General features: G+C 39.9%; 46 protein-coding genes (2 of these 46 running past the window's edge). 22 read left to right on the forward strand and 24 right to left on the reverse strand.

All coding sequences use genetic code 11. The annotated features are described in order from the left end of the window. A protein-coding gene (locus tag BV902_RS24815) for a hypothetical protein (RefSeq protein WP_070561222.1) crosses the window boundary here: on the reverse strand, positions 1 to 367 show its 5' end (the start). It extends 755 nt beyond the left edge of the window; 367 of the gene's 1,122 nt are visible here — the first part of the coding sequence; its start codon is at positions 365 to 367; the stop codon falls past the left edge of the window. An 11-nt stretch (positions 368 to 378) separates the two neighbouring features. After that, a complete protein-coding gene (spt, locus tag BV902_RS24820; RefSeq protein WP_046672730.1) occupies positions 379 to 1,578 on the reverse strand; it encodes a serine palmitoyltransferase in 1,200 nt (399 codons plus the stop codon). A gap of 411 nt (positions 1,579 to 1,989) precedes the next feature. On the opposite strand from spt, the gene smpB reads away from it, so the two are divergent. After that, positions 1,990 to 2,445, forward strand: a complete 456-nt coding sequence (gene smpB, locus BV902_RS24825) for an SsrA-binding protein SmpB (RefSeq protein WP_075994200.1) — start codon at positions 1,990 to 1,992, stop codon at positions 2,443 to 2,445. A 1-nt stretch (position 2,446) separates the two neighbouring features. Here the strand turns inward: smpB and BV902_RS24830 are convergent, their stop codons facing one another. Continuing rightward, entirely contained in the window at positions 2,447 to 3,349 is a 903-nt protein-coding gene (locus tag BV902_RS24830) for an AraC family transcriptional regulator (protein WP_075994201.1), read from the reverse strand. A gap of 174 nt (positions 3,350 to 3,523) precedes the next feature. Here BV902_RS24830 and BV902_RS24835 point away from each other — a divergent pair, with 174 nt between their 5' ends. Both BV902_RS24835 and BV902_RS24840 read left to right on the forward strand, forming a co-directional pair. Further along, positions 3,524 to 5,026, forward strand: coding sequence for an aldehyde dehydrogenase family protein (locus tag BV902_RS24835; RefSeq protein WP_075994202.1), 1,503 nt, complete (start codon positions 3,524 to 3,526; stop codon positions 5,024 to 5,026). A gap of 119 nt (positions 5,027 to 5,145) precedes the next feature. Then, a complete protein-coding gene (locus BV902_RS24840) occupies positions 5,146 to 5,520 on the forward strand; it encodes a DUF779 domain-containing protein (RefSeq protein WP_046672734.1) in 375 nt (124 codons plus the stop codon). Positions 5,521 to 5,610: 90 nt separating this feature from the next. On the opposite strand, the gene BV902_RS24845 is transcribed toward BV902_RS24840, so the two are convergent. The 5 genes from BV902_RS24845 to BV902_RS24865 all read right to left on the reverse strand — a co-directional run bounded on the left by BV902_RS24845 (position 5,611) and on the right by BV902_RS24865 (position 12,014). Beyond that, the gene (locus tag BV902_RS24845; protein WP_075994203.1) at positions 5,611 to 6,012 is read right to left on the reverse strand and encodes an acyl-CoA thioesterase; all 402 of its coding nucleotides are present in this window, start codon (positions 6,010 to 6,012) and stop codon (positions 5,611 to 5,613) included. Positions 6,013 to 6,080: 68 nt separating this feature from the next. Further along, positions 6,081 to 7,904: a MutS-related protein gene (locus BV902_RS24850; RefSeq protein ID WP_075994204.1), complete on the reverse strand. Its 1,824-nt coding sequence runs from the start codon at positions 7,902 to 7,904 to the stop codon at positions 6,081 to 6,083. A gap of 105 nt (positions 7,905 to 8,009) precedes the next feature. Next, the gene (locus BV902_RS24855) at positions 8,010 to 8,666 is read right to left on the reverse strand and encodes a protein-L-isoaspartate(D-aspartate) O-methyltransferase (protein ID WP_075994205.1); all 657 of its coding nucleotides are present in this window, start codon (positions 8,664 to 8,666) and stop codon (positions 8,010 to 8,012) included. A gap of 233 nt (positions 8,667 to 8,899) precedes the next feature. Continuing rightward, positions 8,900 to 11,383 carry a replication restart helicase PriA gene (gene priA / locus BV902_RS24860; RefSeq protein ID WP_075994206.1) on the reverse strand — a complete coding sequence of 828 codons (2,484 nt, stop codon included), beginning with the start codon at positions 11,381 to 11,383 and terminating at the stop codon, positions 8,900 to 8,902. A gap of 241 nt (positions 11,384 to 11,624) precedes the next feature. After that, positions 11,625 to 12,014 carry a DUF423 domain-containing protein gene (locus BV902_RS24865; RefSeq protein WP_046672738.1) on the reverse strand — a complete coding sequence of 130 codons (390 nt, stop codon included), beginning with the start codon at positions 12,012 to 12,014 and terminating at the stop codon, positions 11,625 to 11,627. Positions 12,015 to 12,425: 411 nt separating this feature from the next. Between BV902_RS24865 and BV902_RS24875 the strand changes: the two genes are divergently transcribed. From BV902_RS24875 to BV902_RS24885, 3 genes are all read left to right on the forward strand, one after another. Beyond that, positions 12,426 to 15,065 carry a hypothetical protein gene (locus BV902_RS24875; RefSeq protein WP_075994979.1) on the forward strand — a complete coding sequence of 880 codons (2,640 nt, stop codon included), beginning with the start codon at positions 12,426 to 12,428 and terminating at the stop codon, positions 15,063 to 15,065. 118 nt (positions 15,066 to 15,183) lie between these two features. Then, complete coding sequence (locus BV902_RS24880; RefSeq protein WP_075994208.1) at positions 15,184 to 16,194, forward strand: DHH family phosphoesterase; 1,011 nt, start codon at positions 15,184 to 15,186, stop codon at positions 16,192 to 16,194. A gap of 23 nt (positions 16,195 to 16,217) precedes the next feature. Next, on the forward strand, positions 16,218 to 17,225 hold the full coding sequence (locus tag BV902_RS24885) for an FKBP-type peptidyl-prolyl cis-trans isomerase (RefSeq protein WP_075994209.1): 1,008 nt from the start codon (positions 16,218 to 16,220) through the stop codon (positions 17,223 to 17,225). A gap of 79 nt (positions 17,226 to 17,304) precedes the next feature. Here the strand turns inward: BV902_RS24885 and BV902_RS24890 are convergent, their stop codons facing one another. From BV902_RS24890 to BV902_RS24900, 3 genes are read right to left on the reverse strand one after another with little or no spacing between them, the layout of a single operon-like run. After that, a complete protein-coding gene (locus tag BV902_RS24890) occupies positions 17,305 to 18,477 on the reverse strand; it encodes an ABC transporter permease (RefSeq protein ID WP_075994210.1) in 1,173 nt (390 codons plus the stop codon). 11 nt (positions 18,478 to 18,488) lie between these two features. Next, positions 18,489 to 19,445 (reverse strand): HlyD family secretion protein, encoded by a 957-nt coding sequence (locus BV902_RS24895; protein ID WP_070561231.1) that lies wholly within the window; start codon positions 19,443 to 19,445, stop codon positions 18,489 to 18,491. 1 nt (position 19,446) lies between these two features. Then, positions 19,447 to 20,841, reverse strand: coding sequence for a TolC family protein (locus tag BV902_RS24900; RefSeq protein ID WP_237241831.1), 1,395 nt, complete (start codon positions 20,839 to 20,841; stop codon positions 19,447 to 19,449). Between the two features lie 362 nt (positions 20,842 to 21,203). Here BV902_RS24900 and BV902_RS24905 point away from each other — a divergent pair, with 362 nt between their 5' ends. Further along, positions 21,204 to 21,971, forward strand: a complete 768-nt coding sequence (locus BV902_RS24905) for a TatD family hydrolase (protein WP_075994211.1) — start codon at positions 21,204 to 21,206, stop codon at positions 21,969 to 21,971. Positions 21,972 to 21,983: 12 nt separating this feature from the next. Continuing rightward, positions 21,984 to 23,003: an asparaginase gene (locus tag BV902_RS24910; RefSeq protein WP_075994212.1), complete on the forward strand. Its 1,020-nt coding sequence runs from the start codon at positions 21,984 to 21,986 to the stop codon at positions 23,001 to 23,003. 113 nt (positions 23,004 to 23,116) lie between these two features. On the opposite strand, the gene BV902_RS24915 is transcribed toward BV902_RS24910, so the two are convergent. The 11 genes from BV902_RS24915 to BV902_RS24965 form a co-directional block, all read right to left on the reverse strand. Continuing rightward, complete coding sequence (locus BV902_RS24915; RefSeq protein WP_075994213.1) at positions 23,117 to 24,421, reverse strand: bifunctional folylpolyglutamate synthase/dihydrofolate synthase; 1,305 nt, start codon at positions 24,419 to 24,421, stop codon at positions 23,117 to 23,119. Positions 24,422 to 24,432: 11 nt separating this feature from the next. Continuing rightward, positions 24,433 to 25,260: an energy transducer TonB gene (locus BV902_RS24920; protein WP_075994214.1), complete on the reverse strand. Its 828-nt coding sequence runs from the start codon at positions 25,258 to 25,260 to the stop codon at positions 24,433 to 24,435. Positions 25,261 to 25,318: 58 nt separating this feature from the next. After that, positions 25,319 to 25,729 (reverse strand): ExbD/TolR family protein, encoded by a 411-nt coding sequence (locus BV902_RS24925; protein WP_046672748.1) that lies wholly within the window; start codon positions 25,727 to 25,729, stop codon positions 25,319 to 25,321. Next, positions 25,729 to 26,436 (reverse strand): MotA/TolQ/ExbB proton channel family protein, encoded by a 708-nt coding sequence (locus tag BV902_RS24930; protein ID WP_046672749.1) that lies wholly within the window; start codon positions 26,434 to 26,436, stop codon positions 25,729 to 25,731. Before BV902_RS24930 ends, BV902_RS24925 begins: the two co-directional genes overlap by 1 nt. A 25-nt stretch (positions 26,437 to 26,461) precedes the next feature. Beyond that, positions 26,462 to 27,898 (reverse strand): SPOR domain-containing protein, encoded by a 1,437-nt coding sequence (locus BV902_RS24935; RefSeq protein ID WP_075994215.1) that lies wholly within the window; start codon positions 27,896 to 27,898, stop codon positions 26,462 to 26,464. 40 nt (positions 27,899 to 27,938) lie between these two features. After that, on the reverse strand, positions 27,939 to 29,681 hold the full coding sequence (locus BV902_RS24940) for a TonB-dependent receptor (protein WP_075994216.1): 1,743 nt from the start codon (positions 29,679 to 29,681) through the stop codon (positions 27,939 to 27,941). Between the two features lie 6 nt (positions 29,682 to 29,687). After that, entirely contained in the window at positions 29,688 to 32,726 is a 3,039-nt protein-coding gene (locus BV902_RS24945) for a tetratricopeptide repeat protein (protein WP_075994217.1), read from the reverse strand. 381 nt (positions 32,727 to 33,107) lie between these two features. Then, a complete protein-coding gene (locus tag BV902_RS24950; protein ID WP_075994218.1) occupies positions 33,108 to 34,046 on the reverse strand; it encodes an aspartate carbamoyltransferase catalytic subunit in 939 nt (312 codons plus the stop codon). A 182-nt stretch (positions 34,047 to 34,228) separates the two neighbouring features. Further along, the gene (gene pyrR, locus BV902_RS24955; protein ID WP_075994219.1) at positions 34,229 to 34,792 is read right to left on the reverse strand and encodes a bifunctional pyr operon transcriptional regulator/uracil phosphoribosyltransferase PyrR; all 564 of its coding nucleotides are present in this window, start codon (positions 34,790 to 34,792) and stop codon (positions 34,229 to 34,231) included. 246 nt (positions 34,793 to 35,038) lie between these two features. Then, positions 35,039 to 36,439, reverse strand: a complete 1,401-nt coding sequence (locus BV902_RS24960) for an APC family permease (RefSeq protein WP_237241833.1) — start codon at positions 36,437 to 36,439, stop codon at positions 35,039 to 35,041. A gap of 149 nt (positions 36,440 to 36,588) precedes the next feature. Further along, the gene (locus tag BV902_RS24965; RefSeq protein WP_075994220.1) at positions 36,589 to 39,603 is read right to left on the reverse strand and encodes a glycosyltransferase family 117 protein; all 3,015 of its coding nucleotides are present in this window, start codon (positions 39,601 to 39,603) and stop codon (positions 36,589 to 36,591) included. 802 nt (positions 39,604 to 40,405) lie between these two features. On the opposite strand from BV902_RS24965, the gene BV902_RS24980 reads away from it, so the two are divergent. The 3 genes from BV902_RS24980 (at position 40,406) to pth (ending at position 43,097) form a co-directional block, all read left to right on the forward strand. Further along, positions 40,406 to 41,362, forward strand: coding sequence for a ribose-phosphate pyrophosphokinase (locus BV902_RS24980; protein WP_046672755.1), 957 nt, complete (start codon positions 40,406 to 40,408; stop codon positions 41,360 to 41,362). 493 nt (positions 41,363 to 41,855) lie between these two features. After that, the gene (locus BV902_RS24985; protein ID WP_075994221.1) at positions 41,856 to 42,452 is read left to right on the forward strand and encodes a 50S ribosomal protein L25/general stress protein Ctc; all 597 of its coding nucleotides are present in this window, start codon (positions 41,856 to 41,858) and stop codon (positions 42,450 to 42,452) included. 81 nt (positions 42,453 to 42,533) lie between these two features. After that, positions 42,534 to 43,097: an aminoacyl-tRNA hydrolase gene (gene pth / locus BV902_RS24990; RefSeq protein WP_075994222.1), complete on the forward strand. Its 564-nt coding sequence runs from the start codon at positions 42,534 to 42,536 to the stop codon at positions 43,095 to 43,097. 112 nt (positions 43,098 to 43,209) lie between these two features. Here the strand turns inward: pth and BV902_RS24995 are convergent, their stop codons facing one another. Both BV902_RS24995 and BV902_RS25000 read right to left on the reverse strand, forming a co-directional pair. Then, positions 43,210 to 45,483: a M56 family metallopeptidase gene (locus BV902_RS24995; protein ID WP_075994223.1), complete on the reverse strand. Its 2,274-nt coding sequence runs from the start codon at positions 45,481 to 45,483 to the stop codon at positions 43,210 to 43,212. A 4-nt stretch (positions 45,484 to 45,487) separates the two neighbouring features. After that, the gene (locus tag BV902_RS25000) at positions 45,488 to 45,850 is read right to left on the reverse strand and encodes a BlaI/MecI/CopY family transcriptional regulator (RefSeq protein ID WP_075994224.1); all 363 of its coding nucleotides are present in this window, start codon (positions 45,848 to 45,850) and stop codon (positions 45,488 to 45,490) included. A 338-nt stretch (positions 45,851 to 46,188) separates the two neighbouring features. Here BV902_RS25000 and BV902_RS25005 point away from each other — a divergent pair, with 338 nt between their 5' ends. The 11 genes from BV902_RS25005 to BV902_RS25055 form a co-directional block, all read left to right on the forward strand. Then, positions 46,189 to 47,559 (forward strand): hypothetical protein, encoded by a 1,371-nt coding sequence (locus BV902_RS25005; protein ID WP_075994225.1) that lies wholly within the window; start codon positions 46,189 to 46,191, stop codon positions 47,557 to 47,559. Positions 47,560 to 47,564: 5 nt separating this feature from the next. Next, positions 47,565 to 48,572 carry an SPFH domain-containing protein gene (locus tag BV902_RS25010; protein ID WP_075994226.1) on the forward strand — a complete coding sequence of 336 codons (1,008 nt, stop codon included), beginning with the start codon at positions 47,565 to 47,567 and terminating at the stop codon, positions 48,570 to 48,572. An 81-nt stretch (positions 48,573 to 48,653) separates the two neighbouring features. Next, a complete protein-coding gene (locus BV902_RS25015; protein WP_075994227.1) occupies positions 48,654 to 48,899 on the forward strand; it encodes a hypothetical protein in 246 nt (81 codons plus the stop codon). Positions 48,900 to 49,090: 191 nt separating this feature from the next. After that, positions 49,091 to 50,377, forward strand: coding sequence for a citrate synthase (locus BV902_RS25020; protein WP_075994228.1), 1,287 nt, complete (start codon positions 49,091 to 49,093; stop codon positions 50,375 to 50,377). Between the two features lie 250 nt (positions 50,378 to 50,627). Then, a complete protein-coding gene (gene nuoH / locus BV902_RS25025) occupies positions 50,628 to 51,701 on the forward strand; it encodes an NADH-quinone oxidoreductase subunit NuoH (RefSeq protein ID WP_075994229.1) in 1,074 nt (357 codons plus the stop codon). Positions 51,702 to 51,704: 3 nt separating this feature from the next. Beyond that, positions 51,705 to 52,268 carry a NuoI/complex I 23 kDa subunit family protein gene (locus tag BV902_RS25030; RefSeq protein ID WP_075994230.1) on the forward strand — a complete coding sequence of 188 codons (564 nt, stop codon included), beginning with the start codon at positions 51,705 to 51,707 and terminating at the stop codon, positions 52,266 to 52,268. A gap of 3 nt (positions 52,269 to 52,271) precedes the next feature. Next, positions 52,272 to 52,817 carry an NADH-quinone oxidoreductase subunit J family protein gene (locus BV902_RS25035; protein WP_075994231.1) on the forward strand — a complete coding sequence of 182 codons (546 nt, stop codon included), beginning with the start codon at positions 52,272 to 52,274 and terminating at the stop codon, positions 52,815 to 52,817. Then, a complete protein-coding gene (gene nuoK / locus BV902_RS25040) occupies positions 52,814 to 53,122 on the forward strand; it encodes an NADH-quinone oxidoreductase subunit NuoK (RefSeq protein WP_075994232.1) in 309 nt (102 codons plus the stop codon). Before BV902_RS25035 ends, nuoK begins: the two co-directional genes overlap by 4 nt. 3 nt (positions 53,123 to 53,125) lie before the next feature. Then, positions 53,126 to 55,180, forward strand: coding sequence for an NADH-quinone oxidoreductase subunit 5 family protein (locus tag BV902_RS25045; protein WP_075994233.1), 2,055 nt, complete (start codon positions 53,126 to 53,128; stop codon positions 55,178 to 55,180). A gap of 3 nt (positions 55,181 to 55,183) precedes the next feature. Next, complete coding sequence (locus BV902_RS25050; RefSeq protein ID WP_075994234.1) at positions 55,184 to 56,785, forward strand: complex I subunit 4 family protein; 1,602 nt, start codon at positions 55,184 to 55,186, stop codon at positions 56,783 to 56,785. Positions 56,786 to 56,790: 5 nt separating this feature from the next. After that, positions 56,791 to 57,671 carry the 5' portion of an NADH-quinone oxidoreductase subunit N gene (locus BV902_RS25055; RefSeq protein ID WP_075994235.1) on the forward strand. Its footprint extends 598 nt past the window's final position, so only the first 881 of its 1,479 coding nucleotides appear in the window; its start codon is at positions 56,791 to 56,793; the stop codon falls past the right edge of the window.

Raw genomic sequence — 57,671 nt, forward strand, 5'->3', positions numbered from 1 at the left:
GCCCAACGATCGTATCCCCTCCTTTAGCTTTAACCCATTTTTCTGCAGTTTCAAATAACGCGTTTGCGACTTCTTGATCATCTATACAATCGAAAAAACCCCACTGTCCTTCATTCACATGATTAAAGGCATTATGGTTGTTGTTCCAGATGGCACATATACGACCGACAATCTTATCGTTACGATAAGCTAGAAAAGGTTGTGCTTGGGAATGTTTATAAAAGGGATGCTTGTCAGGGGAAAGCAAATCGTTTTGTTCAAGAAATAAGGCAGGTACATAATTAGGATTTCCCTCATAGAGACTATGAGGGAAATCTATAAACAGCCGTCTTTGTTTCTTTGTTTCAACGGGTATAATCTGAATCATACGATTAGATTTTATATTAATGTTTCAACTTCAGCTTGTTTGAATACTTTAACCATCTTCTCAATAGCCTCGTCGATTTGGTCATAAGTATGTGTCGCCATCAATGAAAAACGGATCAAAGACTCTTCCGCAGGAACTGCCGGAGAAACAACTGGATTAACGAATACACCATCATCTTGGAGCATTTTAGTTACCCAGAACGTTTTTTCATTGCTACGAATAAAGATTGGTAGAATAGGACTTTCCGTAGCACCTAAATCAAACCCATGATCCAGTAATTGTGCTTTGGCATAATCTGTATTTTTCCATAATTTTTCAATATGCTCTGGCTCATTTTGAATAATTTCCAAAGCTTTCAATGTGGAAGCCACCGAAGCTGGAGTCATTGAAGCACTGAACATCACAGAGCGCGCATTATGTTTTAAGAAATCAATCACATCTGCATCACCGGCCACAAATCCACCTAAAGAAGCTAACGATTTACTAAATGTACCCATAATCAAGTCTACATCATCATTAAGCCCAAAATGAGAAGCTGTACCAGCTCCTTTGTGCCCAATAACACCTAGACTGTGTGCGTCGTCTACCATTACAGCAGCATCAAACTCATTGGCAATCGATGTAAGCTCAGGCAAATTAACAATATCACCCTCCATACTAAAGATACCATCCGTACAAATTAACTTTGCACTATCCTCAGGTAGGCGTGATAACTTAGCACGTAAGTCCTCCATATTGTTATGACCGTATTTGATTACTTTGGAAAAAGACAAACGGCTACCATCAATAATTGACGCGTGGTCACGTTCATCCAACAAAATATAATCATTACGTCCCATTAGACATGACAAAGGGCCTAGATTTGATTGGAATCCTGTACTAAAAAGAATCGCGGCTTCTTTACCTACATAAGCAGATAATTTTTCTTCCAGTTCCACGTGAATATCCAACGTACCGTTTAAGAAACGAGATCCAGCACATCCAGTACCATACTTTTCCAAAGCATCTTGCGCTGCCTTTATAATACGTGTATCAGTCGTTAACCCTAAATAAGAGTTAGAACCAAACATCAATACACGTCTACCATCGATTTTTACTTCGGTATCTTGTTTTGATTGAATAGGTCTAAAATAGGCATATAAGCCCTTAGCTTTCAACTCCTCAACAATCTTAAATTGCGATATTTTTTCGCCTAACTTTCCTTTACTCATGCGATAAAAAGGTATTTCTAAAACTATTTCTAACTTTTAGATGTTATTGTAACAAACAAAATTATCGAATTGGACTTTTATATAAAAAACTCGGTCTCCGACTAAAAATCTGCTAATATGCACAATGCAAGTTGAAATTCTACGTTGTATATATTCACAATAATTCCAAAAAACGTTGCAAACATACGAAAACATAAGCTGACTTTCGCTTAAATTTAGTCATATTTTTAACACATCGCCCAAAACCGTTAATTTTATTTTAATACTCCGCTAACATCTGCCCACACAATTCTACTTTAAAATAAGACAATTTTAATAATTATATTTGCGAACTTTAAATTATCCTATAATTAGTTACATTTAGGTTCATTGCAATAGCAATGGTATAGACTTACTAATATACAACAATATATGGCTTTATCTTCAGATATCAATATAAAAAATAAAAAAGCTTCTTTTGAATACCACTTACTGGACAAGTACATTGCAGGAATTCGATTATTGGGTACAGAAATAAAATCCATACGCGAAGGAAAGGCAAATATTAACGATAGTTTCTGTAGTTTTTTTGAGGACGGATTATATATCCGAAACATGCACATCGCTGAATACTCCATGGGATCTTTTTATAACCACGAGGCAAAACGCGACCGTCAACTACTATTGACAAAAAGAGAATTAAAAAAGCTAAAAGAGAAGGGGGAAGAACGTGGTTTTACCATTGTACCCCTACGCATCTTTATCAGTTCCCGGGGGTTTGCCAAAGTTGAAATTGCCTTGGCACAGGGTAAAAAAGATTTTGACAAACGAGAAAACATCAAAGAAAGAGATGTTAAACGAGAGCTTGATCGCGTGATGAAATTCTAAATTAACGCGCCAGGACAAATGCGCCTGGCGTCATTCCTACCCTGCTTTTAAAAAGCCGGACAAAGTAGTTGACATCATTAAATCCAGCCCCATAGCAAGACTCCTTTACATTCCGGGTGAGTAAAAGCATTTTTTTTGCCTTCTCGATACGCTGTTGGATCACATACTCCATCGGACTAAGTCCAAGTTCACGGTTAAACATCCGCGTAAGACTCGCTTTGCTCATGTGGGCAGTCCGCTCCAATAAGCCAATTGAAATTTTCTCGGTAATATGTTTCTGAATAAATTCCTGCACATGTAACAGCACCTTGTTGGGCGACTTCCCAATTTTTAATGCAATCAGCGACTGTGACTGAAGTAGCCGAATCGTAAGCTCTTTAAAAGTCAAATCTGCAAGTACATCTTTCAACGGATTTTCGCTAATAATAATCTGAAACAACTTGTTCACCAGGTCGGCGAGCTCAGTCGAATTGTACAGATGAAAAAAATCCGGATCAAGCCGCCACTGACTAAATTGTTCTTTCGGATAAAACTCATTTAGATAGTCCAAGACTGCTGCTATCTTCTCTTTATGAATCGTTAAAGCGGTACACTGCGTGGGTTGGTCGAGGGTCGCCTCCGGAAAGTCAATATGCATAGCCACCGATGCAGGCAACACCATCATCTGACCGGGCAGATAGTCAAAAGCCTTTACATTCTCCAAATGCATGATCTTTTTACCTTGGATCATGTTAATCATAACCAAATCATCAAAACATAAAGGCACATGCTGCGATACCCGATATGTTTCGTAGATATTAAGCTCCAAACTATCTAACGTAAATGCGCGTCGGTTCTCCACTAATGTGCTAAGCTCCCCAGCCCGCGAAAATGGCAATGTATGAATCAGCGTCCTATCTCCCATAGTGCAACAATTAAATATAATTGGCAGTCAATCAAATATAATAAAAAAAATAAATTGTAGCCGAAATTCATCTGCCACAATTGTGCTATGTTTTGGATCAATTCTGCTACGCTATTGAATAATTGCTGGCTAACTTTGATAAGAAGGGATTAAAAATAATTAATAATAAACCATATGAGCGCAATCAAAAGACCATCGTTCAAAGAACGATATGACAACTACATTGGTGGTAAATTTGTCGCACCAATTCAAGGAAAATACTTCGATAATATCTCGCCGGTAGACGGAAAAGTGTTTACTCAAGTTGCCCATTCAACAAAAGAAGATCTGGATCTCGCTGTCAACACTGCAGCCAAAGCTTTTGAAACCTGGGGAAAAACCTCCGCTACAGAACGAAGTATTATCCTCAATAAAATCGCTGACCGCATTGAAGCTAATTTAGAATATATCGCAGCCGTTGAAACGATAGACAACGGAAAAGCTGTACGTGAAACACTCAATGCGGATATCCCATTAGCCATCGACCATTTCCGGTATTTTGCCGGTGTAATCCGTGCTGAAGAGGGGTCCATAAGCGAACTGGACAGCAATACGGTGTCGCTGATTGTACACGAACCAATCGGGGTTGTTGCACAGATTATTCCATGGAATTTCCCGATTCTGATGGCCGTATGGAAACTAGCTCCGGCCCTTGCTGCAGGAAACACTGTCGTGTTAAAACCCGCTGAAAGTACACCAGCATCTATTCTTGTTCTTATGGAAATCATCGGTGATTTGATTCCTGCCGGAGTGGTCAATATCGTCAACGGTTTCGGCGCAGAGCTTGGTCGTTCCTTGGTCACCAATCCAAAGGTTTCCAAAGCAGCATTCACAGGTTCCACAGCAACAGGACGTTTGGTCATGCAATATGCGACTGAAAATATCATCCCGGTAACCCTAGAATTGGGGGGAAAATCGCCCAATATTTTCTTCAGTTCGGTAATGGATGCAGATGATGCATTTTTGGACAAAGCAGTTGAAGGGGCGGTATTATTCGCGCTCAACCAGGGCGAAATTTGCACCTGCCCCTCTCGTCTACTGATCCAGGAGGATATTTATGAAAAATTCATTGCTAAAGTGATCGATCGGGTTAATCAGATCAAAGTTGGGGATCCATTAGACCCAACAACAATGATGGGTGCTCAGGCATCGAAGATTCAAAAAGATAAGATCATGTCCTATATTAAACTTGGCAAAGAAGAAGGAGCCGAAGTATTGACCGGCGGAGATGAAAACAATGTTGGTGCTGGTTTTGAAGAAGGCTACTACATCAAACCCACCCTATTTAAAGGAGATAATAGCATGCGCATTTTCCAGGAAGAAATCTTCGGCCCTGTGCTGGCAGTGACCACGTTCAAAGACGAACAAGAAGCAATTGCCATCGCCAACGATACCATGTATGGTCTCGGAGCAGGTGTATGGACCCGAGATGCACATCAGCTTTATCAGGTTCCACGTGCCATACAAGCTGGACGCGTATGGGTAAATCAGTACCACTCCTACCCAGCCGGTGCTCCATTTGGCGGATACAAACAATCAGGAATTGGACGGGAAAACCATAAAATGATGCTTGCCCATTACAGACAGGCCAAGAATATGTTGATTTCCTACAGTAAAGAAAAACTTGGCTTCTTTTAACTGAAGCATACCGGGTATACTTTTCGAACAGCTTGATGCCCGAGTCTAGGGGGAGCAAATGCTGCCCCTTCCGCTGAATTTCATATGAACCAACGCTAAAACACATAACTGATTTCACCATGATTAATAGATTAGACATCACTGAAAAAGCAAGGGAGCTCATTCATGAACTTGAAGCAAAGCATGGTAAATTAATGTTTTATCAGGCCGGAGGCTGTTGCGAGGGTACACAACCACAGTGTTTTGAGGAAGGAGGGTATTTTCCGAGGACGAATGATGCCATGATCGGATTAGCTGAAGGATATGAATTTTGGGTAGATCGTGATCTCTTTGAATATTGGAAACATGCGCATTTCACCCTCGATGTACTAGATGGGTTTGGTCCCGGAGGATTCTCATTGGAAACGCCACTGGGTAAAACTTTCAAAGTTCATTATCGCCTATTCACAGCCGAAGAGCTTAATGACCTCAGCCCAATCAAACGAAACGAATAAAAAAAAGCATAAAACACCATAGAATCACAACGTTCTAGAGATGACCTATAAAATTCTCCCCTGAGTTTCCGCATTCGGAATGCTAAAATTTTATTCAATATCCAAGCCTTCAAGGACTGGAATTGGCTGTTTGTTTTCATCTAGGGCAACAAATGTAAAAACACCCTCAATGGCCAGTTCTCTTCCTTCCTTGTACATATGTTCCAAAAATATATCGACCTTCACCTTCAAGCTGGTCCGGCCTACATTTTGAACCCTTGCGATAGCTTCTATAATACTTCCGGAAGGAATTGCCTTATTGAAGTCTATACGGTCCGTCGATACAGTCACCAACGTTTTGCGGCAAAATCGTGTTGCAGCCATAAACGATACTTCGTCCATAATGGACATCGCCTTGCCGCCGAATAAGGTATCGTGATGATTCGTCAAAAACGGAAACACGGTCGTGCAGACGTGTGTTTCTGATAAATCAATACGTTCTTGTAAAGTCATTTATTTTTTTATTAAGTGGATTTAAGAGGAGACAAATGTAAACCAATCTAGCTCCAGTTCCGTCATTTTTATTCCATATTTTCGTCGATATCCACTCCTATACCTTTCAATAAAAGCGAAGCATTGAATATTTTACATTCTCCTATCTTCAGCTTATAATCAAACAGCATCTGACCCTCGTCGACACGAATGTCAAAATGATAATTTTTGATATCTCCCGGAAATTCCTCTTGTAAACTGGACAGCTGTAAGTCATGTGTAGCCACCATACCTTTACCATCCAATCGAACCAGTTTCTTTATAATTGCACGGGAGCCCAGATATTTGTCGACAGAATTTGTCCCACGAAGCATCTCATCGATTAGAAAAAAACTATCGCTATGTGCTGAAACTGTATCCAATATAAATTTCATCCGATTCAATTCAGCTTTAAAGGTCGACGTACTTTCATTCAGATTATCCTTGATTCGCATATAGGATATCAGTTTATAAATCGGGAGCTGAAAAGAAGCTGCAGCAACCGCAGCTCCGGCATATGCCAAAATTGCATTAATACCAACTGTCCGCAGAAACGTACTCTTTCCTGCCATATTTGAACCTGTCACCAAAGCAACTCGATGATCTATACTACTGTAATCATTGGCTACGACCTGATTGCTTGGAATCAATGGATGATATACCCCTTGCGCGTCAATCTTATTTTCCAGTGGGTTATCCAAAATTACTGGATAAATGTACGACGAATGGTTTCTCTTCCAAATGGCAAGGCTAGTTACAGCCTCAACCTTAGCTAAGGTATCGAATGAATTTAGAATCTCGTGTTCGTACTTATTCTTCCAGTCAACAATAGCCAATACCTGTCTAAAATCCCAAAGCAGAAACAGGTTTAGAAATATCCCAACAAAGACGTTATTCCGGGCATCCAAATTGTTAATAAGACCAGCGAGTTTTTTAAAGGCAAGGGAAATAGATCCAGTACCCTGGTTTTGTTTAAGCTCTCCCGCGATCTCCTGCATAGCAATAGACTTCCATGCGTGGTCTTCAATAGATTGAATCGCCTCTGCGTATGAGCCAAGCACGCCACCGATCTTGTCTATTCGAGAGGAGAACATGCTAACACTTCCTGCTTTGGCCAAGGCCCAAAGAATATGGAATAGCCCTATCAATGTTGCCACCCCAGCCAATTTTGGCACAAAAATACTGCCCACTAAAGCGACCAAAAATAAAACAGGCCCTACTTTGAGATAGACTCGCATGAAGGCATTTCCGAACTGAAAATTTCGATCTTGAAAGTAATTTATCAAAAATGCTTTGATATCCAATTTATGGTTCAGATTGGCCAAAAGCTTTGCCTGAAAATCCCATATCCATTCCGATTCATTTTCAAGTTCCTGGGAAGCTTCTTGATTGCGTTGAATTTGATGGCTTTGGAGAGGTGCATCAAGCCAAGAAGCCAAAAGATCAATCCCCTGTTTGGTCGTTGCCCGATTTATCTGTGCAAATAAGGAGTATGTTCCAAAGACATCCATATCAGAGCTATAAGGATGAGCTCCGTTTTCAAAATGCTGGCCATGATCATACATATTTAATTTTCCGTCTGCCAAAGCCTGTTCATTTGCCAAAACTTTCAGATAGGCTTCAAAATAGTTCTTCTGAAGCTCGAGCTGGCTCTGCTTCCGCACGAGATAGGCGAATAGGAACAATAATGCAAAAAAACAGAAAAACACCAGCGGAAGGCTTTCCAGTTGAAAGGTATAAAATAATAACGCTCCGCCACCGAGTATCACAAATAGCCGCGACAAGCTGAGCGTATTAACTTGTTTATTTAATTTGAGGACAGTTGAAGCGATTTCGCGATGCTTCTGGTCATATAATATTGCAGTTGGGGTCATAAGGTGAATATTTATTCTTTCACGTTTATTTCAATTTAATCATGGATGTTTTGATGTCGCTTAAAGACCTTGGGGGAAGTCGTTTAAGCTGGTTGAATGGATATCCTACCAGGCTTGATCACCCACCAAAGGCACAAAACGAAAAGTATCCAATTCGATACGGTCAAAATCATTTTCACCCACACGAATGATCGTCATCATCTTTTGCGATTTTTCGTCTCCTACAGGGATCACAAAAATTCCGCCCATTTTCAGCTGCTTTAACATAACCTCTGGCACGAATGGCGCACCCGCAGTTACAATAATCTTGTCATAAGGAGCGTGCTCTTCAATTCCCTTGGAGCCATCTCCCAAAAAGAAATTCGGTTTATAGCCCATGTACGGCAACACTTGAATGGTTCGTTGATATAGGTTTTCCTGACGTTCGATGGTATATACGTCTGCGCCAAGTTCCAATAAGATACAGGTTTGGTATCCCGATCCCGTACCAATTTCCAGTACTTTATCTCCTTTTTTGACGTGGAGCAGTTCAGATTGATAGGCGACGGTATACGGCTGTGAAATTGTTTGCCCGTCACCTATTGGAAAAGCAATGTCCCGATAGGCCTGATTCCAGAATGTTTCATCAAAAAAATAGTGACGTGGTACCTTGCCAATGGCATCTAATACTTTCTGGTCCGCAATCCCCCGGCTTTTAAGATGTTCAACCAATTTCTTACGAGCACCTTTCTCTCGATAATTATCAATAAACTTGTACGCCATGATGTTTCAAATTTACCTTTTAAAAGGCACATTAAGCAGAATTAATCACAAATAATTCAATACCAATACAGTACACATTTTCAAGTCAATTTGCTTTATTTTCCAAATCATCTGTCCTTATGCCCAATCTACGCTGACCTCTTGAATTTGGGACCGAACAAAACGATAAGCACATGTGGTTTAACTTTACCTAAAACGCAAGTCTTTAAAAGCTATATGGGTAATAATTGTCGCTAATATGGATCTACATCGACCTGAACGCGTACACCAGCATTGGTTTTATCTATTTCAAAATCCAGAAGAACCGAGCGGATCAATTCCTTGACCTTTGCAATACTAATATTTGTGCGTTCAATCTTCAAGGTAATGGTCTGGATAAAATTATTCCGCACGCGTGAAACTAATGGCGGCTCCGGCCCCAATACCCTTGCACCCAATTGTTGACGCAGCGCCGAGGCAAATCGATTGGCCGAATCATAGCATTTCTGAAAATCCGTATGTTTAATATCAATCCGAATAAGCCGGTAGAAAGGAGGATAAAGATAGTTTTTTCGTTCTGTAATTTCCGTCATAAACATCCCTTCATAATCGTTATTGACCACCTGTTCTAACACCCGATGATTCGTGGTGTAGCTTTGGATGATCACTTTTCCTCCGGCTTCACGCCGACCTGCGCGACCTGCTACCTGGGAAAATAACGAAAAAGATCGTTCATACGAACGGAAATCCGGAAAGTTAATGATCGTATCTGCATTGACAACACCGATGAGGCTTACTCTTCCGAAATCGAGCCCCTTAGCAACCATTTGCGTCCCAATAAGAACATCAAATTCATGCTCATCAAAAGCCGTGATAATTTTGTCGAAACCGTATTTACCTTTTGTGGAATCCAGATCCAACCGACCGATGCGAATTTCGGGCATCAGGATTTCAAGTTCTTCCTCTACCCTTTCTGTACCGAACCCTTTACTTTCGATATGTGGCATTCCACAGGCCGGGCAAACACGAAGTGGAGGCTCCACATGACCACAATAATGGCAATGCATCATATTAGAGCTCTTGTGATAGGTTAAGCTGACATCACAATTGACACATTTTGCAACGAATCCACAGGTATTACACTGGATCATTGTCGTGTGCCCACGTCTATTTTGAAATAATATAACCTGCTCTTTATTTTTTACGGCTTCTTCAATTGCCTTTAACAAGGTGCCAGAAAAATAGGAAAACATATTTTCTTTTCTTCCCTCTTCGGGAATATTCACCAACTCAATACTTGGCAATTGTGCGTTGCCATAACGCTCAAGCAGTTGCACAAAACCATACTTCTTAGCCTTGGCATTATAATAACTTTCCAAAGAAGGCGTCGCTGATCCCAATAGCACTTTGGTCTGATGTAGGAATCCGAGGTAAATAGCCGTATCACGGGCATGGTAACGTGGGGCTGGATCAAACTGTTTATAGGAGCTTTCGTGCTCTTCATCAACGATGATAATCCCTAAATCCTGAAAGGGCAGAAAAACTGAAGAACGGGCCCCAATCACGACCTGAAATTCATTTTTCATTACTTTATGCCACACCTCGGCACGTTCATTATCATTAAACTTGGAGTGGTACACCCCCAATTTATCGCCGAAGTGCAGCTTTAAGCGCGCCGTAATCTGTGCTGTCAGCGCAATCTCAGGCAGTAGATAGAGGGCTGATTTTCCTGCTGCGATTGCTTGTTCGATAAGCCGTATATAAATCTGTGTTTTTCCTGAAGCTGTGACACCATGCAACAGGGTAACTTCCTTCTCTTCAAACGACTCTTGTATTTCAGTATAGGCCCTTTGCTGGTTTTCATTAAATTGAAAATTGGCATCTAGTTCGATATCTTCCCCCTGGAACCGGGATACAACCTTTTCCTTTATTTCAAAAACACCTTTGTCAATCAAAGCCGTAATAGCACCGTTACCACAGCCCGAGGCCTCAGCCAACATGGGCCGCGTGATCTCCTCGGTTTTTTTGACCAGCTGCATAAATGCCAATACCGCATCTTGTTGTTTTGGTGCACGGTTTAAGCTATCCAACAATTCTCTTTTTGCATCTTCATTTCTAAAGTCGGGAGCAAAACGTAAAAATGCTTTGGTCTTGGGTTTATATCTTTCTGTAATCTCTTCAGAAATCAGAACAATTCCTTTGTCAAATAATTGCTTCAATATGGGGAAGACTGTTTTTTGTCCCAGCAATTTCACAATATCATTGACTTTAAGTTCTCCCGCCACCTCCAAAGCCTCGATGATAAGATACTCTTTATCTGAAAGTGTAGAACGGTCAAAATCTGCCGCAATCGATGAAACGACTTTGGTCTCACTGGCCAGCTTCAATGCCGAAGGTAGCGCAGCCTGCATGACTTCGCCTAAACTACACATGTAATAATCGGCTAGCCAATCCCAAAGTTTAAATTGAGCCAAATTAACTATGGGTTTGTCATCAATGATGTCCAAAATATACTTTGCTTCATAGTGCTTTGGTGCCTCCTGACTAATTGACTTCACAACCGCAGAATAGATCTTATTCTTCCCAAATTGCACAATGACACGCACACCGACCTGCACACGATCATTCCAGTCAACCGGAATACGATAGGTATATGTTCTTGCCAATGCTAGTGGTAGGACCACATCAACAAACAGCGTATCTCTTTCACTAAAAATCGTAGATTGTGGATTGGACATAAATTCAAATTATGGTATAAAAGTACAAAAAAACCTTCAGGAAAAGAGGTCAAACGACCCCGGCGATACCTAAAACCGACAACAACCATGCGGCCTCAAAGCGATATCGGAGTGAAAAAACCAAGAGATCAAAGCTCAATCAATTGCAACCTAAAAAAGCCTTCCTGAAATCTATTCAAGAAGGCTCCGTTATAATTAGATACGAATATGATTTCGTATGAACATAGGCAATTAAATAGGATTACGATTTATTTTTTAGTGCAGCAATAAATAATGCAACCCAGCCAACGATTAATGACAATCCTCCCAAAGGGGTGATAGGTCCTAAAATAGACGGATTTCCAAAGCCGGTTATTTCGCGCACGCTTAAGACATATAACGATCCCGAGAAAAAAAGTATACCAATGAGGAAAGCTATAAATGATACTTTAATGGAGTACGTCTTTGCTCGCGAAAAAGTGGATAAAAATAGCAGGGCGAAGGTATGATAGAAATGATACTGATTTGCAGTTTTCCAAGTTTCAATATGATATGTACTTACCTTCCCTTCTAGACCATGAGCACCAAAGGCGCCTAATATTACAGCTAATGCTCCCAACAACGAAGCGGCTAAAATGATTTTCTTATTCATTATGTTAAAGTGAATGCTGAAAATGAGTTTCTAGCGATAAATGTATTAAAAACAGAGCAAAATAAGGAATTTTTTGTTAAATTTATATTACAAAGGCGCATTATAGGAACGATTTTCTATCTCTTCCCATATATTTTTATTAGGTTTGTTTTACGTATGAATCATCATGAACATCGTGCAGCTCACGAGATCTTGAACGAGGTGCAGGATTTGTATATCCTTGATAAACATCTGCCGCATGATGGCTTCATCACCATTAAAAAAACAAGTTTAGTGTACTTATTCCGCTGACAAGAAAATGAGTACCTCATAAATAGTTGTTCTGCTAAAACTGGATTTTTAATCGCATCGACCAGCGTGGTACTGACGATTTATTCGAGTTCTTATCAGGCATTGAAAAAAATAAAAAGGATGAAAAAAACAATCATCATCACTGTTATATTATTCATCGCGGTCATCGCGGCCACGATCTATCTTTTTGGAGACTTCAATAAAAACAATAAACAAGATTCTAAAGCTTTACAATATCTTCCTGAAAGCACATTAGCAATTGCCTCCTTTGCCAATGATCAGACTGTAGATACGATCTTCAACGACTATGAGCTCTTTAATGCCATTATAGGTCAACGCAATTTCGCCAACCTGGAGCGTCTTAAAGACGAATTATTACGTAATGAACAGTTTGCACCTCTTGTAGCGGGGCAGCAAATATTACTCTCTTTTCACCAGGAAAAAGACCAGATTACTCCGCTATACAGCGTTCAGGTTGGTCAAAGCATTGATAATAATTCGCTGGCAACATTACTTGGAAACGTCGGTAAAAACTACAAGATACAACCTTTTGACACCTTAGGGCAACGATTTTATGGGCTTAATCAAGGCACTAAGGATAGTACACTTTATTGTGCCTACTCTCACGAAATCATTTTCGCAAGCTACTCCAAACAGGTACTTTCCCAGATCTTTGATAAACAGGTTAAGAAAATAAGTACCAAACAAATCGAGTTCTTCGTAAACCATAACAATAAAAACACGCCACTTAGTCTCTATTTTTTCAATGAACAATTGTCGCAAATTGCTCGAATATTGATGAAATCCAAATTTGGCACTTATCTCAACTTAATCGATTCGCTGAAGGGCCAAACGTCCTGGAACATGAATTTCAAAAAGGATGCTTTTATTTTTAAGGGTGAAACAGATCTCTCGGCGGGCAAAAATAGTTACCTACAGTTGTTTGCCACGCAGACAGCTCAAGTGCAAGCTCTGGGGAATTATCTGCCTAAAAATGCTGCATCTTATATAGACTTTAGTATTTCAGATCCCCATAGTTTTCGAAGCGGACTGAAAGCCTTGTTGGTACAGCAAAAAGAAGACGGTCGATTGGCTAAAAGTATAAAGAACTTTGAAGAAGACAGCAAAGTATCATTTGACAGTATCATCGCGCCAATTTTCAACGATGAATTTGCGCTTGCGGAATTAGATAATCAGGATGCAATAGGTTTGATCAGCATTTCGGATTCAACGCTATTTGCTGATAATCTCAAGAAATTCAGTTCGTCTGTAGGTGATTCAATCTATCAATTTAAATATTCGAATCTCTTACATGCGCTATTTGGTGAACCGTTCAAAAGCTTTACCCGACCCTATTTTACCATTGTAGACAACATTATGGTGGTAGCTACACGGACGGGAATCTTGAGAGATTATCGTGAATCTTTCCGGGAAAAGCAATTTCTTTCCGGAACGGCTATTTTCAAAAATCATGCAGCATTGCAGAATAGCCGCAGCAACGTAACTTTCTATTTAGAACCTAAAGCTGGTAAAAGCAATATTCTAGATAACTTAAAAGCTGACTTTGCAAAGAACTTTAAAGATGAGGATGAATATGGATTTCAAAATTTCTACTCCTGGTCATACCAGTTGAGTGGCAATCAGGGCACATTCTCGTCCAGTTTATATGCCCTCTTTAAAAGTGATACGAGATTAGGCGGCAAACCAGAATGGACAGTCCAGCTGGAGAACCGAATTATCAATAAACCTTGGATTTTCGATCAAGATGGGAAGAACAAGTTTATCCTGATTCAAGAACAAGATCATACGGTACATGCATTTTCGCCGGATGGAAAAGAACTTTGGCAAAACCTCTTCCAAGGTGAAATTTTGGGCGAGCCAATTCAGTTACAGGATCTCAGTATTGTCGCCGTCACAAAAAACCGCTTGTATCGCTTTATGCCCGATGGTAAAAACAGAACTGGCTTCTCCGTTGAACTGCCATACTCGGCAACTTACGGGGCTACAATCGCCAGCTTCAATAAGGAGCAACGTATTTACATTCCGGCAACAGACCGCATTCTTGCGTATACCCTGGATGGCAAAAAAGTGGAGGGCTTTGAAAATAATAGCGTGGATGGCCGAATTTTATTCGATCTAAAAACAACCAGCCTGGGACAGACAAATTATATTATTGCTGGTACAAGCACTGCTTCCGTGTATTTCTTTGATCAAAATGGTAAGATCATCCGTAAAAAAACAATGGATACCGATGGGGAAAGTGTTAAAAATCCAATTGGTTTAGTTGCGGCGTCGGATGAAAAGAACTCCTTCATTTACTTGGCAAACAATAAAGGTAGTGTATTCAAAATTCCTTTCGAAGGCGAGGCCAAAAAAATAAAACTGGGTGATTGGGGTAAAGATGCGTTCTTTAATTTTGAAGATATTAGCGGTGGTGCTGACAGAGATTTTGTTATTCTAGCCAACAACAAACTGAATGCCTACAGTTCAAGAGACTCGTCTTCCTACTTTGAATATAAATTCATCGAAGAGGCCAGTAACAGACCGTTGTTTTTTAAACGAATAGGTAAATCTGATATCATAGGTGTTGGAACCGACAACCGCATGATTTATGTTTTCGGATCTGATGGCTTGGTCCAGGAGGGATTCCCTGTAGAAGGTTTTTCAAAGTTCTATTATGGACCGATTAACTATGGCGACAATGCCAATTATTTAATCTGCATGAAGCGGGATTTCAAGATCTATGTATATAAGTTTTAAGAACCTGAAAATCAATTTTTTAAAATCAACACCAAACGCTATAAGATGCTAAAAGATCTTTATAAAAAATTTGTCTAATCTAATTTTTTTATAGTAGGTTTGCAGACTTAATATGACTATGCTGAAATCGGAAGAATTAAAAGAATTATTAGCTGAACCAAAACGTATTGTAATTACAACGCACTACAAACCGGATGGGGACGCATTGGGTTCATCTTTAGGATTATATTTTTGGTTGACCGCGAAAGGACACCACGTAAATCTCATTGTACCGTCAGACTTTCCAGCCTTTTTGGATTGGTTACCTGGCTTAGAAAATGTACAAATTTATACGCAGGATATTGACCTGCACAATCAACAGATTGACGCAGCTGAATTAATTTTCTGCTTAGATTTTAATGGCCTTGCCCGGATTCACGAAATGGGTGAACCTATTCGTCAAGCGAAAGGAATCAAATGCATGATTGATCACCATTTAGATCCGGAAGGGTTTGAAGATTACGCATTTTGGGATCCATCTGCTGCAGCGACTGCACAATTAATCTATCGCTTCTTAGTCCATGAGATGCAAGATCCAGACCATATCAGTGCTGACATGGCGACATGCTTATATACCGGTATTATGACCGATACGGGCTCTTTCCGCTTCCGTTCTACCACTGCAGAAATTCACCGCATCATTGCATCACTCATTGATTGCGGTGCACAAAACTGGGCTATTCACGAAGAGATTTACAACAGCTCGTCAGAAAGCCGCCTAAAATTCTTAGGGTTCTGTCTATTGAATCGTCTAGAGGTTATCCATGAATATAACACCGCCATTATCCATGTAACCAAAGCGGATCTCACTCAGTTTGAAGTGATCACCGGTGATACCGAAGGATTAGTCAATTATGCCCTTTCTATCAAAGGAATTCGATTGGCTGCTTTAATTATTGACAGAAATGAACAAATTAAACTATCTTTGCGTTCGATTGGAGAAGTTCCTTGCAATGAGATCTGTAAATTGTATTTCAATGGAGGGGGGCATCTTAACGCTTCAGGAGGTAATTCGAAAGAAAGCCTCGAAGCAGTGATTGCAAAATTCAAATCGGTTTTACCAAATTATAAAGAAATATTAACAAAATAAGATATCGTAACATACATTAGAAAATGAAGAAAGCAATTCTATTTTTCGCGGCTGCCGGTCTTTTGATGACGTCATGCCAAAAATTCAAAAAGGCTGAAGGTGGTCTTGAGTATAAAATCGTAGATGATAATGCAAAAGAAAAAGCAGTATCAGGCGATTTATTAGCACTTGACATGGTTGTGAAAACGGACAGAGATTCTACAATGCAAAGTACGTATGACATGGGAGTCCCTCAAATCGTTCAATTATATCCAGATAGTATTATCGCAAAAAATCCAGGTGACCCTACTGGTTTATTCAAATACGTAGGTGAAGGTGATAGCTTGGTATTCAAAATCAATTTGGATTCTATGGCTGCTAAAACACATCAACCAAAACCAGAGTTTGCAGATAAATTCATTGTTTATTCGATCAAAGTCAAAAAACACTTCAAAAAAGGAAAGTTAACAGACCAACAATTAGGTGAACAAGTTCAGAAATATTTTGAAGAAGAATTGAACAAACACAAAGCAGCTGAACCAGCTAAACTTGAAAAATACATCAAGGATAAAAGCTTGAAAACAACGAAAACAGCTTCAGGTCTTCAATATGTAATTACTAAACCTGGAACAGGAGCAAATGCAAAAGTAGGTGATTCTATTCACGTGAACTATGTAGGATCATTAACTACAGGAAAAGTATTTGATACAAACCTTCCAGATGTAGCTAAAAAAGAGAAAATTTTCAACCCTCAACGTCCTTATGAAGCATTAAAATTTCAATTAGGTGTTGATGGTGTAATCCCTGGATGGACTGAAGCATTCCAATTGTTTAACAAAGGTACAAAAGCAACTTTAGTCATTCCTTCATCTTTGGCTTATGGCGATCGCCCTTCAGGTGTTATCCCTCCATATGCTCCTTTAGTATTTGAAGTAGAAGTATTGGATATCAAACCTGGAAAAGTTCCTGCTCCTACAGCAACAACTCCAGGCATGGTAGCGCCTACTGGAACTACTGCTCCAGCGGCACCAGCTCCTGCAGCAAAAAAATAATTCGACTGTAAATTTCAGTTAACAAAAAAGCGTTTCATCTCGATGAAACCGCTTTTTTTGTTGTTCGTATTTTTATTCACTATACGCTAATCTTTTTATCTTCTTTTTTGATCTTCCGTATTTTCAGCCATAGTATTATTACCGCCAATATAAAACTGATGATCATGATGATGGTCAATGCGATCAGCGCCTTATCGGTATGGTAATTTTCAGCATGCTGAATAAACATTAACCTAAAAATTCGAAGATAATGGGTCGATGGGATTACATTTGCAATTGCCTGCACCCAGCCTGGCATTAGACTCGAAGGCCAGGTAAAGCCACTCAAGATAAATGCTGGCGTCGCAATGACCATAAGGACTTCTGTCGATTTCAACTGCGAAGGCAGTAGAATACTGACGAGTACACCTATAAAACACACGGCAAGCAAAAAGACGAAAGTACAGAGTACAAAGCGACCAAATTCGGCCTGTAAAGGCATACGGTAATATTGACCAAAACCCCAATATAAAACCAGGATACCAACAGACATCAAAACATATGGTAATATCTTAACAAGAATAAGTCCGATAGGATTACCGATTTTACGTACCAGCTCCGGAAATGTATTGCCTTCAAATTCCGAGGAAAAAGACAAAGCCAAGCCCAAGAGCAAAACCTGTTGCAGCACAGTAATTAGCACTCCCGGCAGCATAAAATACAGGTAATTTCCACTTCGAATATTCTGCTTAACAAAAGTTGTCTTAAATGGTTCGTACTGCTGCGCAGCGATCTTTGCCGGAACACCACGTTTCATTTGCGCCTGAATCTGTATGCCCGCTTTCAACGTCGAGGCACACACATTGACAGCCATCATGGCGGTATTTGAGGTCAATGTATTGGCACCGTCTACAAAAACAGTCATTTCGGGCAAACGCCCCTGTTGTACTCCGGACGCAAAACCCTTGGGAATATGTACAATCGTTGTTGCCTCATATTGCATCGCAATATCTTTTGAATCAAATAAGGAGGGTATTACACGGGCAACTTCAATACTCTCATTATCTGAAAGCATATCAATAAATGAACTGCTTAAGGGGCTATTATCCTCATCAACTACAATGATCGGCATCTGAGTTACCTTACCTTGTTGATAAACATGCCCCACCAATACACCATACAATACAGGTGCACCCAGAAAAAGCATCAATAGCACTTTATTATTGAAGAAGAGCTTAAACTCCCGTTGGATCAATTCTAAAATTTTTTTCACAGTCAAGCTCTTTAATTCGCATGGAGAACCACAAGCGTTTTTGTTAACAAATCTTTGCTACCGGCAACATCTTCAGGAACAATTTTCAATTCAAACACAGCCTGTTGCGGATCGAAATCAGGATAAGCTGAGGCAATGCTTGCGTACGAATTTAAGGCTTTGATACTAATCACCTTTGCTTTAACCTTTTTGTGATTCAAATAAGGAATTTCAACCTCAACAGCCTCTCCTTTTTGAAGTTTTCCCATTTTATTTTCGGGCAATGTAAATCTAAAATAGGTCGATCGATCAAGGAAACCATTGATAATCGGATAACCTGCCATCGCCAATTCACCGACTTTCAGATTAATCGTTTCCACACTCATGTCCTGTGGAGCAATGACATATTTCTCCTGTGCAGCAACATTGACTTCAGATACCGCTCCCAGTGCACGTTCCTTTTGCCCCAAAGCCATAATCTGCTGTTCTTGTCTAGCCCCACCCTTTGCTTCAGCTAATTCAGCCTGTGCTGCAAGATACTGATTTTTAGCCCCCTGAAATTTAGCGTAGGTCTCGTCGTACTTTTGCTGCGGAATCAGGCTGTCCTGCAAAAGGGCATCCAGCCTACCTATTGATTTTTTCGCAAATTCATATTGTTCCTTAAGTCCATCTACCTTCGCCTGCAATTGCACGAGTTGACCTTTCGTAGCACCTTTGACTGCCATGTTATATTGTGCATCAGCAGACTGCAGCGCTCCCTTTGCCTGCTCTTCTTTCGCATCTACCTCGGGAATACTCAAAATAGCCAAGGTATCCCCCGCATGCACAAAGTCACCCTCTTCAACCAGAAGCTTCGCAATTTTCCCCGGAACCTTTGTCACAACCGTCACTTGCTCTCGCTCCACCTTGCCTTCAATAGGCTTCTCTTTCACTTGATTTGTACAAGAAACAAAAATAGACAGAGATAATATCCCATATAAATTCTTCATGTTACTCATGTATAGTTTGTAATAATTTTCCTGATGTATGTAGTAATTCAACTGCAGCTGTACGTTGCTGCAAAACATTGTTAAAATAACCCAAATTAACTTTGTACCAATCGTTTTCAGCAGCCAATAACTCAGTAACATCTATTAAGCCAGCTTGATATTGTTTAACAGCCATAGAAAGATTATTTTCGGCAACTTTCAATTGCTGTTCCCCCACTTTCAGCTTTTGGTTGCCAGTCGTGTAGGTAACGGTATTTTTGCTGAGTAATAAATTTAATTTTTCTTGCGCATCTTCTCGCTTGGTCGTATTGATATGCTGATCGAGTTTAACTTGCTTTATCTTATTATGATGCTCTCCGCCCGTATAGAGATCCCATTTAACCCCTACGCCGACCATTAAATTGGGGCTCCCTTTGATGGAATTAAGCGGTAAGTTGACTGTACCAAATAGCGGTTGGTCTTTCACCATGAGTTGGGAGTTGAATACATTCAGATAGTTTGCGGATCCAAAGGCAAAGACAGCAGGAAGAGCTCCCCCCTTTTCTTTTTTATACAGGTACTCATACGCTTTTGAGGAAGCATCCAGTGCTTTCAATTCGGATCTTTGTTCGACATCACGTGGAAGATCCGACAAAAATATAGGTTTAAGTCCATAATGAATTCCACCGACCTCCTGAAAAGATACCCCTGTTTCTTGTTCGATCTTTTGACACAACAAATCCCGATTGCCAGAAACCTCTACCTTTTTCTCTTCCAGCTCCAGCAAGGCCAATTTCAATTTATCTCTATCATAAGGTATTGCAAGGCCATTTTGAATCGCTTTATTCACCTTTTCCTGTTCTTTCTTTAATCGCTTTTCAGAATCGACAATCAATTTATCCACCTCATCCAACAACATCAGCTGATCAAAAGAAGCAATAATATCCTTTGAAAGTGTTTCTCGACCGGCCGATTCTAAATATTGTTGAGCCACAGCTTTCTCCTGCAATGCTTTTATTCCATTCGGAATCTGTAATCCCGAAAAGATAATCTGCTTTACTGACACCCCCGCATAGGCCGCTTGTCCATGCATACTAAATCCTGTAGCTCCTTCAAACAAGCCGAGGTTCAATAAAGGGATATTAACCGTAGGAATATCAATACTCCCATTGCTATGTACATAACCGTATAGCCCGAGTGCCGAGACATGTGGCAGCCGGTTTGCTTTTACTCCATCGGCTTCCAGACGTGCTTTATCGACTTCGTAAGCCTTCAATTTCAATTCTTTATTTGTCTGAAAGGCTTTTTGAATAATATCTTTTACCGACGGGTCAATCAATGATTGCGCATGTAGTTTGTTTAAAAACATAACCGACGCCAAAGTCAATAAACCCAGGCATAACCTCTTATTCATCATATGATTCATTTATTCTTATAAAAATAGGACAACAACCACCTCTTTTATCTGTTTAACAGTAAACCGTACGGTATGTTTGACTTCTGACTCTTTTTAATTAAACGTATCTTTTCAACGGCCAATAACAATCGTCACTTATGCATTCATGGCATGAAGGACTGACCTCCACCTGTTAGCTTTTCCAAGATACAAAAAAAGGAATTCGTTTCTGTAGAAGGAATCCTGTATTAATTTTCATTTTTGCTAATTAATAAGTTATCTTTGGAGATCGAATTGAAATTTTGGTAATTAAGTCTACCACTTTATTCGATAATAATAAAAACAAGTTTTTACCCTAACCCGCTGCTTCCACGCAGAAAACTATGTTGCTTACAGATACACATACACACATTTATTACCATGCAGGGACCGAAAAACTGCAAGAACATCTACAACGTTGCTTCGATAATGGCATACAACGTCTTTTTTTGCCGAATGTAAATAGCGCTTCCATAAAACCTGTATTTGATACCGTAGCAGCTTATCCAGAACATTGTTTTCCCATGCTCGGATTACATCCCTGCGATGTAAAGGAAAACTATGTGGAAGAGTTAGAAACCATCCGAAAGAGCTTGGAAACACACAAAGTCCATGCCATAGGTGAGATCGGGCTGGATCTTTATTGGGATAAAAGCACGCTTGAAATTCAAAAAGATGCTTTTCGAACTCAGGTTCAATGGGCTAAGGAATTAAATTTACCGATCGATATCCACTGTCGGGAAGCCTTCACGGAATTGTTCGAATTATTGGAAGAACTTCACGACGACAAATTATTTGGCGTCCTGCACTGCTTTACCGGTTCCCTAGAGCAAGCCCACCAGGCTATCGATTTAGGTTTTGCTCTTGGTATTGGCGGAGTCGTTACCTTTAAAAAAGCGGGCTTAGATCAGGTGGTCAAAGAAATCGATTTAAAACATATTGTCCTGGAGACAGATGCACCTTATCTGGCTCCTGTCCCTTTTCGCGGTAAAGAAAATGAAAGTAGCTATTTGGTTTACGTCGCACAAAAAGTAGCTGACCTTCACCAGATCTCCGTCGAAAAGGTGGCCGAAATCACAACAGAAAATTCAAAACGTATATTTGGTATATAATTTCAAAACTCAATGCATAATATCTTTATTATCTACACAGGTGGGACCATTGGAATGGTTAAAGATGAAACGGGAACATTCGTTCCTTTCGACTTTGAATTGATCAAACGTAATCTCCCTGATTTAAGCCGCTTAGACTATAAGCTGACCGTGCACTCTTTCGAACCCATTATCGATTCATCGAACATGAAGCCTGAGATCTGGATTGAAATGGCACAAATTATTAAGGATAACTATGCAGATTACGACGGTTTTGTTATTCTACATGGTTCCGATACAATGGCTTTTACGGCCTCAGTATTGAGCTTTATGTTGGAAGGGCTCCAAAAACCGGTCATATTATCAGGCTCCCAATTGCCTATTGGGGAAATTCGAACGGATGCCCGGGAAAATATGATGACAGCGTTGGAAATAGCCTCGGCAAAGCAGGATGGTATATCCATGATCCAAGAGGTATGCATTCTTTTTGACAATAAATTATTCCGTGGCAATCGCTCATTTAAATATAATTCGGCCAAATTTGAGGCCTTTAGATCGCCAAACTATCCCGTATTGGTTGAAGCAGGTATTCACCTCAAATATAATACAGATGCTTTATTAAATAATATTGATAAAGAATTTATCCTACATACCAAACTGGACAACAGGGTAGCCGTATTGAAATTATTTCCGGGGATCTCTGCACAAACAATCAAAGCAGTCCTAGATTCCGATGTCCGCTCCATTGTTATGGAAACATTCGGATCGGGCAATACAACCACCGACACTTGGTTTCTGGATCTATTGAAGGAAGCAATTGAACAAGGTAAAAATATCCTCAACATTTCGCAATGTAAAGTAGGGTCTGTTGAATTAGGTCGCTATGAGACTTCACAAGGACTTAAATCCATCGGTGTGCTGAATGGCTACGACCTGACATTCGAAGCGGCAGTAACCAAATTGATGTATCTTCAAGGTGAGTTAGAAGATCAAAAAGAGGTCGCCTATTGGATTGAAAAGGATATCCGTGGTGAATTGACGATCAATGATTAATGACCAACGGCACAAAATAACAAAAAGGGAGCTGCACTTCACGCAGCTCCCTTTTTGTGATCGGTTTCTATGAATTTCTCCCGAAGATTTATTTGCGAGGAAAGGCGGTATTCCTATTCCTGCGTCAAACTAGCAAGCACTTCCGCAACAACAAAATTGCTTCCGCCAACAAAAATAAGGTTACCTTGTTGATACGCTTCTTTTGCTGCATCAAATGCAGCTCCTACCGATGCATAATCAAGTCCCGTTAGACCAAATTCCATAGCTTCTTTCCGCAGCTCCTCGGATGGCATTGCACGCGGCATATCCGGAGCAGAGAAATAGTAGGTTGCATCTTTGGGTAGATAAGGCAGCATGTGTGATAAGTCCTTATCGCGCATGGCCCCTACCACAAAGTGCAATTTATCATAAGTTGTTGTAGCCAGATTTTTGAGCACTTCATGAATTCCGTCCTCATTGTGCCCTGTATCACAGATGATAAATGGATCCTTAGACAATTGTTGCCATCGGCCTTGAATTCCTGTGGTTGCCTGTACATTTTTTAGCGCTTGCTGCACATGTTGATCACTGATCTCAAAGCCCTGTTCACGCAATTCATCCACTGCTAACAGGACGCCGGCGAGATTCTTAACCTGATAGGAGCCTTTTAGATCCAGTTGATAGTCTGCAGAATGACCCGCAGAATCCGTCGCTTGTACCGTCAAATAATCTTGGTCCACGCCTAGCATTTTCGTCTCATACTTGTCGGAAGCGAATTGGATCGGTGCATGCTCGATCGCTGCTTTATCCAAAAACACGGCTGCTGTCTCTTCAGCATATTCCGAAATAACGACCGGTGTATTTCTTTTGATAATTCCGGCCTTCTCAGCAGCAATTTCCGCCAATGTATTACCAAGAAGATTCATGTGATCAAAACCGATATTGGTGATTACCGACAGCAAAGGCTGAATAATATTGGTGCTGTCCAAACGCCCACCAAGGCCGACTTCAATGACAGCGATATCAACCTTATTCTTCTCGAAATAATCAAAAGCCATGGCTACAGTAATTTCGAAAAACGATGGACTGACTTCTTCTATAAGCTCGCGATGGGTATTGACAAAATCAACAACAAATTCTTTCTCACATAACTGACCATTGACACGAATACGTTCTCTGAAATCCAGTAAATGTGGTGAAGTATAGAGGCCTGTCTTATATCCTGCTTCGGCCAAAATAGCGGCCAACATATGGGAGGTGGATCCTTTTCCGTTTGTACCGGCAATATGTAATGTTTTGAATTTTCGCTGTGGGTTGTCCAAAGCAGCACAAAGTTTGATGGTATTGTCAAGGTCTTTTTTGAAGGCAGAGGCGCCATCCCTTGTAAACATAGGCAATCGAGTATACAGATACTCGATTGCCTCATTATAAGCATTCATGTGAATGATTTTTATCTTAATCTAAAATTGAATACAATCCGTCCTGTTTGGGAGTCGGGAGCATTTGGCAATTGGTTTAGCCTAGCGCCACGTACAGCACGCTCACATTTCTCCAACAAGGATGGATCGGTAATCGTCGTTCCTTTTACACCAGCACGCGCATAGGTGATAACCCCTTGCTTGTTCACTCTAAACTCCACAGCAACCTTACCTGCTTGCTGTCCATTATCGTCGATACTTGGCCGTTGCGTAAAACTTCGGTTCTCAATAGACAACATCATGTTACCGTTTCCAGATCCCCCTTCACCGTAGTTACTTGCTAAAGGATCACCCAGTTTGGAACCCTGATTTCCAGGAGTTGTCCCTGTACCATCACCAGCTCCAGTACCGTTATTTTTATTGCCTTTAAAAAGCGCTTTGGCATTGGCCTGTGGTGCCACTTCTTTTACAGCTTTGGTTGTTTCCGGTGCTTTTGAAACGACCTTCTTTTCCGTTTTTGTTACCGCAGGGGCATCTTCTAAATCCTGTGTGACAACCGCTTTCTCCGCAACTTGTTGCGTTGGAGTTGGGGTAGGTGTTTCAACAGGATCAATACGGTCAGGGCGTTCATTATTGGCGTTGGGATCCACCGATGGTTCCTCAACACTCATATAGTCATCTCCCATTCCCTCAGGTGAAGTACCGTAATTGACGATCATTCCCCCCATTCCATATTCATCAGGTGCCTGAGCTTTAAAAACAACAAAAAATCCAATCAAGAGCAACGATGCCATGACCAAAGTCGATATCCCCAATGCTTTGGGGAAATTATTTTCTTCATGTTGAAGGTGATATCTCATCGCATTAATCTCCTATATTAATAGCTGACCAATAAACTTAAAAAAAGTTTAATTGTTCCTATTTATCTTTTTTTGGTTCTGTTGCCAATACCACTTTAATCTTCAATCGATTAGCGACATCCATTACAGAAATAACATTTTGAATGGGAACCGTATTATCGACATAGAGCATAATTGTCACTTCCTCACCCGCAGCCATTTGCGATTGAATTGCAGCTTCCAATCCCTCAATGGGAACTGGAGTTTTGTCAATAAAATAGCCCAAATCTTTTGTAATCGATACCGTAACAGTCTTTTTAGCAACAGATTGTTCTCCCGCACTTGACTTTGGTAACAATAGCTTCACCACTTGCGGATTAGAAACTGCAGAAGCTAACAGGAAGAACAACATCAGGAAAAACATGATGTCGTTCAGCGCTGAAGTATGTACTTCCGCAGATGGTTTATTTTTTCTACTTCGTAAGTTCATTATCTTCCGGGTTCATCCAATAAATCAATAAATTCTACGGCATCCGTTTCCATACGTAAAATCAATCGCTCCACCATCATATTCAAGATATGGTAGCCCAAATAAGCTAAGATACCCACCGCAAGACCTGATGCTGAAGACACCATTTTTACATATAGACCACCAGATACAGAAGCAATATCAATACCACCAGCTAATTCCACGTCGTGGAAAATCTTAATTACTCCAAAGATCGTACCTACGAAACCAAGCATCGGGGCAATACCAGCAATAATACCCAAAATATTGATGTTCTTTTCTAACTTGGCAACTTCCAATTTACCCACGTTTTCGATCGCTCCTTCAATATCTTTGATCGGTCTGCCGACACGCAATAAGCCTTTTTGCAACATACGTCCCAAAGCTGAGTTACTTGAACGAACTACAGCTAATGCCGAATCCAAATTTCCGGATAAAACATTTGCTTTTACTTGCGACATTAAGCTGTTATCATATTTTGCGGCACGACGGATAGTCAAATAACGCTCAAAAAAGATAACCAAACCAATAAAGAACAACAATAGGATTGGAACCATGATCCATCCACCTTTGATCATCATATCGATCAAACTCATGTTTTCTGTAGGAGCAGCAGCAGGTAATGGTTGTTGTGCAGCTTGATTAAACGAATCCACAGCAGCCCGTGCTGTATCTTGTACTAATGACATAATTATTAATAGTTTTATATAGTTTCTATAATGTTTCTACCCAAGCACCTTCAATCTTTTTCTCTACAGATTTTTTAGCGAGATCTGCCTCGGATTTTGTCATGTAGGTGTTTAAGATGATTTTCTTTCTATTTCTTTTAAACTTTCCCTCTACAGCTCGTGCTGTTTTATAGCCCATTTCCCGAAGGCGCTTGGCTTCCTGCTCTGCTTGTGCCATTGTCTTTGCAGAACCTATTACCAATTGATATCTGGGTTGTGCAACAGGAATAGACTCTTTGATCACAGGATTTGCTTCCAAAACCGGAGGTTTTGCTGCCGCATTGGTCGCTGGTATAGTTGATGTCTTTTTAACAGAATCTTTCACACCAGTTTTAGCCAACGAATCGACTTGCTTTAAACTATCGGCTTGCATTGTATTGGACAAGGTATCAGCAGGTATGATCGGCTGTTTTTGAACAAGCGTATCTGCCGTTTTTACAACAGGTTTGGTCGATCCAAATAACGAATCCTTCAATGTAGGATTGGTGTAAACGACCGCGACAGCAACCATTGCCAGCACAATAATTCCAGTCATCCAATACCAGATCGCATTTGAATTACGCGGCTCTTCCTCATAGATATTTGGGGCGTATGTTGAATTGGCGTTAGCCGACGCAATAGCACCGATTTCTCTTTTTGAAGTGTTTTCTTCCTTCGGAGTAACCGAAACACTGCTATCAGCTATCACAGTAGCATCCACAGGTTCAAACTCTTCAGTTTCCTTTTGCGCTAACGACGATTCTTCAGCTTCAAGACCGGTACGATCGTTTGTTGGTGCTGTCTCCTGCGAAAGCTCATCCGCTACTGGATCCGTTACCTGTGTTGTTTCAGCTTCTTCTTTGACCTCTTCAACCTCGATCGTTTCGTCTTGATCTGCCGTATCCGGCATAGACTCTATCGCAGGCTCTACCTTATCATTAGCTTCCACCACAGGATCTTCTTCTACAACAGGGTCTTCTTCAACAGCTAAGGTCGTAAGTTCTTCTTCTTTGGCTTCTTCCAAAGAAGAAACAACTGTTTCAATTTCTGGTGCAACAAGATTTGTAACCGGTTGGAAGTCGAATCCCGACAAGTCTAAGGGTTTGAAGACCAAACTTGCGCCATAACTAATCAATAATCCAAGATCATCAAGTTTGACCTGTCCAAATTGCCCCAAATCGGCCCGCAGCTTATCAACAGTTTCCGACAAGATCTGTTGCGCCTGATTGAGGCCCAAGTTTTCCTGTTGTTGGATATAATGAACAATATTAAATCCATGTTGAGCAGAATAGTCCAGCTCAACATAAGAAATCGGGGGTAAAAACACATTATTCTGTTTATCGAACTGAGCCGGAGAATGAATTCGTTTGAACACACCTATTCCGGGCACGTATACTTCCGCATAACGTTTTAATAAACTATTGATGTTTTTGCCTAGATTCATCGCGCACTATTTTAAGATGCAAATTTATAATCTTAATTCGTTAAAACGAATAATTAAGACCACCAATTACATTAAAGCCCAATCTTGGGTAATACATATAACGTTCGTATTCTTTTCCGAAGATATTATTTGCTTTGACGAAAATACCAAATTGTTTTTTGATTCGGTATTCTGCGCCTGCATTAAGATCAGCAAACGACGCTATTGTTGCCTTATGCCCACTGTTGGCAATACGACTGCCATCTGCGTTATAATCATAAATATACGCATAGGTATTGCCTTGTGTAGAAAGTTCAGCATCTACGAAAAATTTATCGGAGATATTGAAGCGTGCATTAGCCTGCATACGGAATTTTGGCAATCCCCATGCTTCTTCCTCATCACTCAATTTGTAATCGTCTATATACACTTTTCCCCCCAGATTAACCAGTTGTGAAAGACGTACATTGATTTCTCCTTCCAATCCCATATGTTTAGCCTTATTGATCACGCCATCATAAACGACATCAAAAGCCCAAGGAACATAGCCATTTTGACTATCACCAAATGCACTGTTTTTAAATAAAGGCAATCCCTCAATCTGTTTGTAGAATACCTTTACTTTATAACCAAATGTTGCGCCAGCATTTCCTTTTAAACCCGCGTAAACATTCATTTTCTCAATCGAGTTTATCATTTTAGCGTTCGGAGCCAAATACGGATTTTCTTTAGCGAAACTACGGAAAGAAGCTTGTTTCACTCCCCCATTGATTCCGGCAAACAAAGAGATATATTCAGGTGCCAAAGCAAAATCAGCTTCTACGGATGGGAAAATATTGAATCTTGAGCTATCGCCAAATTCAGAAGTTAAATTCGCACCCAAGGTTACGTTATAGTTGTCGCCCTTAAAACGAATATATGGATTGATGACCGCCAAATGATTTTTTACTTCAGCACTATCTTTCACATTATTCATTGTCACGCTCAAATTCGCACCAACATTGAATGCACTTAGGCGTTTATTCAAATAACCGGATAATGCAATGGAATTTTCTTTGGCTTTATAAGCGTCTTTAAACAAATAACCATCAACTTTTGCGGAATAGCTTAAGGCTTGCTCATTTTTTGGATCCACATTACTTGACAGCTCTCCATTCAAGTAGATATCTGTAAAGGTCTGTTTATCCGGAGTCGTATTCAACAAAGTTGTTCCCGATTGATCAAAAGTCTGACCATAGAAGTTTGTGCCATAACGATTGTATCCGATGGTACCTTTAACGGTTACCGCATCCAATACACGACGGCCAAAGATACCAATATCTTGTGTACTGAACTTCTGTCCGTCAATATTACCCTTTTGGCTCAAATGCTTTGCAAATAAACCAAATCGTGTATTTTCAAACTGTTCAGAAGCCAAATAAGCCTCCCCCAATATACTGTTGTAGTTACCGATACCAAATTTGACATAGTTGCTACTATGTTCAAAAGGTTGTGCAAAAGGAATCTCCTGTACATTCAATTGTTTCAAACCGGTATTGATATCCAATTTCTTGTCCAAAATATTGTTGTAGGACAATTTGGGCTGGTATTCCCTTTTATTGGTCATATCTGGACTGCGGCGGATTTTCACAGCATCCGCAAGAATTGGCTTATAATCACGAACAACATCAAAAGAATCGATAGTGACCGGTTTCTCAGGATCATTCTTCTTGCCTGTTTCCTGTGCAAAAGAATTCAATCCCACGCCCATCAAAAGCGCTGCTAAAGTATATTTCTTCACGTTTCTATTTTGCAACTTCTTCATTGTATCCTATTTCTTTTTGTTGTTCAATTTATTTAGACGTTCTTTTGCTGCTGGCAAAATATCGTCTTTCGCATCATAGTTATCCACAATCGATTCAAGTGTAGCTTTCGCCTGGAAAGAATCTCCTTTACCTGCATAAGCATCAGCCATGGTAATAAAGCTTTTCGCCACCCAATATTCGTATGAAGAGAAATTATCGGATAGATCCATTGCTGTTTTGATACACGCATCGTATTGTTTATTTTCCAATTGTAGTACCGCAACATTGTATTTTGCTTCGGCACCATATACTGTACGGCTCTTCAATGCAGCTAAACTGAATTCTTTCATTGCCTCAGTTTTCTTATTCTGCTTCACATAGCATTTACCGGCATACAAGAATGCATTTGCGATCTCCTCTTCCGAAGACTTCTCGTAATTCTTGACAGCATTGGTATAATTTAATGCTTCTTTATAATCCCCAATTTGGAAATAAGAGACCATTAGGTTATTTATTGCGAAACCATAGTTGGCCTTGTATTCAGAAGTAAGCTCCAGCTTTTTCAATAACTGTGTCGCTTCGTTATATTTCTTTTGTTTCAAATATAAATTTGACACCGAAATTAACGTACGTTCTGTATAAGGAGACGTCCAGTCATTCAAGATAATATTGTAATCATGTAGAGCATCTTCTGTATTGCCCAAAGCTGCGTTACTTTCAGCACGAACAAAACGCGCATATTTCTCTTGATTTGGTTTCGGGAATTTATCGAAATACGCATTTACAGCTTCCACCGCCCCTTGGTAATTTCCTCTGGAGAATAGGGTTGTGGCAGTGGAGAATGAACGTGAGTCTTGTTCAGATTTCGACGCATCCCCCAAATTTGTTCCAGTTGCATATTTGATATACCCTGTTGCATCGCCTTTGTCCAAATAGATGTTCTCAATTGACCGCATGGCCTGTCTTGCTTCATCTGTTGATCCATATTGGTCGACTACACGTTGGAAAGTTGCCAATGCAGCATCATTGTTATCTTGATTATACTGAACCAGACCAATCGTCACCAAAGCACGTGGCACATAACTGCTGCGCGGATATTTTTCAACCATTGTTTGAAGGCCAGCAATTGCCTGGTCACTTTCTCCCATCAAGAAACGTGTGTAAGGAATCTCAAACGCAATATCATCAGCATAATTAGAGCTCGGGAATTGTGCAATAACAGCATTCAATGTTGAAATTTTACCATTGTTATCCCCTTGTAAACCTTGAATAATACCACGCTGGAATAACGCGTAATCCTGACTAGGCGCTTTAGAAGAGATCAATTTATTGTATTCTGTTAATGCTCTGCCGTAATTTTTCGAAGAGAAATAAGAATCGCCTAAACGTGCAATTGCATCATTACGTGTATTCATTTCTATTCCTTTCGAACCACCAGACGCTAAGAAACGCTCGAAGTAATTGGCCGCCGTGCTGTAGTTTCCATTACGGAAAGCCGCATAGGCTAACGCATAATTTGCATACCCATACACATCCGTTTTGCTAGCTCCTGGCAAGCGTAGGAATTTATTGAAATTTGTAACCGCTTCACCATATTTACGAACTTCGTACATTGCTTCCGCTTTCCAATAGGTGGCTAAAGCGTAAATTTCCTCGTCATAACGAAACTCTTCAGAGCGCATGAATAGGGAAATTGCATTTTCAAAAGCACGCTCATTATAATACTCCAAACCTCTGTAGTAGGTTACCTTTTGATAAGCTGCGTTTGCTTCTTTTCCACGTTTAGGGATAGATTCCAAAATATCAACTGCCTCACGGTAGTTTTTTGTACTCAACAATACTTCAGCAAGCAAAGTTTTTGCTTCCTCTAAGCGTTTCGATTTTGGGTACGTTTTCAGGTATTCTTGTGTGGAAGCCAAAGCCACTTGGTGGAATTCCAATTCATACGAAAGCTTAGCATAGTTGAATAAGCCTTCTTCTTGCATTGCTGGATCAAAATCCAATTTCGAAGCACGGAAAAATGCGTTACGCGCAGATTGCTTATTGCCTTTCTTCAAGAAAGCATCCCCTAGGGTAATCATCGCAGATTGATAATATGCGTCAGGATCAGTCATTTTTTCCAATTCAGTGATCGCTTTATCGTAATCCTTCAATTTGTAAGCGATGTAACCGATTTGGTAGCTATCCTGATTATTCTGCGTCTTACCTTGGTCTTGTGCCTGGAATTTATCGTAATACTCTTTTGATGTTTTTAAATCACCTTTGATAAAGTATGTTGCCGCGATAATACGGAACATCTCTGTTTCATTTTCTTGTTTTGTTCGCGACAAAATTGGCAACGCATAATCCAACACATCGTCGTAGCGTTTATCCAAGAAATACAAAGCAGTAATATAATAAGGGTAACTATTTTCGAATTGTTTAGATCCATTTAGGCGCTCAAATTCATTCAACGCCGTTTTATACTCCGCGTCTAAGTAAGAAAGATACGCGTAATAATAGATTGAAGCTTCCTGAAATTCAGTTTTCTGATCTTTCAATCCTTCAAATAATGGTTTCGCCGTTTTATAATCCTTTGTCATAAAGGAAGCATATCCATATTTAAAGCGATATTCTACATTTTCTTTACCTGCTAAATTTTTGCTATCGATCTTGTTAAACCACTCTAAGGCCTTAACATAATCTTTTTTAGCATAATAGGATTTACCGATTTGAAAATAAGCTGCTTTAGCATTCGCACTGACAGGGAAATCTTTAATGTATTTCAGAAAACGGTTTTCGGCATCGGATTCGCCCAATTCCAGTGCGCAAACCGCTTGATAATACCGTACGTTCTCTTTCAACAAAGACAGTTCCTCTGTTTCGTCCAATTGCAAGTTGGATTTTGTCCGCAAAGCTTCAACACGGTCAAATTGGGCAGAAGCAGAACTAAATTTTCCGCGTTCATACAATTCCATCCCTGTTTTGTACGCCTTGTTGATTTGTTGCCATTCTGTCTGTTGCGCTAATGCTGGCGTCGCCATAACGGTTAATGCAACTCCCACCTGGTAAATCTTCTTATACATAATATGTGAAACCTTAATATGTTATTTATCTGCAAATGTAAATGAATCTCCCTCCAAACCGCGATAAATTCGCATTTCAAAGCAAATTTATCGAAAGCCTCTCTGCCATTAAAGGCTTTAAGATAGCCCCAAATTTATTGAAAATCAATTCAAACCTCCACTTCTCAGGGAGATAGTTTTATTCATTTTACTAAATTATACTTTAATTGAGCTATTTTACACAAAAGTTATTAACATCTGTGAATAATCCTGTATTATAACGGAAATTTTGCACAAAAAATATGCCCGACAAAAAATAAAGTCAGGCATACTATAGTTGCATTAGAAAACAGTGCTATTTAGTCTCACACGTACATTAACGCACGTCAAAACCAATTTAGACTATCCGCGTTGCCCTGCTAATAGATACAAGACAGCCATGCGCACAGCAACACCATTTTCAACCTGATCCAAAATAATTGAATGTTCGCTATCCGCGACATCCGATGTGATTTCGACCCCCCGATTAATTGGTCCGGGATGCATAATTGTGATTGGCTTCTCTAAAGAATCCAGAATCTCTTTATTCAATCCATATAGCATGGAATATTCTCTTAAGGAAGGGAAATAGGCAATATCCTGACGCTCCAATTGAATCCGTAACATATTTGCAACATCACACCAGTTCAACGCTTTCCGCAAATCATGCTCCACTTTTACACCCAATGATGTAATATGTTTAGGAATTAATGTGGTCGGACCACAAACCATCACTTCTGCACCTTGCTTTTGAAGACATAAGATATTCGACAAGGCAACGCGTGAATGTGTAATATCTCCAACGATAGCTATTTTACGACCAGCTACATCACCATAGCGTTCACGGATCGAAAATGAATCAAGTAAAGCTTGTGTAGGGTGTTCATGTGCTCCGTCACCTGCATTGACAATTTGTGCATCAACATGTTTACTTAGAAATACCCCAGCTCCGGCGTATGGATGTCTCATCACAATCATATCAACCTTCATTGCAAGAATATTGTTCACCGTATCGATGAGTGTCTCCCCCTTACTTACTGAAGAGGAGGATGCCGCAAAATTTACGATATCCGCAGAAAGTCTCTTTTCAGCAAGTTCAAAGGATAGCCGTGTCCGTGTTGAATTTTCAAAAAACACGTTGGCAATCGTAATATCCCGTAACGACGGAACCTTTTTGATTGGCCTATTTAATACCTCTTTGAAATTACTTGCTGTATCCAGGATCAATTGGATATCGTTCTCATTTAGATCTTTGATCCCCAATAAATGGCGGGTACTTAATTGTTCTGCTACAGATGACATTTTATAGTATATTCAAATATTTACTAATCATTTTTTTTCTGAAAGTGTCTGATCTTATTGGCCAGAAAGAACCTTCAGTTTGCTTTCATTGCTGTTGGCGTCTGCGAAGTCATGAAGGTTTTATTGAAAGTGCCTGTTTCCAAAGGTCAACAATAACCTTCAGTATCATCATGACACCGCTATTAATCGCTAGCTGACGTCTTCTTTTCTGTAATCAAGATAATACTATCCTGATCCTCTGATTCTTTCCAGTTAACAATTACTTTTTGTGAATCAATAGAATCTACCTGTATTCCGATATAATCGGGCTGAATAGGGATCTGTCTAGAAAACCGGCGATCGACCAAAACAAGCAATTCTATTCTTCTTGCACGGCCAAATGCCTGCACAGCATCCATTGCCGCACGAATAGTACGTCCTGTCCATAAGACATCATCTATAAAGATGACCTCTTTACCTTCTACAATAAAATTGATATTTGTGCTATTTGCTAAGATTGGACCAGTATTCCCTTTCGTACGGAAGTCATCGCGATAAAAGGTAATATCCAAATCGCCAACTAAAATCTCTTTTCCGATCATTTGTTCAAGCTCTTTGACGATACGTCTCGCTAAGAAAGTTCCTCGGGGTTGAATACCTATGACGACAGCATTTGAAAAATCACCGTGATTCTCAATCAATTGACGACATAGTCTTTGAATTGTGATTTGAAATTTTGGTCCGTCTAATAAAATCGACTGTTTCATTATGGGAATGTTTGAGCAAAGCTACACTTTTTTTAACAAAAACGAAGCCATGAAGGGCAATTAATTTCAATATTTGCATCCAACCGGCACAATAACAAAAAGTGATTTGAACAAAGAATATCTTCCTTTCCGGGAAATTTACAAACCAATTATTCCAGCACATTAACAGATTTTGAAGTTATATACAATACGCATTGTCAACCATTTACAGCAAATTCCATAACATCGAAATACTATACGTAGCGACTATTCATCTGGCTCGGCACGTTTATTATTCCGTGCAAAAAAATACACCGGTACACCGATTAATACCAGTATGAAGCCTGGCCAGGTATATTGTGGCTTATAGATAATTAATAATACACAAAATACGGCACCTATCAACAGGTACAAGATTGGTGTAATCGGAAAGAGGAAGGTTTTGTAGGAACGTTCCAAATCGGGTCTCCGGATACGTTGAATAATCACACCCAGCACTGTAATCATATAAAATATGACAATAACAAAAGATATCATATCCAGTAAATTGCCATATTGTCCGCTCAGGCAAAGTAAGGAAGCCCAAATTCCCTGAAGCCATAACGATCGTGCGGGCACATCATATTTGTTATTGGGAATCGCCTGCTTCAGAAACAATCCATCTTTTGCCATGGTCTGAAAAACACGCGCTCCGGACAGTGCAAGTCCATTAACACAACCAAAGGTCGAGATCATAACCAAAATCGCCATCGCTATCGTGCCCGTATGTCCTAATATTTTTTCAGCCGCCGCTATGGCAACACGATCATTTGCCGCAAAAGCAATTTCCTCTCGATTTAATGCCGCCAGGTAAATGTAATTACAACTTATATAGAGCAACATCACCAAGCTCGTCCCGATAACCAATGCCCGAACAACATTACGCTGCGGATTAACAATCTCTCCGGAAACAAACGTTACATTTTCCCAGGCCACACTGCTAAATACCGAACCTACCATCGCAGCAGCTAAAGCCCCCATCAGTACACCCCCCGAGATCTGCGACCAGCCAGCACCTTTCAAATTTTGAAAAGAATCCCAGCCATAAGCCATATTTTCTGAAAAATGATTTTCCTTAATCAAGAACAGACCACCTAAAATCAGTAAAACCAGCGCAATAATTTTTGCTGAAGTAAAGAAAGATTGAACAGCTTTTCCACTCTTGATCCCTCTTGTATTGATAAAGGTCAGGAGAATAATAACACCCATAGCGACAATCTGTATCCAGGTAATCTTAAACTCTCCACGCTGAAATAGCGGTGCTGCATCATTTAGCTGCGGAATAAGGTAGGCTGTAAACTTACCAAAGGCAACAGCTACAGCTGCTATCGTTCCCGTTTGAATGACTGTAAATAAACTCCAGCCATATAAAAAGCCGATTGGCTTCCCAAATATTTCTGTCAGATAGGTATATTGTCCCCCAGCCTTCGGATACATAGACGACAATTCGCCATAGCAGATTGCCGCCGCAACAGTTGCTAATGCAGTCAATAACCAAACTATCGCCAACCAATATCCGGATCCCAGCTGCCGCATCATATCACTCGATACAATAAAAATACCGCTTCCGATCATCGACCCCATGACCAGCATCACTGCATCCCACAATTTTAATTGACGTTTCATCATAACTTAAGGTTGGTTTTATATGGCGTTAAGCTAAGAAAAAATAATCAAAAAAATGCTGCCCTTTCCTACATCGCATCAAAAAGTGTTTTTCCTTTTCGAATACCTGTAGTAAAGGGCAGCTCCTTCGGTTAAAATGATGTCTCTAATTGCTATTCAACACCATACTGTTGTTTATACGATTTTTCTAAATCGGTCACTTGCTGTAGCAATTGTTTTTCCGAGGTAGAGGCCAAGATACTCTTATAGGCACCCAAAGCACGTAATGCTGTACCTATATTTGAATATTCCAGTTCAGGCTTGGTTTGAGCAATATCCTGATACCAACGCATGTTTTGGGTCATAAACTTCAAATTACGGTTTACAATCTCATTCGCACGCTTCGTTTCACCAGTTTCATACAACACATTGACAATTGGAATATAGCCTAAAATGTCACGCATCAAATAAACACGTTTTGGCATTTTCTCAAAGGTTTCAACAGCGACTTTACGCGCCTCATCCTTATGACCTTCCATCATCAACTGTGTCGCTGTACCACCCATTACTGTATTTGTAATCATGGTAATCATGCGGTAAGATTCAGGATCCAGGTAAGAAGCATGTGCCATATTACCCCATTGGTATTTCGTAGTAATGTCTTTGTAAGCAGACTGTGTATCAACCAATGTACCTTCTGCTCCGGCAGGAGTTGCAATTGGCATCAAGCGCAAGGCAAAACCCTCTTGCACCAAATATTTATCTAAACCAAGGTAGTTATCATTTGGAACTGTTGCCGCAAAATAAATTGGACGTTTCCAATCGTTATTCAATAACACGTTTAAGATAGATAATTCAGCTCTAGAGATATAATTTCTATTGTAGGTCCAGCTCATGGTGTCGACAATAGATTCTTGCCAAGCTTTAGGAACGACATTATTTTTCAGAACAGATTCTTTGTTCACCGGAAGGCTAAAGTTCTTCGTTGGCAGGAAGTTCTCAAATTTACCACCACGCAATTCCAATTTATTCTTTTGATCATCAGACAATAAAATCTGCATGATCAAATCAAGATCCACATGACCCGGCACTTTCATATCTTGATAATAGAGTATCTCACGAACACCTTTTTTGAACTTTTCGTTATCAATATTGATCGGTAAGCCATCTGCCTGATTTACCTTTTGTTTCATCTGACGCATATACCAATCAGAACTCAACAAACTTAAATTGACGACCCGAACATCCGGACGATAATTTTCAACTTCTTGCACATACCACAATGGGTAGGTATCGTTATCACCATAGGTAAATAAAATTGCATTTGGTGCACAGGAAGCCAGGTAGTTTTTCGCTAAATCACGTGCGGTCGTTTTTTCCGAACGATCGTGATCATCCCAGTTTTGGAAACCCAGCAATACAGGAGCCCCCAATAAACAAGCTACCGTAGCAGCACCGGCCGCTATTTTACCATCCACTTTTTTGCTTAAATAATCTGCGATAGCGAAAACCCCAAGCCCGATCCAGATGGCGAAGGCATAAAAAGAACCTGCATACGCATAATCACGTTCACGTGGTTGAAGTGGACTTTGATTTAGATACAATACAATTGCTAATCCTGTAAAGAAAAACAACAGACCCACAATTCCCGCATCACGTTGTCTTTTTCCAAAATGCCAGAATGCACCAATTAAACCAATGATCAAAGGCAAGAAATAATATTTATTGTTTGAAGGGTCAGTCTTCAATGAATCTGGAATGGCATTCTGTCCGCCCACATGCATCTGGTCTACAGGTTTAGCCCCTGAGATCCAGTTACCTTCGGTAAATGAGCCCTGACCTTGTTGGTCATTTTGACGACCGGCAAAATTCCACAAGAAATAACGGCCGTACATATGTCCGATCTGATAGCTAAAGAAGAACTTTAAGTTATCCCCAAATGTTGGCGATTGTCCTTCAGGAATCTTTAGGTAATCGCGGTAATAATCTATATGATTTTGGTCTCTTGAGCTATAAACACGCGGGAAAAACATCGTTTTATCGTATTTATAGTCCATGCCGTTCTCCACCTTGGTATACTTGTCTTTATCTTTTCTGTACGTATACGTAGGCTCAGCATCAACCACTTGCGCATCAAATGTAGGTCCATTCAAAAGCGGCTCACTGGCATATTGCTCACGTCCAAGATAACTCACAAAAGAAAATGCATTATCCGGATCACTGTTATTTAACGTAGGATTTGCCTTGGCGCGCACCATGATCATGGCAAAGGAACTATAACCAAAAATGATAAATGCTGCACTGATTAAGATCAGATTTAACATCGGTTTTACCTTTTTGATTGAATACCAAATACCATATACGAAAAGAGCTACCGCTAAAATCATGAATAAGTTAAATCCAGTACCAAAGCCCATGCCCAAACTATTCACAAAGAACAGATCAAAATATGCGGCGGCTTTAACAGTGTATTGAATAATACCCCATAGAATTAGCGCCAAAACAACAACACCGATTAAGAAAGCTTTGATCGCCCCCGATGATGTCACTGTTTTTGAACGTTTAAAATAAATGACCAAAGCAATTGCCGGAATCACCAGAAGGTTCAGTAAGTGTACCCCGATAGAAAGTCCCATCACATAGGCGATAAAGATCAACCAGCGGTCCGAACCAGCTTCATCGGCATGATTTTCCCATTTTAGAATACCCCAAAATACGACGGCTGTACATAAAGAAGACATGGCATATACTTCGGACTCTACTGCTGAGAACCAAAAAGTATCCGTAAAAGCATAAGCCAGTGCACCAACAGCGCCCGAACCGAATATTTTGATTAAATCGGTGGATGTATATGATCCATCAACCCCTTTTACAACGATTTTCTTTGCTAAAGCTGTAATTGTCCAAAATAAAAACAAAATGGTCAGACCACTACATACTGCCGATCCTACGTTCATCCAGAAAGCAATTCGTGTAACATCTCCACCAGCAAGGTTTGAGAATATATTTTGAATCATTAAGAATAAAGGTGCTCCTGGCTGGTGCACAATTTGAAGTTTAAAGGCTGAAGCGATAAACTCGCCACAGTCCCACCAACTCGTCGATCGTTCGGCAGTCATGACATACGCTACAGTTGCTATTAGCGCACATATCCATCCTAAAAGATTGTTGATTTTAGTATAGTTCATAAAATGATAACTGTAAAAAGTATTATTAATACGGCTCGAAAATAAGGATAAGTTAATAAGAAATGAACTTTATTCTGATTTTTTAACACATATTAATTGAAAAAATTTCATTACGCGATCCAATATTGGCTGAAAGGAAAGCATTCCCAAAATCACGCTTGTACTTTTGTGGGCCAACATCTCGATAAAAAAGCTTAGCGTGCATATCTTTTCAAATCAAAACAAAAATTATTTCTTTGAAAATCAGCCCTAATACACTTTTAAGTTCATTTTTATTTGCAGAAATGAGAATAGTCCGTATATTTGCATCATCAAATGTGAACGACATCATCACGATAGCAATCACTTTTGAATTGTTTGTCCGATAGTATAAGGGTAGTACAACAGTTTTTGGTTCTGTTTGTCTTGGTTCGAATCCAGGTCGGACAACAAACAATAGAAAAGGCTTGCATCTGCAAGCCTTTTCTGCGTTATATGCAAGGCTTATTATTTATAAAAGGGTTTAGATTTTTTTAAATTTACATTTTGATTTTTAAAACAAATCTCTATCTTTGCGTCGTCAAAAAGAGGAAAGCGGAAACGTTGACTTTTTAGAGACATTGTCCGATAGTATAAGGGTAGTACAACAGTTTTTGGTTCTGTTTGTCTTGGTTCGAATCCAGGTCGGACAACTTTTAAAGTTAAGCGTATATGGATTGTGAAAACAATCCATTTTTTTTAATGTTTAACTTTAAAAAACAGTAAGGGAATAAAAATATTGAATAAACGACAATACAATAACCCAACATAAATATACAAAACCATGCCTTTGCAATTCAACACGGTTAAACTATTTGCAGGTTCTGGCACTACAGAACTGGCCGAAAAAATCGCACAATCTTACGGGAAACCACTAGGAGACAAAACATTGTCACGTTTTAGCGACGGTGAGATTCAACCTTTCTACAATGAGTCAGTTCGCGGAAGCGATGTATTCATTATCCAATCTACCAACCAACCTACCGACAATCTTTTTGAATTATTATTGATGACAGATGCAGCGAAGAGAGCTTCAGCGCATTATATCACCGCGGTGGTCCCTTACTTTGGTTTCGCAAGACAAGATCGAAAAGACAAACCAAGAGTTGCTATTGGCGCAAAAATGATCGCCAATCTGTTGACTGCAGCTGGTATCCACCGTATCATGACAATGGACCTGCACGCAGCACAAATCCAAGGTTTTTTCGATATCCCTGTTGACCATTTGGATGGTTCTATCATTTTTGTTCCTTATATCAAATCGTTAAAACTTCCAAATCTAACGATTGCTTCACCAGATATGGGTGGTTCATACAGAGCACGTACCTTTGCTAAATTTTTCAATGCAGAAGTTATTATCTGTGACAAACGTCGTAAACGTGCAAACGAAATCGAATCGATGTCTATCATCGGTGACGTAACGGGTCAGGACGTTGTTTTAATCGATGATATCTGTGATACTGCTGGTACACTTTCAAAAGCAGCAGCACTGATCATGGAAAATGGTGCAAAATCTGTAAGAGCCGTTTGTACACATGCTGTGTTGTCCGGAAAGGCATATGAAACAATTGAAAACTCGGTATTGTCAGAAATGATCGTAACCGATACCATTCAATTGGATCCAGAAAAAGCAAAACAATCGACCAAAATCAAAGTATTATCAACGGCTGATTTATTTGCAAAAGCAATCACAAGTGTAAATCAACACTCTTCAATCTCCGATTTATTTGAAGTAGAGTAATCTTTGAGTTTTAGATTCTAGATATTGGACCCTGGTACAGAAAGCATTCAGCTCAATAATCAGGGTCTTTTTTTTGTGTTGCGCCACCACCCCACCTTCTCTCTTCCGCTTGGTTCTTATCTTTTAACCATAGGCGAATAGCCCTTTTTATCGAGTATATAAGTTAACAATTGTTTGATACCAAATTCTACAATAACAGGGGATTTACGGAGGGTTAACAGGGGGTTAGCAGGGGTATAACAAAGGTAAAGCCCTGCTAACCCCCTGTTATACCCCTACTAAGAGAGTCCTATTCCAGTTTTAATATAGGAAATGGTATCAATTTGGTCATACTTTAGAGTAAATAAGTGGCCTTGAATAGGCATAGTCATGAACATGGAAAAATCAAAAACCTGGAATAAGTATCTGTTTCCGAACTAATAGCGGTCGTATTTTTTTGATAATATCAGAAATTAGATTATCTTTGCACCTCAAATTTATAAAAAATTAAAAGATGAAATCAATTGCTATTAGCGGTTCTGTAAGACAGAACGTAGGGAAAAGAGATGCAAAAGAATTGCGTTACCAAGGTTTAGTACCAGCAGTACTTTACGGTGGTACAGAGCAAACAGCTCTTTCTGTATCCGCAGCTGATTTGAAACCAGTTCTTTACACTGCAGACGTAATCATTGTTGAATTAAACATTGAAGGTCAAACTAAAAGAGCTATCGTTCAAGACGCACAATTCCACCCATTAACTGACTTAGTTACGCACGTTGACTTTTTAGAATTATTTGATGATAAAGAAGTATCATTGAATATTCCTATCAAATTAACAGGAACTTCTCCAGGTGTTAAAATGGGGGGTAAATTAGTTCAAAAATTACGTAATTTACGCGTAAAAGCATTACCTGCAAACTTACCACAAGAAATTGCTGTACCAATGGAATCTTTAGAAGTTGGTAAATCAGTTCGTGTAGGTCAAATTCAATTGGAAAACGCAAAAGTATTAAACAATGCTGATGATACAATCGTATCAGTAATCATGTCTCGTGCATTGCGTCAAGCTGAACAAGAAGCAGCGAAAGCATCTAAAGGTGGTAAAAAATAATCTGAGCAAGATTCTTAAAATACTACAGAAAGCACCGAAATTCGGTGCTTTTTTGTTTATTAAAATTTTTATTTTTGCATCATGAATTATCTTATCGTTGGATTGGGCAACATTGGCAGTGAATATGCCGATACACGGCATAATATAGGGTTTATGGTTGCCGACGAGCTTGTCAAACAGGCTGGCGCCAGTTTCTCCTTGCTCAAGTTAGCATATTATAGCGAATTTAAGCAAAGGGGCCACAACGTCACAGTAATTAAACCCACGACTTATATGAACTTAAGTGGTAAGGCTGTTAACTACTATATGCAACAATGTAAAGTTCCAATTCAGAATGTATTGGTGATTGTGGATGATCTGGCCATTCCATTTGGTTCGCTGCGGATGAAACCCAAAGGAAGCAGCGCCGGTCATAACGGACTTAAATCCATTGAACAGCTTTGTGGCGGACAGGTTTATCCGCGTCTACGTTTTGGTATTGGAGACAATTATCCAAAGGGTAGACAAGTAGATTATGTACTTGGCCCTTTTGATAAAGAGGAACAAGCTGAATTACCGGCTTTAATTGACCATTCCGTTAAAATGATCCAGAGTTTTGTCAATATCGGCATCGAGCTGACGATGACGAACCTCAATACAAAATAATAGAAGTCACTAAAGCTCATTAATGTAATACCCTATATTGGTATTGATTTATAACATAAAAAAGACCGATTTAAATCGGTCTTTTTTATCTTTTACTAAGAGAGTCTTACACTTAGTTACTACTTTCTGCCCGTATCTTTTCTTTTTCTATCTCCATCTTAATGATGCCGCTTACCTTCTCTTTTAATCCCCCATTAGCCTGCTCATCGTTTTTTTGCTCGCTTGCTTTCTTTCGGGTCTTAACGATAATGACACCTTCTTTGCCTGCACTCCCATACAACGCAGTCGCACTTGCATTTTTCAAAATCTCTATTGATTCAATATCTTTCGAATTAAGTTTTTCCAAACTAGCCTCTTTCTTAACAGTCCCATCAACCACAATTAATGGCTTGACTTTTCCATTATAACCACGAACACGAACAGATGGAAAATCAGTACCAATAGACTCATTCGCTGAATTATTCCCCAACAATCCCATTACCGCGTCAGAACTTATCCTTTTTGATTTATCCGAAAAAACATCCAGTGTCGCGTCATCTGATTTCTCACTTTTCTTATAACCAACAACAGTAACAACCTTGTCATCCTGTCCTTCGTTTTTCTTATATCCAACAACAGAGACTACTTTATCTCCCTTTTTATCCTCTTGTCCAATTGGACGCACTTTATCATTCACTTTATCCGGATTTTCACGGGCCCATTTTTTTGTCGTAATCAATATAACGCCATTCTCTGCATCTGATCCATATTTAACGGTCGCAGACGCTCCCTTTAGTATCGTTACATTGTCAATTCCATCCGGTGTCAGCGCTAGCTCCTTCACCATTTTTTGATCTGCTCGCTTGCCATCAATAACATACACCACATCAGTTGACTTATCATTCGTTAGCTGATCATCACGATACGTCACCCCTATCGTAAGCCCTTTGAGTTTAGTCATATCTTTACCAATATGAGCTCCTTCCTTCAATTTCACTTCAAGGATACCATCTTTCCCAACATCTTCACCATACTTATCAATAGCAGCCTTACCCTGTAATACCGAGACTGACGCTATAGCATTTGGATCGATATCATCCACAGTAAAAGTTTTTTCCTGCACAATACCATTCATAACACAGCGTAATTTTTTTTGTGCTATATCCGAATGTTGTTGCATCTCAACAGTATTGGCCAAAATTGCTCCGCCAGCAATATCAATTGAAGACTTCGTCCGATACTTGATCATATCACTATCATTCGAAAACCAGTACTTCGCCAGTTTTCCTTCAGGAATAGCCAAAAATTCAGCCTTAGAGACCAATTTATTATCCACAAAATACTTTTGATTTTTAGAAAAATCAATAGCAGATCTTTTGATTTCCTTAAAATCTCTCGCCTCTACCTGATTTGCTTTAGCCAAAGTATCCGCTAACGCGGTAGAGCTCCTATTTGATTGATCTTCCTGAGATTTTAAATCAACTGTTGGTAACTGAATAGGTAACACTGTCTCATTTGCCTTCTCAACTACTCCCTCTATACTTCCCTCCGCTTTACTTACCGTAAATGCTGCTCCCGTCAATAAAAATACGGGTAAAAGAAAGGCGTATTTACTCAGCTCTATTTTCGATGATCGCTTCTTGTTCATCATCATAATACGACGTTTTAAAAGTTTAAAATTAAATTGATTGCTCAATCCTACTGAAGTGCCCTTTTTGGACACATTCAATAGGCTGTATTGGTACGTCTGCTTGTCAATTCCTTTATCGAGAACCTGCTGATCAGTCAGGAACTCCAAATTTTGGCGAATGGCCCTGCGCATGAACCAGACGAAAGGATTGTACCAACAACACACCAATATCATTTCAAACAGTAAAATATCCAGACTGTGAAGGCCTTTCACATGAATATCCTCATGCTTAAAAATATCTTTTAGTTCAGCATCAACATGCTGCCCTTTATTGACATAGATTTTATTCAAAAACGAAAATGGAACAATAGGAATAAGCACATTCCGGAATAGATAAGTCCGCCATTGATCGGACCTCGAATTCAGATGAATGCGCAATAAACTCAATAATTGAAATACAAATTTTAATAACAATAAAACAGCACCGGCCATAAATACGATTTCCACCAACCTCCCTAATGTCAGCTGCTGTTGAACGTCCGGCTCCATAATATAAAGCGAAATTTGCTCGCCTACGACCCCCATATTCAATCCACGCTGTACAAACAAAGACTTTAAATCCAAAAACGGATACAGAAAAGCAAATAGCCCCCCTACTAAGAAGTAGGCTCTATTTAAAAAATAGAACGTCAAGCCTTTCAACAGCCCGATATATCCCAGATAGATAATACCCAACAACAGGTTGACTTGTATAATATAGGTTAGTAGACTTTCCATGCCATTAAGATTTATTATGCTTAATCATATCCATGATCTCCTTTAACTCATCAGCCGTCAGTTTTTCTTCCTGTACAAAAAAGGAAACCATCTCTTTATAGGAATTTTTGAAATAATCGCCCACAAAGGAGTTCATAAACTTGGCCTTATAATCTTCCTCACTCACCATCGGCTCATAGCGCTTGGCATTGGCATAGCGTACTGCTTTCACAAAATCCTTGCGCTCCAGATTCTTTACTGTCGAAGCTAATGTCGTATAAGGCATCTTCTCGCCTTTTACATTATCCAAGATCTCTTTTATAAAACCTCCATTGAGGCTCCAAATAGATTGCATTGCCTGCTCTTCCTGTGCTGTTAATTTTTCCATGACTTTATCTTCCTTTTTCTAATCTATCACTAATCTACGAATAATTCGTAAATACAAAAAATATTTTTTCTTTCCTTTACGGATCTCTCCCAAAATAAAGCCTTCCTCACCCCTCCAAAAAAAGAAGTGGCTCATTTCTTGCGTATTTAAACTCAAATCCGACGAATATAAGTTAGCTGGCAGAAAATTTGCAATACGTTTATTTTAATTCTAAATTCATTCATAAATCGCTTCATCAATTGAAAAAACAGGAATTTCCACTGTGTAAAATTGATAGCAATCAGTCGCACCGTTCACTCCAAAAGGAGATGGTTTAAAAACAAATACAAGAAAGATAAATGGCTAAAAATATCAAAGCGATCAAATGTCCGCATTGTGGAAGTATAAAAATCACCACACTGCGCCCCGATTATTACAAATGTGATAGCTGTGGAACAGAATTTTTTCTGGATAGTGATGACATCAATATCAACCACAACTATAACTACCCGCGCAACAACCAAGATCAATATAAAGCCATACGAATTGTATTATTTGCTGTTGTGGGCTTTATTGCGCTTATGTTTGTCATTGGAGCCCTAAGCGCTCTATTTTCCAAAAAGCCAGCGCCCGATTATTCAACTTACAGCAGTTCCAATACAGCAGAGAAAAAAGAAGAGGCAGAACCTCTGGAATGGAACTACGCAAGCAACACGCTATTTTTGGATAAAGATAATACGCCACACGTTGTTGTCGTCGGCAATGTCGGAACTTTCAGAAAACGAATGGACGAAAACAAGGACAATAAGGTTTATATTGGGCTCTTCGATCCCAAAACGGGTAAAAAAGAATGGGTAAAGGCTTTGATGGAAACTCCCGTCGAACTATCAAGCAGCGACGTCAAACTTCAGGTATTTGAAGACCAGAATCTATATATCATCGTCAAATCCAAATACATTTATCAGCTGGACAGAAATACACTCACTTTTAAAAGTGTCCTAGAGAACTATGTAAAAGATGCGCCATCTTTAAGCACTGGCATCGCCAAAGTTGAATTCAAATACGAAGACTATGGCTCAGCCTATCAAATTGTCAACAATGAAGGCCAAAACCTAGCTTATTATCCTTTGATTAACAAATCTATTCCCGACAAACAGCTGTACGACGAAAGAAGGAAAAAGCTTCCCAACCCAACTACAAAAACGGAATTTACCTTTTCAAGTAAATCCAGTTATTATCCAGAAGAAAAAATACAGTTAATCCAGTACAGTTATCAATATCAATATGGATTCCCCAAAGATAGCCCGCGCTTTTCCTGGGATAAAGACTACGGCGGATCGGGCATATTCACCGACCGCGATCCTTATAAAAAGGTATTGATTAATCCATGGCAATTTAAAGGCGCCCGTCTGATCAACTTCAAGGACTTTACGCCAGGAAGACTTTACTTTCAGCCTGTAATCATTGCGCAGAATGACAAAACGCTACTCATTGCGTATAAACCAACACCTGCCGAAGACGATCCTTTCCAGATCCAACTATTGGATGTAACAACTGGCGCTATACAAAAAACAGTGACCACAGATCTTAAATCCATGTATGGAAATGGGAGCCTCCTCAAAGATGGTTTTATTATAAAGGGAGCCAGCGACTATTATTATTTTGATAATAGCGGCAAACAAATCAACAAGTTTGAAGGGTATAACCCTAAATTCGACACACTAAATTAAACACTATGGGACTATTTAATCTTTTTAACAACCAGCTTTCTGAAGTCATCGAGTGGAAAAACCAAGACCCTCAATTATTGTGGTATAAATTCCCATCCGAAAGGAACGAAATCAAAAATTCCAGCAAGCTGATCCTCGCTCCAGGGCAGGGCTGCATCCTTGTCTATGAAGGAAAAGGTGAAAACCTGCTGACCGAACCGGGAACATACAACCTCAAAACGGACAACCATCCATTCTTTACCACTTTAGCGCGTTTACGGCAGAACTTTGAATCCGAGCATAAGCTTTACATCTACTTTTTTCGTACGGCCGCTATCGTCAATCAATCCTGGGGAACGGGAACACCGATAAAATATATCGACCCCCATTACAATTTACCAATAGAAATCGGCTTGAATGGTACGTTCTCTTACCTCATCAAGGAACCGGTGCATTTCTATAAAAATATTGTCGCTAATCAAAATACGGTCAGCACAGCTGTCATTCAAGACATCATCAATAATCGGATCCCACAACAAATTATTGCGCAGATTGCACAAAAGAAACTGGGTTACAATGAAATTGACAGTCAACTGGGACTGTTATCCAACGACATCAAGACTGCGGTTGAACAAGATTTTAATGATCTTGGTCTCGACATTACGGATTTCAAAATCTTAGGAACTCAATTTGATGCCAATACACAACGAAGAATCGGAGAAATCACCGATTTAAGCACACAAAATCAAGCGGCACAGCAGGCAGGCTTAAGCTATGTTGAACTGGAAAAATTACGTGCGCTCCGTGATGCCGCTAAAAATGAAGGGGGAATCGCGGGTGTAGGTGCACAACTGGGTGTCGGTATGGAACTCGGAAAACAGTTTGACCTCCAAAAAGAAGAGATCAAAGATCATATTCAGCAAGAGGGTGACTTTGTCGAGAAACTTCAAAAGCTGCAGCTGCTGCTCCGTGAAAACATCATTACCCAAGAAGAATTCGATACACTCAAAAAACAGATCCTCAACAAAATATAATGCATGCGGGGATATTTATATCACGATTCAGCTCAATTATACCGAGGTGAATCAATTCATAACACATAAATTAATTCAGCTATGAAATACATATTCGGTATATTATTCACCTTGGTGATACTTTTCGTTGCCACCTATTTCCTACTGGGGCTTTGGGGCATTAAGCTATTGGATGCAGAGAACTTCAGCAAAATATTGTGGACTACAGGAATTCTGACACTAACGTCCATTATTCTGGTGTGTTTTATCATACTCCCCTTTTTTGGATCGGGTAAACAGGGTAACTACGAAGACAAAGGAAAGGTTGCGCAAAGAAAAATAGATTGATATTTTTTGCAAAATAAGATAATGTTAAATTTGAATAAATTATTTGCTTATTTAAGTAAATAATTAGTGAATATTATCCAAAATGACGCAATCATGTCATTTTAATTCCAAAAGAACTTTCAATTTTAAATATCAAATAGTTAAATTTGTGAGATTAGCATAACAAATCAGATATAAGATAATATATAAACATGTCAGATAAAGCATCTATAAATTTAGACGGCACTTCGTATGACCTTCCGGTCATTGTCGGTACTGAAAATGAAAAAGCAGTTGATATTTCCAAATTAAGAGATCTAAGCGGATTTATTACGTTAGACCCAGGATACAAAAATACAGGTGCAACGAAAAGTGCGATTACTTTCCTTGATGGTGAAAAAGGCATATTGAGATATAGAGGATATCCAATTGAACAATTGGCAGAGAAATCGACTTTCTTGGAAGTTGCTTATTTGTTGATTTATGGAGAGCTTCCAAAAAAAGAGGTATTGGAAAAATTCAGAGCTGACATCAAAAAGCAAATGATGATTCACGAAGATATGAAGAACTTCTTCGCTGGATTCCCATCCAAATCTCACCCAATGGGCCAACTTTCGTGTTTAGTAGGCGCATTGTCGGCATTTTATCCAGAATCTTTAAATCCAAACTTAACAGACGAAGAAGAAGATCAAACGATCATCAATCTTTTGGCAAAAATGCCAACAATCGTTTCTTGGATTCAAAAGAAATCATTAGGTCATCCTGTTGTTTATCCAAAAAATAACCTTGGTTACATTGACAACTTCCTAAACATGCTGTTTGGAGAAGTGAATGATGAAAAAACATTCGATCCTGTTGTCATTGACGCCATGCACAAATTGTTGATTTTACATGCTGATCATGAGCAAAACTGTTCAACATCTACTGTTCGCATCGTTGGTTCATCCAATGCAAACCTTTATGCATCTGTTGCATCGGGTATCAATGCATTGTGGGGACCATTACATGGTGGTGCAAACCAAGCCGTAATCGAGATGTTGGAGGCCATTAAAAATGATGGTGGTGATGCTGAAAAATATCTTGCTAAAGCAAAAGACAAAAACGACCCTTTCCGTCTAATGGGATTCGGTCACCGCGTTTATAAAAACTTCGACCCTCGTGCTAAGATCATCAAAAAAGCATGTGATGATATCTTGGAGAAATTAGGCGTTCAAGATCCAGTATTGGATATCGCTAAAAAGCTTGAAGAAGCAGCATTGAATGACCAATATTTCATCGACAGAAAACTTTATCCAAATGTTGACTTCTATTCAGGTATCATCTACCGTGCATTAGGTTTCAAAGCAGATATGTTTACGGTATTATTTGCTTTAGGCCGTCTACCGGGATGGATTGCACAATGGAAAGAAATGCGCGAAAACAAAGAGCCTATCGGTCGTCCAAGACAAGTATACGTTGGCCACACAGAACGCGACTACGTTGAATTTTCAAATCGTTAATCCGATTTCGATTTATATCCTAAAAAAGCATCCCTCGGGGTGCTTTTTTATTTTCATCCGAGCTAACATGGATGGCATTACAGCTGTCCGAAACCACCTACTCGAACAAGATATGATTACTTGTCGTTACGCTATTGTCACGATAATCTACTTGTTAAGTATATTTTAATTTTTCCTTATCTAAATTCCCTGTTTTTCGTTAAGTTTGCGTATTCATTGGTCTCTTATTAAAAATCATTATAAATAAGACTTGTTAGAAACAATACTACATATCTTGGTTCCCATTGCTATTTTCACCTTTATAGCAGCTTTCACCTTGTTTGCAGTATATGCCGAGCGAAAGATCGCGGGATTTGTACAAGATCGCCTAGGACCAATGGAAACAGGGAAGTACGGCAGTCTCCAAACGATCGCCGACATTCTCAAATTATTACAAAAAGAATTAATTACCCCCTCATCAGCCGATAAGATTCTCTTTAGAGTTGCCCCTATCGTTATTTTCGTGGCTGTATTTACAGGTTTTGCCGTTATTCCCTGGGCCAAAGATTTTATTCCAGCCGATACGCATACGGGTCTGTTCTTCATAATGGCCATCATCTCCATTGATGCTTTGGGCATTTTAATGGCTGGCTGGGGATCTAACAACAAATATTCTTTATTAGGCTCCATGCGTGCCATAGCACAGATGGTGTCCTATGAAATTCCGGTAGGCCTCTCCCTAATTACGGTCGTTATGCTAACCCAAACCCTAAATTTGAATGAAATCGCTATTGGACAGGGCATCCTAACCAATGGAAGCATTAAATTCTTGGGCCTTTGGGAAGTCAATGAGATTGGGGGCCTCTTCGCCTGGAATATTTTTCAGGCTCCACATTTGATTATCACCTACATCATATTCTTTATCGCAACCCTTGCCGAGTGTAATCGTGCTCCCTTTGATATCCCGGAAGCCGAATCTGAATTGGTCGGTGGCTTCCATACGGAATATGGCGGGATACAATTTGCCTTTATCTTTTTGGCGGAGTATGCCATGATGTTTTTGGTATCGATGTTGGGGGTTGTTCTCTTCTTAGGAGCTTGGAATACACCGTTACCAAACATAGGAGCGATACGTTTGGCCGATTGGACCACAGGCTTGGTGTGGGGGATATTTTGGACCTTAGCCAAATCATTATTTATTGTTGGTATCCAAATGTGGATTCGATGGACATTACCACGGTTGCGTGCAGATCAACTGATGAGTTTATGTTGGAAAGTATTGACGCCGCTGGCTTTTCTTTGTATGGCCATTTCTGCAATTTGGCGAATTTTAGTTATAGCATAGGATATGATATTTAAAACGGCTTCGCATGCATTTCGTACGGCAATCAAGGGTTTATCTTTGACTGTTAAACACTTGTTTGGTGCCCGACGTTCGCGAACGGAATTAAATATCAAAAAGGATAACTACTTTGATCAGCAGGAAGGTATTGTTACTGTTCAATATCCGCGTGAAAAAATGCCTATCCCAGAGGTTGCCCGCTATCAGCTGCAAGTCGATATCGAGGACTGTATTGTATGTAATTTATGCGCAAAGGCTTGTCCTGTCGACTGCATCGAAATCGAAGCCATCAAATCTCCGGAAGCGATTGGAAAAACCTCCGATGGTAGCGTTAAAAGACTATACCCGGCCAAATTCAACATTGACATGGCTAAATGTATGTATTGCGGGCTATGTACTGTCGTATGTCCGACAGAATGTATTACCATGACCAACGAATATGACCGCAGCTCACAAAAACTGACTGATCTTATCTATGGTTTCTCAGATATGACTGATAGCGAGGTCGCACAACGTAAAGCAGAATGGACCAAGTTTCAAGCTGAAAAGGAGGCAGCAAAGCAAAAATAAAAGATGGAAAGTATTTTATTCTACGCCTTTGCTACCCTAGCAATCGGTTCAGCACTTTTGCTCGTCAATCTTAAAAATATTGCACGTGCTTTATTCCTGTTTTTTATTGTGCTATTTGCAATGGCAGGACTTTACCTATTTGCTTTAGCCGATTTTGTGGCCATTACACAAATTATGGTGTATGTTGGCGGCGTGCTCATATTGATGTTATTTGCCTTTATGCTTTCCAATAAAGAGCTTTTAAAAGATCTCCAAGATAGTAGCGGTTCATTCTTAAGCCTACCCAAATGGCAGACTATTCCAATCGTGCTTGGTTTCCTGTTACTGATGCTTTATGGCATCGTCGAGTGGCAACAAGCTTCTCCAGCATGGTGGATCTTAAATGCCAAGGAAAATAATACCGAAATCCTCGCAACAGACAATAATATTCATCAGATCGGATTACGTTTTATGACTTTTTATGTATTGCCATTTGAAATCATATCCGTGTTTTTGATGATGGCCTTGATAGGTGCCTCACATTTATCCAGAAAGGAGCGTACAATATGATTACGCTGACGCATTTTTTAGTTGTCAGTGCCTGCATCTTTTGCATTGGTCTTTATACCGTTCTTTCCAAGAAAAATGCAATTATGATTTTGGTCGGTATTGAGTTGATGATCAATGCCGCTATCCTGAACTTTGTTGCTTTTGGAAAATATGATAAATTGAGTTATGGTGGGCAAATTTTTGCATTATTTGCCATCGTTCTTGCTGCGGCCGCAGTCGCTGTTGGATTGGCTATCGTATTAAATGTTTATAGACATTACAAAACCATTAATCCGGATGAGATAAACCAATTAAAAGACAAGTAAGCATTGGATCAATTTGTTCACATATCGCCCCTTCTGACCGCGCTGCTTACTTTGGTAGCACCATTAGCGGCATTCATATATCAAGCAATAGTAGGTAAACGCGACCAGTCCGGCCTTGTTTCTCTCACGGCCATCATCCTCAGCTTTATCGCTGGCGGCTTAACCTGGTTCTCCATATGGAATAATCCGGCTGTATCAATTCAGGTAAATTGGTTCACCATCGGTGAAACGTCATTTAAAGTTGGTATCCTGCTGAACAATCTGAGCACTTTGATGCTTTTTTTGGTACCGACTGTTGCCTTACCCGTACATATATACTCCAGAGCCTATATGCATGGCGATACAGGTATTCACCGCTATTGGATGTATCTCAGCTTATTCTGTTTTGCGATGTTGGGATTGGTCATTATGGATAGCCTCCTGTTGATGTATGTTTTTTGGGAATTGGTCGGTTTTGCATCGTATCTCCTCATCGGCTTCTGGTTCACACGTGAAACAGCTGTACAAGCCAATAAAAAGGCATTTTTGGTCAATCGCATCGGCGACCTCGGTTTTCTAATCGGGCTTGCGATCCTATTTACACAGTTCAAAACCCTCAATTTAATCGATCTATTTGGGGATAATGGCTTAATTTATCAATCCACAATCGCCCAAGGATTATGGATATCTCCAGTCAATAGCTTACCTCAGATTTGGCTTACCATTGCAGGCTTAGCCTTCTTCTTGGCAGCTATGGCTAAATCTGCACAATTTCCATTACATGTATGGCTTCCTGATGCCATGGAAGGTCCTACATCCGTATCCTCGTTGATTCACGCCGCGACAATGGTTGCTGCTGGTGTATTCCTGCTGGCTACCGTATTTCCATTATTTAATGAATCTGCCTTATTATTTATTGCCATCATTGGTACAATAACCGCTGCTTTGGCCGCTTACTTCGCGCTTGGCCAATACGACATCAAACGTATTCTTGCCTTTTCGACCATATCGCAGCTTGGTTTTATGATGGTTGGCATTGGTATTGGAACATGGGATGCTGCTTTATTTCATCTGACAACTCATGCTTTCTTTAAGTGTCTGTTGTTTCTTTCTGCCGGAGCTGTCATTCATGAAATGGCGCATCTTAAAGAACATAGCCACCTGGACTTTGACCCGCAGGATTTACGGAATATGGGCGGGCTACGTCAATATATGCCAAAGACCTTCGTGCTGATGAGCATAGCTTCGCTAGCACTTGCAGGATTCCCTTTGACTTCAGGTTATCTATCCAAAGATAGTATTGTTATCTCTTCCTTTGAATGGGCTATTTCAAAAGGTAACTTATACCTTATCATCCCCATAAGTTTGATTCTGGTGAGTATTTTAACGGCTTTCTACATCGGTCGTTTGCTATTCAAAGCCTTTTTTGGGGAGTTCAGACTGTTGAAACAGCTTCAGGGCAAACTACATGATCAACCGCTACATGAAGCACCAAAGACCATGTTGATCCCCATGTTTGTTTTGGGACTGTTCTGCTTATTTCCACTGTTTTCTTTCAATCCGTTTTCGTATCACGATTCCTGGTTGATGGACGGCCTATTATTGGATGAATATACTTTTGCACCAAGCCATAGTGCGCACCTTATTATCCCAGCAATACTGCTTCTTGGTTCTGCTATTGGCTGGATCATTGGCTGGAAATGGTATGTACAAAATAAATACCCGTTGAACCCCGATAGCCAGGCATTAAAAGCCGCTTTCAACCAGGGGTATATCAATGAGTTTTACCAAGCAGTCTTTGTTAGTGGCACATTAAAATTAGCACAGTTCTGTTATTGGTTTGACCGTCATATCGTTGACGCTTTCGTTTCTTTGATTCAGTTTATCGTCTTATCCCTTTCTCAGCTAAGTGTTTGGATAGACAAATATATTGTAGATGGTTTTGTTAATACGGTTGCTTCTGTGGCTTATTGGACTGGTAATCAAGTCCGCCTGGTCCAAAATGGAAAACTACAGACAACATTGTATTCCGTCTTTTTAATAGTTTTACTTGGTTTAATTTATCTTATATTCTTTTAGGAAATGCCTATTTTATCCTTATTGATATTTTTACCGCTATTGGCTACGGCGCTCATTCTCGCCCTACCAACACGATATAAATCGAGTTACAAATATATTGCTTTAGCATTCACAGCAATACAATTTGTACTGGCCGGAATATGTTATGCACAATTTGATGCAAGCAAAACAGGAGTCCAAGATCTGGCAGGCTATCAATTTGTTGAACAGCTTTCCTGGATCCGATTAGATTTAGGATCAATAGGTAAATTAGAGATCGATTATCTTATTGGTATTGATGGGATCTCCATGCCCTTGTTATTGCTGAGTGCTTTTGTTATGCTGATGGCTATAGGCGCCTCTTGGAATATCCAGAAAAGTCCGAAGGGATACTTTGCCTTACTCATGGTACTTAATATGGCCGTTATGGGGATTTTCTGTGCATTGGATTTCTTCCTATTTTATTTGTTTTATGAAGTCATGTTACTGCCTCTCTACTTCTTGATCGGTATCTGGGGTGGTGCAAGACGCGAATACGCGGCTATAAAATTCTTTCTATATACCCTATTCGGGTCTGTATTTATGTTGTTGATTATCGTAGGATTGTATTTTTCAGTAATCAACCCTTTGACTGGAGCACATACCTTCAACATGATCTATATGATGAATCCACAGAATTATCTTGAGGGTTCTATTTTCGGCTGGGAGGGTTACCAGGAAATTTTGGGTGTTTCGGCTCGACTGATCGGTTTCATTGTGCTTTTCTTTGCCTTTGCCATTAAAGTACCCATTGTTCCCCTACATACTTGGCTACCGGATGCGCACGTTGAAGCGCCGACACCCGTATCTATTATTCTTGCCGGTATCCTCCTGAAAATTGGTGGTTACGGTATCATCCGTATCTGTTATAGCATCTTTCCCGATATGGCAGCCTTATCCAATTGGTGGCTTGGATTAATCGGCGTTGTATCCATTATTTATGGAGCCTTGAATGCCTTATCACAAAAAGACCTGAAACGAATGATTGCTTATTCATCGGTCTCTCATATGGGTTTTGTGCTGCTTGGTATTGCATCACTGACTGCCGAAGGTATTTCTGGCGCCATGTTTCAGATGATTTCCCATGGATTCTTATCAGCGGCACTCTTTTTCCTTGTTGGCGTGGTCTATGACCGAGTACATGACAGAAATATCTATAGTTTCCGTGGCCTAGCTCAAATTATGCCTAAATACACAGGTTACGTCGCTGTCGCATTTTTTGCATCCCTGGGCCTGCCCGGCTTTTCAGCCTTTATTGGTGAAGCCTTTGTCATTATCGGTTCCTTCAATGCAGCGAGCATAGGAACCGGGTTACCGCGCTGGATGGCACTTGGGGGTTCCATAGGTATCCTATTAAGTGCAGCCTATCTACTTTGGACACTGCAACGTATGTTCTTTGGACAAATTCGCTTAAAAGGTGGTGAATCTTGGAGTAATGCACTTACAGACCTAAATTCACGCGAGCAGATCATCTTATTTCCTACCCTAGCGCTCGCCTTATTACTTGGAGTTATGCCGGCATTAGTATTTAACAACCTAAACGCTAGTGTTCTGAATCTCGTGAGTTTTATCCAACAATTTATTTAATTCGCATGCTCGCATTCAGTCCATATATCAGTTCTTTCATCGATCAGATTATCGTAAGCGTTCCTTATTTTAAGCCTGAACTGACATTGATCGTCACTTTTATTGGTACTATTCTAGCTAGTCTTTTTATTGACAAACACTGGAAGCATACCTCTTTTGTCATCACCCTCATTGGACTATTGCTCAGTGGCTGTTACCTTGTGGGCCAGGGACTCAGTAAGGTAGAGATGGCTGGCTTTTTTGATATGATCCAGGTTGATGCTTTCGCTACTTCGGCGCGATTGATTATACTGCTGTCAACAATCCTGATCGCTGTTTTCATTCAACAACGTCATCAAGAACGTCCTTTAGGGGATCTTTACGCCGTGTTGCTTACGGCAACCCTTGGCTTGAACCTGCTGACTATGTCGAGTAACTGGTTGATGATCTTTATTGCAGTGGAGACAGTTTCGATCAGCTCCTATATTATGGTTGGCTATTTCTCTTCAACAAAAGTTCAATCGGAAGCTGCTTTAAAATATGTACTGTTCGGATCCATCTGTGCTGCGGTTATGCTCTATGGTTTGTCTTTACTATACGGTTTCACGGGAAACCTGAATTTTGACGCTCCAAGTCACATTGCTGGCTTGATGGAAGCACCCCAGATCATGATCAGCATTGCTTTACTATTTTTACTGACAGGTATTGGTTTCAAACTGAGTTTTTTCCCGTTTCATGTCTGGAGTCCGGATGTTTACCAAGGCGCCCCAACAGTTATTACAACCTATCTCGCTACAGTACCCAAAATTGCTGTTGTTGTGCTATTATCCAAGATACTTTCAGCCTGGCTTAACGTGTCCTTTTATTTTAGTGATTTCTTGACTTATGTGATTATTGCGATCGCCAT

The organism is Sphingobacterium sp. B29 (assembly GCF_001952815.1).
Classification (GTDB): Bacteria; Bacteroidota; Bacteroidia; order Sphingobacteriales; family Sphingobacteriaceae; genus Sphingobacterium; species Sphingobacterium siyangense.

What these genes read in the sequence shown, in the direction of transcription:
- spt (WP_046672730.1), bottom strand. Translation starts at nt 1,578, where the DNA reads ATGAGTAAAGGAAAGTTAGGCGAAAAAATATCGCAATTTAAGATTGTT.
- smpB (WP_075994200.1), top strand. Translation starts at nt 1,990, where the DNA reads ATGGCTTTATCTTCAGATATCAATATAAAAAATAAAAAAGCTTCTTTT.
- BV902_RS24830 (WP_075994201.1), bottom strand. Translation starts at nt 3,349, where the DNA reads ATGGGAGATAGGACGCTGATTCATACATTGCCATTTTCGCGGGCTGGG.
- BV902_RS24835 (WP_075994202.1), top strand. Translation starts at nt 3,524, where the DNA reads ATGAGCGCAATCAAAAGACCATCGTTCAAAGAACGATATGACAACTAC.
- BV902_RS24840 (WP_046672734.1), top strand. Translation starts at nt 5,146, where the DNA reads ATGATTAATAGATTAGACATCACTGAAAAAGCAAGGGAGCTCATTCAT.
- BV902_RS24845 (WP_075994203.1), bottom strand. Translation starts at nt 6,012, where the DNA reads ATGACTTTACAAGAACGTATTGATTTATCAGAAACACACGTCTGCACG.
- BV902_RS24850 (WP_075994204.1), bottom strand. Translation starts at nt 7,904, where the DNA reads ATGACCCCAACTGCAATATTATATGACCAGAAGCATCGCGAAATCGCT.
- BV902_RS24855 (WP_075994205.1), bottom strand. Translation starts at nt 8,666, where the DNA reads ATGGCGTACAAGTTTATTGATAATTATCGAGAGAAAGGTGCTCGTAAG.
- priA (WP_075994206.1), bottom strand. Translation starts at nt 11,383, where the DNA reads ATGTCCAATCCACAATCTACGATTTTTAGTGAAAGAGATACGCTGTTT.
- BV902_RS24865 (WP_046672738.1), bottom strand. Translation starts at nt 12,014, where the DNA reads ATGAATAAGAAAATCATTTTAGCCGCTTCGTTGTTGGGAGCATTAGCT.
- BV902_RS24875 (WP_075994979.1), top strand. Translation starts at nt 12,426, where the DNA reads ATGAAAAAAACAATCATCATCACTGTTATATTATTCATCGCGGTCATC.
- BV902_RS24880 (WP_075994208.1), top strand. Translation starts at nt 15,184, where the DNA reads ATGCTGAAATCGGAAGAATTAAAAGAATTATTAGCTGAACCAAAACGT.
- BV902_RS24885 (WP_075994209.1), top strand. Translation starts at nt 16,218, where the DNA reads ATGAAGAAAGCAATTCTATTTTTCGCGGCTGCCGGTCTTTTGATGACG.
- BV902_RS24895 (WP_070561231.1), bottom strand. Translation starts at nt 19,445, where the DNA reads ATGAAGAATTTATATGGGATATTATCTCTGTCTATTTTTGTTTCTTGT.
- BV902_RS24900 (WP_237241831.1), bottom strand. Translation starts at nt 20,841, where the DNA reads ATGATGAATAAGAGGTTATGCCTGGGTTTATTGACTTTGGCGTCGGTT.
- BV902_RS24905 (WP_075994211.1), top strand. Translation starts at nt 21,204, where the DNA reads ATGTTGCTTACAGATACACATACACACATTTATTACCATGCAGGGACC.
- BV902_RS24910 (WP_075994212.1), top strand. Translation starts at nt 21,984, where the DNA reads ATGCATAATATCTTTATTATCTACACAGGTGGGACCATTGGAATGGTT.
- BV902_RS24915 (WP_075994213.1), bottom strand. Translation starts at nt 24,421, where the DNA reads ATGAATGCTTATAATGAGGCAATCGAGTATCTGTATACTCGATTGCCT.
- BV902_RS24920 (WP_075994214.1), bottom strand. Translation starts at nt 25,260, where the DNA reads ATGAGATATCACCTTCAACATGAAGAAAATAATTTCCCCAAAGCATTG.
- BV902_RS24925 (WP_046672748.1), bottom strand. Translation starts at nt 25,729, where the DNA reads ATGAACTTACGAAGTAGAAAAAATAAACCATCTGCGGAAGTACATACT.
- BV902_RS24930 (WP_046672749.1), bottom strand. Translation starts at nt 26,436, where the DNA reads ATGTCATTAGTACAAGATACAGCACGGGCTGCTGTGGATTCGTTTAAT.
- BV902_RS24935 (WP_075994215.1), bottom strand. Translation starts at nt 27,898, where the DNA reads ATGAATCTAGGCAAAAACATCAATAGTTTATTAAAACGTTATGCGGAA.
- BV902_RS24940 (WP_075994216.1), bottom strand. Translation starts at nt 29,681, where the DNA reads ATGAAGAAGTTGCAAAATAGAAACGTGAAGAAATATACTTTAGCAGCG.
- BV902_RS24945 (WP_075994217.1), bottom strand. Translation starts at nt 32,726, where the DNA reads ATGTATAAGAAGATTTACCAGGTGGGAGTTGCATTAACCGTTATGGCG.
- BV902_RS24950 (WP_075994218.1), bottom strand. Translation starts at nt 34,046, where the DNA reads ATGTCATCTGTAGCAGAACAATTAAGTACCCGCCATTTATTGGGGATC.
- pyrR (WP_075994219.1), bottom strand. Translation starts at nt 34,792, where the DNA reads ATGAAACAGTCGATTTTATTAGACGGACCAAAATTTCAAATCACAATT.
- BV902_RS24960 (WP_237241833.1), bottom strand. Translation starts at nt 36,439, where the DNA reads ATGATGAAACGTCAATTAAAATTGTGGGATGCAGTGATGCTGGTCATG.
- BV902_RS24965 (WP_075994220.1), bottom strand. Translation starts at nt 39,603, where the DNA reads ATGAACTATACTAAAATCAACAATCTTTTAGGATGGATATGTGCGCTA.
- BV902_RS24980 (WP_046672755.1), top strand. Translation starts at nt 40,406, where the DNA reads ATGCCTTTGCAATTCAACACGGTTAAACTATTTGCAGGTTCTGGCACT.
- BV902_RS24985 (WP_075994221.1), top strand. Translation starts at nt 41,856, where the DNA reads ATGAAATCAATTGCTATTAGCGGTTCTGTAAGACAGAACGTAGGGAAA.
- pth (WP_075994222.1), top strand. Translation starts at nt 42,534, where the DNA reads ATGAATTATCTTATCGTTGGATTGGGCAACATTGGCAGTGAATATGCC.
- BV902_RS24995 (WP_075994223.1), bottom strand. Translation starts at nt 45,483, where the DNA reads ATGGAAAGTCTACTAACCTATATTATACAAGTCAACCTGTTGTTGGGT.
- BV902_RS25000 (WP_075994224.1), bottom strand. Translation starts at nt 45,850, where the DNA reads ATGGAAAAATTAACAGCACAGGAAGAGCAGGCAATGCAATCTATTTGG.
- BV902_RS25005 (WP_075994225.1), top strand. Translation starts at nt 46,189, where the DNA reads ATGGCTAAAAATATCAAAGCGATCAAATGTCCGCATTGTGGAAGTATA.
- BV902_RS25010 (WP_075994226.1), top strand. Translation starts at nt 47,565, where the DNA reads ATGGGACTATTTAATCTTTTTAACAACCAGCTTTCTGAAGTCATCGAG.
- BV902_RS25015 (WP_075994227.1), top strand. Translation starts at nt 48,654, where the DNA reads ATGAAATACATATTCGGTATATTATTCACCTTGGTGATACTTTTCGTT.
- BV902_RS25020 (WP_075994228.1), top strand. Translation starts at nt 49,091, where the DNA reads ATGTCAGATAAAGCATCTATAAATTTAGACGGCACTTCGTATGACCTT.
- BV902_RS25030 (WP_075994230.1), top strand. Translation starts at nt 51,705, where the DNA reads ATGATATTTAAAACGGCTTCGCATGCATTTCGTACGGCAATCAAGGGT.
- BV902_RS25035 (WP_075994231.1), top strand. Translation starts at nt 52,272, where the DNA reads ATGGAAAGTATTTTATTCTACGCCTTTGCTACCCTAGCAATCGGTTCA.
- nuoK (WP_075994232.1), top strand. Translation starts at nt 52,814, where the DNA reads ATGATTACGCTGACGCATTTTTTAGTTGTCAGTGCCTGCATCTTTTGC.
- BV902_RS25050 (WP_075994234.1), top strand. Translation starts at nt 55,184, where the DNA reads ATGCCTATTTTATCCTTATTGATATTTTTACCGCTATTGGCTACGGCG.